At 62.2% G+C, this 57671-nt stretch carries 49 protein-coding genes and 1 tRNA gene (1 of these 50 only partly in view); 31 read left to right on the forward strand and 19 right to left on the reverse strand.

All coding sequences use genetic code 11. The features are described 5' to 3' along the window. Positions 1–24 carry the 5' portion of a Gfo/Idh/MocA family protein gene (locus Mame_RS13460; protein WP_018062998.1) on the reverse strand. 1242 nt of this gene lie to the left of the window's left edge, so 24 of the gene's 1266 nt are visible here — the first part of the coding sequence; it begins with the start codon at positions 22–24; its stop codon lies off the left edge, out of view. A gap of 78 nt (positions 25–102) precedes the next feature. After that, positions 103–1194 (reverse strand): GntR family transcriptional regulator, encoded by a 1092-nt coding sequence (locus Mame_RS13465; RefSeq protein WP_018062999.1) that lies wholly within the window; start codon positions 1192–1194, stop codon positions 103–105. Between the two features lie 594 nt (positions 1195–1788). Here Mame_RS13465 and dnaE point away from each other — a divergent pair. Then, positions 1789–5256: a DNA polymerase III subunit alpha gene (dnaE, locus tag Mame_RS13470; RefSeq protein ID WP_018063000.1), complete on the forward strand. Its 3468-nt coding sequence runs from the start codon at positions 1789–1791 to the stop codon at positions 5254–5256. A 424-nt stretch (positions 5257–5680) separates the two neighbouring features. Further along, complete coding sequence (locus tag Mame_RS13475) at positions 5681–6760, forward strand: porin (protein ID WP_018063001.1); 1080 nt, start codon at positions 5681–5683, stop codon at positions 6758–6760. 362 nt (positions 6761–7122) lie between these two features. Here Mame_RS13475 and Mame_RS13485 read toward each other — a convergent pair. Continuing rightward, positions 7123–7209, reverse strand: a tRNA-Leu gene (locus Mame_RS13485). A 520-nt stretch (positions 7210–7729) separates the two neighbouring features. Between Mame_RS13485 and Mame_RS13495 the strand changes: the two genes are divergently transcribed. Continuing rightward, positions 7730–8524: a tetratricopeptide repeat protein gene (locus Mame_RS13495; protein ID WP_018063003.1), complete on the forward strand. Its 795-nt coding sequence runs from the start codon at positions 7730–7732 to the stop codon at positions 8522–8524. Positions 8525–8576: 52 nt separating this feature from the next. Here Mame_RS13495 and xth read toward each other — a convergent pair whose 3' ends face one another. After that, positions 8577–9368, reverse strand: coding sequence for an exodeoxyribonuclease III (gene xth, locus Mame_RS13500; RefSeq protein WP_018063004.1), 792 nt, complete (start codon positions 9366–9368; stop codon positions 8577–8579). Positions 9369–9854: 486 nt separating this feature from the next. On the opposite strand from xth, the gene Mame_RS13505 reads away from it, so the two are divergent. Continuing rightward, positions 9855–11204, forward strand: coding sequence for a uracil-xanthine permease family protein (locus Mame_RS13505; protein ID WP_018063005.1), 1350 nt, complete (start codon positions 9855–9857; stop codon positions 11202–11204). A gap of 496 nt (positions 11205–11700) precedes the next feature. On the opposite strand, the gene erpA is transcribed toward Mame_RS13505, so the two are convergent. Beyond that, positions 11701–12033 (reverse strand): iron-sulfur cluster insertion protein ErpA, encoded by a 333-nt coding sequence (gene erpA, locus Mame_RS13510; protein ID WP_018063006.1) that lies wholly within the window; start codon positions 12031–12033, stop codon positions 11701–11703. Between the two features lie 180 nt (positions 12034–12213). Between erpA and Mame_RS13515 the strand changes: the two genes are divergently transcribed. The 16 genes from Mame_RS13515 to Mame_RS13590 all read left to right on the forward strand — a co-directional run bounded on the left by Mame_RS13515 (position 12214) and on the right by Mame_RS13590 (position 31875). Further along, positions 12214–13431 (forward strand): deoxyguanosinetriphosphate triphosphohydrolase, encoded by a 1218-nt coding sequence (locus tag Mame_RS13515; protein WP_018063007.1) that lies wholly within the window; start codon positions 12214–12216, stop codon positions 13429–13431. Between the two features lie 57 nt (positions 13432–13488). Next, entirely contained in the window at positions 13489–15249 is a 1761-nt protein-coding gene (gene argS, locus Mame_RS13520; protein ID WP_018063008.1) for an arginine--tRNA ligase, read from the forward strand. A gap of 57 nt (positions 15250–15306) precedes the next feature. Then, the gene (locus Mame_RS13525; RefSeq protein ID WP_018063009.1) at positions 15307–17493 is read left to right on the forward strand and encodes an SPOR domain-containing protein; all 2187 of its coding nucleotides are present in this window, start codon (positions 15307–15309) and stop codon (positions 17491–17493) included. A 113-nt stretch (positions 17494–17606) separates the two neighbouring features. Further along, complete coding sequence (nagZ, locus tag Mame_RS13530) at positions 17607–18626, forward strand: beta-N-acetylhexosaminidase (protein ID WP_033409423.1); 1020 nt, start codon at positions 17607–17609, stop codon at positions 18624–18626. A gap of 2 nt (positions 18627–18628) precedes the next feature. Continuing rightward, positions 18629–19450 carry a segregation and condensation protein A gene (locus Mame_RS13535; RefSeq protein ID WP_018063011.1) on the forward strand — a complete coding sequence of 274 codons (822 nt, stop codon included), beginning with the start codon at positions 18629–18631 and terminating at the stop codon, positions 19448–19450. Beyond that, a complete protein-coding gene (scpB, locus tag Mame_RS13540; protein WP_018063012.1) occupies positions 19447–20142 on the forward strand; it encodes an SMC-Scp complex subunit ScpB in 696 nt (231 codons plus the stop codon). The genes Mame_RS13535 and scpB overlap by 4 nt, the downstream gene beginning before the upstream one ends. A gap of 57 nt (positions 20143–20199) precedes the next feature. After that, entirely contained in the window at positions 20200–21309 is a 1110-nt protein-coding gene (locus Mame_RS13545; protein ID WP_018063013.1) for an ABC transporter ATP-binding protein, read from the forward strand. A gap of 18 nt (positions 21310–21327) precedes the next feature. Beyond that, complete coding sequence (locus tag Mame_RS13550; protein WP_018063014.1) at positions 21328–21543, forward strand: twin-arginine translocase TatA/TatE family subunit; 216 nt, start codon at positions 21328–21330, stop codon at positions 21541–21543. A 40-nt stretch (positions 21544–21583) separates the two neighbouring features. Then, on the forward strand, positions 21584–22138 hold the full coding sequence (gene tatB, locus Mame_RS27685; RefSeq protein ID WP_018063015.1) for a Sec-independent protein translocase protein TatB: 555 nt from the start codon (positions 21584–21586) through the stop codon (positions 22136–22138). Next, entirely contained in the window at positions 22135–22953 is an 819-nt protein-coding gene (tatC, locus tag Mame_RS13560; RefSeq protein ID WP_018063016.1) for a twin-arginine translocase subunit TatC, read from the forward strand. Before tatB ends, tatC begins: the two co-directional genes overlap by 4 nt. Positions 22954–23501: 548 nt before the next feature. Then, positions 23502–23825, forward strand: a complete 324-nt coding sequence (locus tag Mame_RS13565; RefSeq protein ID WP_018063017.1) for a hypothetical protein — start codon at positions 23502–23504, stop codon at positions 23823–23825. Positions 23826–23975: 150 nt separating this feature from the next. Then, complete coding sequence (locus tag Mame_RS13570) at positions 23976–24404, forward strand: hypothetical protein (protein WP_018063018.1); 429 nt, start codon at positions 23976–23978, stop codon at positions 24402–24404. Between the two features lie 325 nt (positions 24405–24729). Next, positions 24730–25107: a hypothetical protein gene (locus tag Mame_RS13575; RefSeq protein ID WP_018063019.1), complete on the forward strand. Its 378-nt coding sequence runs from the start codon at positions 24730–24732 to the stop codon at positions 25105–25107. A gap of 431 nt (positions 25108–25538) precedes the next feature. After that, a complete protein-coding gene (locus Mame_RS13580; protein ID WP_079920802.1) occupies positions 25539–26816 on the forward strand; it encodes an NHLP bacteriocin system secretion protein in 1278 nt (425 codons plus the stop codon). Positions 26817–26832: 16 nt separating this feature from the next. Beyond that, positions 26833–29022: an NHLP family bacteriocin export ABC transporter peptidase/permease/ATPase subunit gene (locus Mame_RS13585; protein ID WP_018063022.1), complete on the forward strand. Its 2190-nt coding sequence runs from the start codon at positions 26833–26835 to the stop codon at positions 29020–29022. Positions 29023–29034: 12 nt separating this feature from the next. Further along, positions 29035–31875 (forward strand): NHLP bacteriocin export ABC transporter permease/ATPase subunit, encoded by a 2841-nt coding sequence (locus tag Mame_RS13590; RefSeq protein WP_018063023.1) that lies wholly within the window; start codon positions 29035–29037, stop codon positions 31873–31875. Positions 31876–31963: 88 nt separating this feature from the next. Here Mame_RS13590 and Mame_RS13595 read toward each other — a convergent pair whose 3' ends face one another. The 9 genes from Mame_RS13595 to Mame_RS13635 form a co-directional block, all read right to left on the reverse strand. Next, positions 31964–32875, reverse strand: a complete 912-nt coding sequence (locus tag Mame_RS13595; protein WP_018063024.1) for an ABC transporter permease — start codon at positions 32873–32875, stop codon at positions 31964–31966. After that, positions 32872–33966: an ABC transporter permease gene (locus Mame_RS13600; protein WP_018063025.1), complete on the reverse strand. Its 1095-nt coding sequence runs from the start codon at positions 33964–33966 to the stop codon at positions 32872–32874. The genes Mame_RS13595 and Mame_RS13600 overlap by 4 nt, the downstream gene beginning before the upstream one ends. Continuing rightward, the gene (locus Mame_RS13605; protein WP_018063026.1) at positions 33963–35474 is read right to left on the reverse strand and encodes an ABC transporter ATP-binding protein; all 1512 of its coding nucleotides are present in this window, start codon (positions 35472–35474) and stop codon (positions 33963–33965) included. The genes Mame_RS13600 and Mame_RS13605 overlap by 4 nt, the downstream gene beginning before the upstream one ends. Positions 35475–35486: 12 nt before the next feature. Next, positions 35487–36584: a BMP family ABC transporter substrate-binding protein gene (locus Mame_RS13610; RefSeq protein WP_018063027.1), complete on the reverse strand. Its 1098-nt coding sequence runs from the start codon at positions 36582–36584 to the stop codon at positions 35487–35489. 26 nt (positions 36585–36610) lie between these two features. Beyond that, a complete protein-coding gene (locus tag Mame_RS13615; protein ID WP_018063028.1) occupies positions 36611–37990 on the reverse strand; it encodes an amidohydrolase in 1380 nt (459 codons plus the stop codon). Further along, positions 37991–38653: a glutathione S-transferase family protein gene (locus Mame_RS13620; RefSeq protein ID WP_018063029.1), complete on the reverse strand. Its 663-nt coding sequence runs from the start codon at positions 38651–38653 to the stop codon at positions 37991–37993. Continuing rightward, positions 38650–39483, reverse strand: coding sequence for an aromatic ring-hydroxylating oxygenase subunit alpha (locus Mame_RS13625; protein ID WP_018063030.1), 834 nt, complete (start codon positions 39481–39483; stop codon positions 38650–38652). Before Mame_RS13625 ends, Mame_RS13620 begins: the two co-directional genes overlap by 4 nt. Continuing rightward, positions 39480–40127, reverse strand: coding sequence for a Rieske (2Fe-2S) protein (locus Mame_RS13630; RefSeq protein WP_018063031.1), 648 nt, complete (start codon positions 40125–40127; stop codon positions 39480–39482). The genes Mame_RS13625 and Mame_RS13630 overlap by 4 nt, the downstream gene beginning before the upstream one ends. Positions 40128–40307: 180 nt before the next feature. Further along, positions 40308–40589: a hypothetical protein gene (locus Mame_RS13635; RefSeq protein ID WP_018063032.1), complete on the reverse strand. Its 282-nt coding sequence runs from the start codon at positions 40587–40589 to the stop codon at positions 40308–40310. 188 nt (positions 40590–40777) lie between these two features. On the opposite strand from Mame_RS13635, the gene Mame_RS13640 reads away from it, so the two are divergent. The 5 genes from Mame_RS13640 to Mame_RS13660 all read left to right on the forward strand — a co-directional run bounded on the left by Mame_RS13640 (position 40778) and on the right by Mame_RS13660 (position 45318). Further along, positions 40778–41293, forward strand: coding sequence for a dihydrofolate reductase (locus Mame_RS13640; protein ID WP_018063033.1), 516 nt, complete (start codon positions 40778–40780; stop codon positions 41291–41293). A 144-nt stretch (positions 41294–41437) separates the two neighbouring features. Next, complete coding sequence (gene hflK, locus Mame_RS13645) at positions 41438–42583, forward strand: FtsH protease activity modulator HflK (protein WP_018063034.1); 1146 nt, start codon at positions 41438–41440, stop codon at positions 42581–42583. After that, positions 42583–43530, forward strand: a complete 948-nt coding sequence (gene hflC, locus Mame_RS13650; protein ID WP_018063035.1) for a protease modulator HflC — start codon at positions 42583–42585, stop codon at positions 43528–43530. Before hflK ends, hflC begins: the two co-directional genes overlap by 1 nt. Before the next feature lie 9 nt (positions 43531–43539). Continuing rightward, complete coding sequence (locus Mame_RS13655) at positions 43540–43725, forward strand: DUF2065 domain-containing protein (protein WP_026173171.1); 186 nt, start codon at positions 43540–43542, stop codon at positions 43723–43725. A gap of 93 nt (positions 43726–43818) precedes the next feature. Further along, complete coding sequence (locus tag Mame_RS13660) at positions 43819–45318, forward strand: Do family serine endopeptidase (RefSeq protein ID WP_026173172.1); 1500 nt, start codon at positions 43819–43821, stop codon at positions 45316–45318. Positions 45319–45323: 5 nt separating this feature from the next. On the opposite strand, the gene Mame_RS13665 is transcribed toward Mame_RS13660, so the two are convergent. Then, a complete protein-coding gene (locus Mame_RS13665) occupies positions 45324–45878 on the reverse strand; it encodes a GNAT family N-acetyltransferase (protein ID WP_018063038.1) in 555 nt (184 codons plus the stop codon). Further along, positions 45875–46762 (reverse strand): phosphoserine phosphatase SerB, encoded by an 888-nt coding sequence (serB, locus tag Mame_RS13670; RefSeq protein WP_018063039.1) that lies wholly within the window; start codon positions 46760–46762, stop codon positions 45875–45877. The genes Mame_RS13665 and serB overlap by 4 nt, the downstream gene beginning before the upstream one ends. Between serB and miaA the strand changes: the two genes are divergently transcribed. From miaA to Mame_RS13690, 4 genes are all read left to right on the forward strand, one after another. Then, entirely contained in the window at positions 46761–47666 is a 906-nt protein-coding gene (miaA, locus tag Mame_RS13675; RefSeq protein WP_018063040.1) for a tRNA (adenosine(37)-N6)-dimethylallyltransferase MiaA, read from the forward strand. The genes serB and miaA overlap by 2 nt on opposite strands. A gap of 289 nt (positions 47667–47955) precedes the next feature. Further along, positions 47956–49707, forward strand: coding sequence for an acetolactate synthase 3 large subunit (locus Mame_RS13680; protein ID WP_235726785.1), 1752 nt, complete (start codon positions 47956–47958; stop codon positions 49705–49707). Between the two features lie 21 nt (positions 49708–49728). Beyond that, complete coding sequence (ilvN, locus tag Mame_RS13685; protein ID WP_018063042.1) at positions 49729–50301, forward strand: acetolactate synthase small subunit; 573 nt, start codon at positions 49729–49731, stop codon at positions 50299–50301. Between the two features lie 358 nt (positions 50302–50659). After that, positions 50660–51610, forward strand: coding sequence for a mitochondrial fission ELM1 family protein (locus Mame_RS13690; RefSeq protein ID WP_018063043.1), 951 nt, complete (start codon positions 50660–50662; stop codon positions 51608–51610). Positions 51611–51952: 342 nt separating this feature from the next. Here the strand turns inward: Mame_RS13690 and Mame_RS13695 are convergent, their stop codons facing one another. Together Mame_RS13695 and uvrB are read right to left on the reverse strand one after the other, a co-directional pair. Further along, positions 51953–52615: a 2OG-Fe(II) oxygenase gene (locus Mame_RS13695; RefSeq protein WP_018063044.1), complete on the reverse strand. Its 663-nt coding sequence runs from the start codon at positions 52613–52615 to the stop codon at positions 51953–51955. Between the two features lie 78 nt (positions 52616–52693). Then, positions 52694–55447, reverse strand: coding sequence for an excinuclease ABC subunit UvrB (gene uvrB / locus Mame_RS13700; protein ID WP_026173173.1), 2754 nt, complete (start codon positions 55445–55447; stop codon positions 52694–52696). A gap of 175 nt (positions 55448–55622) precedes the next feature. On the opposite strand from uvrB, the gene Mame_RS13705 reads away from it, so the two are divergent. Then, positions 55623–55976 (forward strand): DMT family protein, encoded by a 354-nt coding sequence (locus Mame_RS13705; protein WP_018063046.1) that lies wholly within the window; start codon positions 55623–55625, stop codon positions 55974–55976. Positions 55977–55998: 22 nt separating this feature from the next. Here Mame_RS13705 and Mame_RS13710 read toward each other — a convergent pair whose 3' ends face one another. Next, the gene (locus tag Mame_RS13710) at positions 55999–56388 is read right to left on the reverse strand and encodes an acyl-CoA thioesterase (RefSeq protein ID WP_018063047.1); all 390 of its coding nucleotides are present in this window, start codon (positions 56386–56388) and stop codon (positions 55999–56001) included. A gap of 270 nt (positions 56389–56658) precedes the next feature. Here Mame_RS13710 and Mame_RS13715 point away from each other — a divergent pair, with 270 nt between their 5' ends. Continuing rightward, positions 56659–57615 (forward strand): extensin-like domain-containing protein, encoded by a 957-nt coding sequence (locus Mame_RS13715; RefSeq protein WP_157624482.1) that lies wholly within the window; start codon positions 56659–56661, stop codon positions 57613–57615. The last annotated feature ends 56 nt before the right edge of the window (positions 57616–57671 follow it).

Below are 57671 nucleotides of genomic sequence, written 5' to 3' on the forward strand. Positions count from 1 at the left end.
CTGCTGGACCGGCTCCTGGAGCATTCAACGCCTCTGCACTTGTATTCGTTATCGGCATTGGATGGTATTTGAGTATATTTATGCGTACAATAAATGATGTACTCAATCGGTGTGGAGATCGATCACCGAACCATGGCGGACGTAGGAAATGGGGAGATAATGGGTCTGCGGCTCCTCCGGCCTGTCGGCGATTCGCGCGCGGATGATCCGCTCGAACACCGCAAGCTTTTCGTCGTGGCTGTTGCCCACCACGTCGAATCGGCCGAGATGCTCCGATTGAAAATCCGTGCTGCCGAGCATGATGACGCTGAGGTCGCGGCCCGCTTCGAGGCCGAGTTTGGCGAGCGCGCGTTCCAGAATGAAACCTTCGACAACGCCCCAGGCGATCAACGCCGTGAACGGAAGCCGCCCCTCGACATCGGCATGCCGACCGATGGCCGCGGCAATGTCGTCGATCTGATAGCTGCCGGGCAGCGCGTTCAGCTCGATCAGAAAGCGCTGGTCTGGATCGGGAAGGAAGCTGCCGAGCAGGTGGAACTCGCGGCGCGCCATGGCGATCTGGCGGGCATGATGGGCCGATGTCAGAAAGGCGATCTTGTCGTGGCCGCTTTCCCTGAAGGTGCGGAAGGCGATCGACAGCGCCTCGCGCCAATTGGTGCCGATGGCGTCGACATCGATGCCGGTCGCCGAAACCCCGTCGATGACGATATGGTCGGCCTGCCTGTGGAGGGCGGCCAGGAATGCGACCGTCAGAATCTCGAAATTCACCTGAATGAGGCAGGCTCGGAACCGCCCGATCCGTTCCAGCACGTCGATCGCCTGGGCGTCGCTCGAAAAGCCGAGCTGCAGCACTGAAAAGCCGGCGGACTTTATCCGTGTCGCGACCTCCTGCAGCGTCACCCGCGCCAGCCTGCTGTCGGAGTTGCGATAGAGTATAAGAAGGTCCGCGGCATAATTCTCGGGCTCCTTCTCCTCGGGCATGCCGGCGACGACGATACCCGCACCCGGACGGGCGATCAGACGGCCGTCCTCGAGAAACGGCTTCAGCGCCGCCTCCACGGTGCGCTGCGCCGTTCCGAATTCGCGCATCAGATGACGGACGGTCGGAAGCCTTTCGCCCGGCGATGCCCTGTCAATCCTGTCGTCCAGCCACCGCCCGATAGCGGCGACGACCTGCTTGGTCTTGTTCTGCATCTGGGTATTATGAGTATAATTTATACCCGATGCAAGTCGCGAATGGAGTTTGGGATTGCTTTCGACCGGGGCTATCTGAAAAGGCAAAATCGGGTTCGTCTGTCGCGCTTTCGCGGCCGACGGCTTTGGGCGAAGTCTTCGCTCTTGTCGAACCCGAAATACGGCGCCGGGAGCCTTCGCGCGGCGGATCGAATTGTGCATGAAACCTGAACAAAGGTGCCGGAGAGCGGCCTCTGTCGAGGTTTTTTTCAGGAACGGACTTCTATCAATATAGTACATATTTTCAGATGCTTGCCCGGATTTCGAGTCTCTTCGTGCGCAGTGGTTCGTCTTCGTCGGCAATAAACCGGCTTGAAATGAGAACAAAAATAGAACATAAAAGGACTATAAGCAAAACGGAGGCAATCATGACCGATATTCTGCGCGACATCGCGGCTTTCTTCTCAGTCAGCCTGTTTCTGGCCAGCATGGCGTTGATCGTGAGCTCGCTATAGGTTTCTGTGCATTGCGAGACGAGCGATTGCACCGGCGTTGCTCGCCTGCCAAAATCAGGTGACGTATCTGATTTGGCGGCGATGAAGGAGTAATCTCGAGATGCAGGCTGAAGGCAAAGAGCAGGCGGTTCGTTTCGTGCATTTGCGCGTTCACTCGGCCTATTCGCTGCTCGAGGGCGCGCTGCCGCTGAAAACGGTGATGAAGCTCGCCGTAGCCGACAGGCAGCCCGCAATTGCGGTGACCGATACCAATAATCTCTTCTGCGCGCTGGAGTTTTCCCAGAAGGCCGTGGGCGAGGGGCTCCAGCCGATCATCGGCTGCCAGTTGTCGATCGATATGGAGGATGGTGGCGACGGCGAGCGCCGCAGCGGCGGACATCTGCCGCCGAAGAAATCGTCAATCGTGCTACTCGCCGCCGATCCGACTGGCTATGCCAATCTCATGCATCTTGTCAGTGAGGCCTATCTCGGCGGAGAGGGGCATGACAGTATATATATAACGAAGTCATGGCTCAGCGCGCATTCGGACGGACTGATCGCGCTCACCGGCGGGCGGACCGGCCCGATCGACGAAGCCGTTATTTCCGGCTTCGAGGCGAAGGCCGCTGAAAGGCTCGCATTCCTGAAATCCGCTTTTGGCGACCGGCTCTACGTGGAAGTGCAGCGGCACGGCAACTTCGACGTCCAGCACGAGCGTCGGGTTATCGCTCTCGCTTATGAACTCGATCTTCCGCTGGTTGCGACCAATGAGGCGTTTTTCCCGAGCCGCGATGATTTCGAGGCGCATGATGCGCTGATGGCGGTGGCGCACAATGCCATCGTATCCGACGATCGCCGTTTCAGACTGACACCGGATCACTATCTGAAGTCACAGGAAGAAATGGCGGCTCTGTTTGCCGATCTGCCCGAAGCGATCGAGAACACGGTGGAGATCGCGCGCCGATGCAGCTTCGTGCTGGATACCCGCATGCCCATTCTGCCGCGCTTCACCGGCGCCTCAGATGATCCCGAAGAAGCGGAGCGGGCGGAGGCCGCAGAATTGCGCCGGCAGGCGCGTGAGGGTCTGGAGGCGCGGCTCGCCCATGTGGGCCTGAGCCCGGGCCACACGCGCGAAGAGTATTTCGAGCGGCTTGACTATGAGCTCGGCGTGATCGAGGGCATGAAGTTTCCGGGCTACTTCCTGATCGTTGCCGACTTCATCAAATGGTCGAAGGAACGCGATATTCCGGTGGGGCCCGGCCGCGGCTCCGGCGCGGGTTCGCTGGTCGCCTATGCCCTGACGATCACGGATGTCGATCCACTGCGTTTCTCACTGCTGTTCGAACGCTTCCTCAATCCCGAACGCGTGTCGATGCCGGACTTCGATATCGACTTCTGTCAGGACCGGCGCGAGGAAGTCATCCGCTACGTGCAAGAGAAATACGGCCGCGCGCAGGTTGCCCAGATCATTACTTTCGGATCGCTGCAGGCCCGCGCGGCGCTGCGCGACGTCGGGCGCGTGCTCGAAATGCCCTATGGTCAGGTCGACCGCATTTCCAAACTCGTTCCCAACAATCCCGCCAACCCCGTGACGCTCGCCCAGGCGATCGAGGACGAACCCAAATTTCAGGAGGCCGCCGAGGAGGAGCCGATTGTTGGTCGGCTGCTCGCGATTGCACAGAAGATCGAGGGGCTCTACCGCCATGCTTCGACCCATGCGGCGGGCATCGTTATCGGTGACCGATCGTTGTCGCAGCTGGTGCCGATGTATCGCGATCCGCGCTCAGACATGCCGGTCACCCAGTTCAATATGAAATGGGTGGAGCAGGCTGGCCTCGTGAAGTTCGACTTCCTGGGGCTGAAGACGTTAACGGTGCTGAAGACCGCCGTCGATTTCATCGCCCGCAAGGGGATAGTGGTCGATCTCTCGCTCGTCCCGCTGGATGATCCCGAATCCTACGAAATGTTGGCGCGCGGCGAGACGGTCGGCGTGTTCCAGGTGGAAAGCGCCGGCATGCGCAAGGCGCTGATCGGCATGCGGCCCGACCGCATCGAGGATCTGATTGCGCTGGTGGCGCTCTACCGTCCCGGACCTATGGAAAACATCCCGGTCTATAATGCGCGCAAGCATAATGAGGAGGAGATCGAATCGATCCACCCGCTGATCGACCCGCTGCTAGCCGAAACCCAGGGCGTGATCATCTACCAGGAACAGGTGATGCAGGTGGCGCAGGTGCTGGCGGGCTATTCGCTCGGCGAAGCGGACCTTCTGCGCCGCGCCATGGGTAAGAAGATCAAGGAGCAGATGGACAAGCAGCGGGTCCGGTTTGTCGAGGGCGCGGTTGAGAAGGGTGTCAAGAAGCAGCGGGCCAACGAGATTTTCGATCTGCTCGCGAAATTCGCCAATTACGGCTTCAACAAGTCCCACGCCGCTGCCTATGCGATCGTGTCCTATCATACCGCCTTCTTAAAGGCGCATTATCCGGTCGAGTTCCTCGCTGCCTCGATGACGCTGGACATGGCCAATACCGAAAAGCTGAACGATTTCCGTCATGATGCGCAGCGTCTCGGCATCGAGGTCGTCGCCCCTTCGGTGCAGACCAGCTTCCGGCATTTTGAGCCGGGCGAAGGACGGATTTTCTATGCACTCGCGGCCATCAAGGGCGTCGGCGAGGCGGCGGTCGATCACATCGTCGCGGTCAGAGGGGACCGGGCGTTCGATAGCCTGGAGGATTTCGCGCGGCGGATCGATCCGAAACTCGTCAACCGGAGGGTGCTCGAAAGCTTGATCTGCGCCGGCGCCTTCGATTGCTTTGGCAAAGATCGCGCGGCGCTTCTGGCCGGTCTCGATCGCATCATCGGTCTGGCGCAACGCAGCCAGGACGACAAGACGAGCGGACAGGCAGATATTTTCGGCAGCGCTGGCGACTTGCCTCAGATCACGCTACCGGATTATACCCCGATGCCGGATTCGGAGCGGCTGATGCGCGAATTCCAGATGCTGGGCTTTTATCAGACTGCCCATCCGCTTGACGCCTATGCCGATATATTGTCCCGCATGCGCGTCCAGAGCTTTGCCGACTTCTCGCTTTCGGTGAAGAATGGTTCCGGTCGCGGGCGCCTGGCCGGCACTGTGGTGGCCAAGCAGGAGCGCAAGACGCGCACCGGCAACCGTATGGGCATCATCACGCTTTCGGATGCGACCGGCCAGTTCGAGGCAGTGCTGTTCTCCGAGATGCTTTATCAGTACCGCGACCTCTTGGAACCGGGAACCTCCGTTGTCATCACCGTGGCGGCCGATGTCCGTCCCGAAGGGATCGGCATGCGGATACAGACGGTCCAGTCGCTCGAGGAAGAGGCGGTGCGCCAGCAAAGCGCGATGCGCGTCTACCTGCGCGATGATTCGCCATTGGCCTCGCTGTCCCGGCACCTGAACAGCAGCGGAGACGGGATCGTGTCCTTCGTGGTCATCCAGAACGAGGGGCTGCGCGAAGTGGAGGTCGAGCTTCCGGGTAAATACAGGCTCTCCCCGGAAGTGGCGTCAGCCATGCGCGCGGTATCGGGCGTGGTCGACGTCGAACTCGTTTAGCCATCGTCGGGAGTAGGGAGGGGGTTCGATTCGTTTCTGCAGCGGTCGAGTACCGGAGTCCGCTTCGTTTTTGGCGGCTATTGGGCGCGTTTGCACGTCGAAGTCGCAGAATATGCGGCGTTTTTGTCGCGTTCTGCTTGCCGTGGCTGGATGGAACCGCTCTGTTGATGCTTGTTTTCTTTACCTTTTGTAAAGGTTTGGGCCTCCCACGACCCCAACTTGTTGCGTATCGGCAACAGCAAGCCGGTAAGGAAGCCTCGGCGGCGGCTATGCGGGCGATTGATGATTGCGATCGGGCGGCGGTCTTGTATGTTCATAGTCAGAAGCGAGGGTCTAGACAGCCCGATCTTCTTGAAACCCGGAATGGGGCAGGGAACGCTCAGGCGATAAACCCATTCCGCTTTAAAACCTTTTGGAGGTCATTATGAACGTGAAGAGCCTTCTTCTCGGCTCCGCTGCAGCAGTCGCGGCAGCTTCCGGCGCCCAGGCTGCCGACCCGGTTGTGGTCATCGAGCCTGTAGCTGCCAACTATGTAGAAATCTGCGACGCCTTTGGTGCCGGCTACTTCTACATCCCGGGTACTGAAACCTGCCTCGATATCGGTGGTTACATCCGTTTCCAGATTGACGCTCAGACCGGTGCGAATTCGCCGGATAGCTGGAACGTATGGACTCGCGGCCATATCGACATCTCTTCGAAGACCGAAACCGAACTCGGTGTTCTGACCGGTTTCATCTCGCTGAACTCCGAATATTATTCGGATGACGCTTCCACCGATACCTACCTCGACGAGACCTACCTCGCTCTTGGCGGGTTTCAGGCTGGTTACTTCAACAGCTATTGGGATCAGGGCCTTCTCGGCGAGATCGATGACCTGAACGGCCAGACCAAGTTCAACTCGGTCCGTTACGTTTACACCGGCGACGGTTTCGTAGGCGGCATCTCGCTCGACGCTCTTACGCCCTCGATGATCGGCCTGATGAATAGCGGCGACAATGTACCGCATCTCGGCGTTTCGGGCCGTATCGGCTTCCAGGCTGGCGGTGTTGGCGCCAAGCTCGATGTCGGTTACGACACCTACAACGAAGAAGCTGCTTTCCGCGCTATGGCCTCGCTGGCGCTTGGCCCGGGCGCTCTTGACCTCGGTGCTATCTATGCAACCGGCTGGAACGCTTATGCCGTTACCTACGGCGCCAACGACTTCCAGGATTACTCGCTGGCGACCCCGACCGTTATTCCGGGCGTATATGCCGAGTGGGCTCTGGCCGCCGGTTACAAGCTGAACGTAAGCGACAACTTCGCGATGACGCCTGCTGTTCAGTGGACCTCGGCTAACATTCCGGGTGCCGACAACGAGGACTTCTGGTCCGCTGGCGTACTCTTCGACTACACCATCGTTGAAGGTCTGAGCGCCAAGCTCAACGTTCGTTACACCGACACGCCTGATCAGTACTATGCTGATGATTACTGGGCTGGTTGGTTCCGTCTGCAGCGCGACTTCTAAGAAGACGCCTCTAGATATCAGGAAAAGCCCGGCCGTCTGGTCGGGCTTTTTCGTTGTGCAGAAGAGCGGTGACGTTCTCTGTGTTTTGCGGCCGGCGAGCCGGGTCTCCTTGCCGATTGTCCGGATGGCCTCGATTGCGGAAGTCGGCACCTGCTTTGTCTGCGGACGTCAATGAGGCGCAATGGCTGACGCGGAGTTCATTCAGCTCTGCAGTATTTCGGCGACCAGGCGCTCGTTCTCTGGGATGGGCGGTATTGCTGTAAAACGCCGAGCTGATCTGGATATGATTCGCCGCTTTTTCGGTCCGACTGTGCACCGCTGGAAGCGTCGACTGAGCGCCTGGTTGCTGTTCTCCGATAGGCTGGTGCGGACGGCGGGGGTCGAACCCGCATGACCATCCGGTCGAGGGATTTTAAGTCCCTTGCGTCTACCAGTTTCGCCACGCCCGCAACAGGTCTTCCCGAACACGGGAATGGCTCGACTTCCGCCTGGTCGCGTCGGAGAAGGGGTATCGACCTTTCCGGGTGCGTTTTGGCGAAGTTAAGCCGCAACCTGCATCGCTTCCCCGCAATCGGCGAAGCGGTGAGCGATGTGTAGTATGGCGAAGCGACTTCCGCAATAGAGCAAGGCAATTGGGGCGATGGTTCCACACGGGATCTGGAGGTGAACGGGCAGCGTTTGTCCGAGACCTCGCCTGGAGCGCGGGTCGGTGCGCTTGGCGGGAGAGCCGAGGCCTTCCCGCATCATCGGCATGTTAACGCTTTCCAATGAATCCGATGACTGTGGCTCTTCTGTCACAGCAATTGTTTCAGTTCTCTCGTACAAACGATCTCGGCGTTAGCGTCTATTTCCCGCCACAAACACGGGGCATGTGAAAGGGGACAGAGCGCGCAGCAGTCCGCCGGACGTGCGATCGCGGTTTTATCCGACAAGATCTTTGCGCCCTCGACAACGTGGTGAAATCGTTTGATGATGAAGGCAATTCTGAGACAGACAGGCGTGTATGTGGTGGCGGCGGGCTTGTTCGTCATGGCCAGCGCGCCGGTATCGGCCTTTGATATCTCCAATGACATACCCAAGGATTCCGGGCGTTTCGATCTCTTCCGCTTCGGCTTCAAGGCCTACAAGAACGGCGACAAGCAAAAGGCGGTCGAAGCCTATCGCTATGCGGCCGAGAAGGGCCATACCGGCTCGCGCTGGGCACTCGCGAATATGTATGCGTTCGGTGATGGCGTGCCGGAAAACGACTATGAGGCCTTCAAGGCCTATGCGGAGATCGTCAACCACGATGTCGAACCCGGCTCGCCCGATACCGGATTTTATGTCAATGCGCTTCTCGCGCTTGCCGGCTACTACAAGGCCGGCATTCCGGATACGCCGGTGGAGAAGGACCTGGCGCAGGCCCGTCAACTTTACTTTCAGGCCGCTTCCGTCTTCGGCAATCCCGAGGCGCAGTTTCAACTCGCCCAGATGATCCTGAATGGCGAGGGCGGCGCGAAGAATGTGCGCCTCGCCAAGAAATGGCTGAACCTCGCCAGAAAGAACGGCAATATCAGTGCGATGGCCGTTTTCGGCGACCTGATCTTCAACGAAGGCCAGCCGGTGCTCGGTCTTGCATATCTCACCATGGCGGCCGATCGTTGCCAGATCGGCGATTGCAGCTGGATTCGTGATCTGCAGGAAAAGTGCTTTTCCGTGGTGGACGAGAATGACCGCCGCGGCGCGATAGCGCTCGCGCATAATATGAGCACCGGTTCTCCCTGAGGCGCCACACATCCGAATGTGTGGCGCAGCCGGCATCCAAACCTCAAAGTTTCTAGGCCCAGGCGCAATCAAACTGGCAGATCACCGGCACATGGTCGGATGGCTTTTCCCAGCTTCGTACACTCTTGTCTATCGAGGTGGCCGCCAGCCTGTCGGCGGCTTCGGCCGATAGCAGCATATGATCGATGCGGATGCCGTTGTTCTTCTGCCAGGCTCCGGCCTGATAATCCCAGAATGTGTACTGACCTCCGGCCTCGTCGGCGCCGGCGACGGCATCGTAGAGCCCCAGCCCGAGCAATTCTGAAAAGGCCTCTCTGGTCTGCGGCAGGAACAGCGCGTCGCCCGCCCAGACGGCGGGATCGTGGCAGTCACAGGGGCGCGGAATGACATTGTAGTCGCCCGCCAGCACCAGCGGTTCCTCAAGGCTGAGCCGCTCTTTGGCCAGAGCTTTCAAACGCTCCATCCAGGCAAGCTTGTAGGGATATTTCGGCGTGTCAACGGGATTGCCGTTCGGCAGATAGATGGAGGCGACGCGGATCACACCGTCCTTCACGCTGAAGACACCTTCGATATAGCGCGACTGATCATCATCATGGCCATCTGAAAAGCCGCGCTGGACGTCTTCCGGCGCTTTCTTCGACAGAAGTGCTACGCCGTTGAAGCCTTTCTGGCCGTGCGTCTCCACGTGGTAGCCGAGGTCCTGAAAGGGGGTCGCCGGGAAATTCTCATCGACGGACTTGATCTCCTGCAGGCAGACAATGTCGGGCGATGCCATTTCCAGCCACCGGACCAGGTTTTCCTGCCGCGCCTTGATGCCGTTGATGTTCCAGGTGGCTATCTTCATGTCAAAATCCGTGTCCGCGACCGCATTGGGGAAACCGTTTCGCCCGTGCCAGGCGTTTCAGAGAAGCCATCCTTCACGACGCTTGCGTCGCGGCAACCGGGTCGCGCGATCATGCCGGATCAGGGGCGGGCAAGGAAGCCCCCGGCCGGCGTTAATCAACATGTCTTTGGCACGGCCGATAGCCAGACGGGCAAACGGCAGGTCGGCAGGGCGCGGTTTCGTCGGCTGCGCTTCCCTTGTGATTTGCCACAGAAATGAGCAGTTCGCGTTCTCGTTGCATGAATTCGTGCCTCAGGCGCGAGGCGCAAGCCATGCCGCTTCAGGCTGCCTCGGACAGTCGCCGGGATGCGAAACGTGTAATGGGCATAATTTTCGCTTCTTGCGCGCATGAAACATTATGTGACACATTTGTGGCACGGATGTTGCTTGGGACATTCGTGTAAGTGCGAGCGATAACAAGCGGCCAGGGCCGCGGGGGATGAACTAATGTCCGATCAACATCATATCATATACAAACTCAACGACGTGCCTTCGCCGGGCGCCTCGTTTCTGGCTGCCATACAGCACATTCTGGCCAGCATCATCGGCATCGTCACGCCGACGCTCATCATCGGCGGCGCTCTGGGGCTTGGCGTTCACATGCCGTATCTTCTGGCCATGTCGATGTTCGTCTCGGGCGTCGCGACCTTCATTCAGTGCCGGCGCATGGGGCCGGTTGGCTCCGGCCTTCTCAGCGTTCAGGGCACCAGCTTCGCCTTTCTCGGCGTCATTCTGGCGGCGGGTTTCGCGGTCAAGGGCAGGGGGGGCACGCCGGAGGACATTCTGGCGATGATTTTCGGGCTCTGCCTCGTCGGTTGCGTGGTCGAGATCGTGCTCAGCCAGTTCATCACCCGGATGGGCCGCATTGTCACGCCGACGGTGACCGGCATCGTCATCACCGTGATCGGCCTCAGCCTGGTGAAATCGGGCTTCACGGATTTTGCCGGCGGCGCCGGCGCCGGAGAAGCGCTTGGCGCGCCGGTCAATATCTTCCTCGGCCTGCTCGTTGTTGCGGTGATCATCTTCTTCTCGTTCTCGAAACAGCCCATGGTCAGGATCGCGGCGATCATGCTCGGCCTTCTGGTTGGCTTCATCGTTTCAATCTTCTTCGGCATGGTGAATTTTTCGCAACTCGGCACACAGCCCCTGTTTGCCGTTCCCGTGCCGCTGAAGTTCGGCCTGGATTTCGATCTCGGCCTGTTCATCCCGATCGCTTTCGTCTACCTGATCACCGCGATCGAGACGACCGGGGACCTGACGGCAAACTCGGTTATTTCGGGCGAGCCGGTTCAGGGCGATGTCTATCTGGACCGCATCAAGGGCGGCGTGCTCGCCGACGGCATAAATTCGGGGATTGCGGCGTTGTTCTGCACCTTCCCGAACACGACCTTCAGCCAGAACAACGGCGTTATCCAGATGACGGGCGTCGCCAGCCGCCATGTCGGGTTCTATATCGCGGGTATCCTCGTGGTGCTCGGCTTCTTCCCGATCATCGGCGGGGCGTTCCTGCTGGTGCCGAAGCCCGTGCTCGGCGGGGCAACCGTGGTGCTGTTCGGATCGATCGCTGTCGCGGGGATCAGGATTATTGCCTCCGAGCCGATCGACCATCGCAAGGTCTATATCATGGCGGTTTCGTTCGGCCTCGGGCTTGGCGTCACCCTGGTGCCCCAGTCGATGCAGCAGATGCCGGATATCATCCAGAAGGTGTTCGCGACGCCGATCACCCTGTCGGGCATTTCGGCCATCCTGCTTTCGCTCCTCATTCCGGAGCGGGCGGGCAAGACGATCGATGCCTGAAGCCGAGCGGGGGCTGCCTTGGGGGCCCCGGCTTTTGCAGCGTCCCGGACACCGCGTCCGGGGCGTTTTGTTTTGCTGGTGTGTCGGGAACGGAGCTGTTCTGCTGGTTGTCCAGGCGTTGCTCGCGATGGCGCGATCATATGACGGGCCTGAATAAAAAAGAACACCCCGGCGCAGGGATATGCCGGGGTGTTCCTGGAGGTCATCGCGAACGCGGCTGCCTGAAAGGCCAAGGTCGGTAGACGGCCGACTTAACCAACCCACGATGAATTTGGTCATAACGCCAAGCGCTATAAATTGAACGTAATCACTTGTCGTTCTTTAGTCAATCAGATGATTAAAAAATAAATCGCCGTGCGGCGAAAGGGGCATTGATGCCAGAAGCCTCAAAATGAAGGCTGCCGCAGACGCCCCTTGGCCCGGCCTTCGAACGTCGTTCGGAGAAGGTGCCGAGCGCCCACGAGTGGCAGCCAGCGCAGCGCTTTTGCAAGAACAATCAGATCGAGAAACTGGTGCCGCAGCCGCAGCTTGCGACCGCGTTCGGGTTCTGGATCTGGAAGGACTGGCCGAGCAGGTTGTCGACGAAGTCGATTTCCGATCCGGCCATGTAGACCAGTGAAATCTCGTCGATCAGCACTTTTGCGTCGCCGCGGGTAATCACGACGTCATCGGCTTCGGGGTCTTCGGCGAGATCGAACTTGTAGGAGAAGCCGGAGCAGCCGCCGCCTTCCACGGCAACGCGCAAGGCCTTCTTGCCGTCTTCGGCTGCGATGATTGCGGCGATCCTCTTGGCCGCCGCCTCTGAAAGCGTGACAGTCTTGGTGTCCATTGTCAGTCTCCTGAGCCCGGCAGGCGGGCTGAAATCGGTGTTTTGGCGCACGGAATGATCCACGCCTTCCAATGGCCTTTGATCTTAGTTAAGAACGGCGATGACAGCCGTCAACGGTCTATCTGCAACCGGGTGGCCGGCAGGACGCAAGCAGGAACGCTTCCCGCGACAGGAATAAGCATGACAATCGACAAATCGGCATTGGGTTTCGGCGATGTGGCGCTCGCGCCCTATGCCTGCAATCCGTGGAAAAGCCGCGGCCGGCTCTATCCCGAGCCCGACAGCCTGACGCGCTCGCCATTCCAGCGCGACCGCGACCGGATCATCCACACCACCGCCTTCCGCCGGCTGAAGCACAAGACCCAGGTGTTCATCGCCAATGACGGCGATCATTACCGCACACGCCTGACCCACACGATCGAGGTCGCGCAAGTCGCCCGCTCGCTCGCTCGCGCGTTGCGTCTGGACGAGGACCTCGCGGAAGGCGTGGCGCTGGTGCATGATTTCGGCCATACCCCGTTCGGCCATACCGGCGAGGATGCGCTGCACGAGAAGATGGCGGCCTATGGCGGCTTCGACCATAATGCGCAATCGCTCAGGATCGTGACCAAGCTGGAGCGCCGCTACGCCGAGTTCGACGGAATCAACCTGACATGGGAGGCGCTGGAGGGACTGGTCAAGCATAACGGCCCCTTGCAGGACGCCGAGGGGAAGGGCATTGGCGGGCCGGTTCCGCAGCCGATCCTCGACTATTGCGCCCGCCATGATCTCTGGCTTTCGACCCATGCCAGCATGGAGGCGCAGGTGGCCGCGATCGCCGACGATATCGCCTACAACACGCACGATATCGATGACGGGCTGCGCTCCGGCTATCTGAGCTACGACATGCTGGAGGAGGTGCCGTTTCTGGCCGGCCTGATGTATGAGGTTCGCGATCGCTATCCCGGGCTGGAATCGAGCCGCTTCACCAACGAGATCATGCGCCGGCAGATCACGGCGATGGTCGAGGATGTGATCGGCGTTGCCCAGGAGAACCTGCGCACGGTCGCGCCGCAATCGGCCGATGAGGTTCGCCGCGCCGGCATGACGCTGGCGACCTTCTCGCCGGCGATGGCGGAGATCGATCGCCAGATCAAGAAGCTGCTGTTCCACCATATCTACCGCAATCCGAATATCATGGTGATCCGCAAGGGCGCGGCGCAGATCGTTACCGACCTCTTCGACGCCTATATCGACGACCCGAAGCTGATGGGCGAGCATTCGTGGAGCGAGGGGATCGAGCGGCTGGAGCCGGCCCAGCTTGCCCGGCATGTCGCCGACTATCTCGCCGGCATGACCGACACCTATGCCTACAACACGCACCGCCAGTTGTTTGACCATACCCCTGATTTACGGTAGGAGCGCGGCAAACTGCGCCCTTTTGCGCCGGTCGCGCGGCGGCGGATGGAAATTGACATGAACCTTTTTACCGATTTCGAACAGAGACTGAACGAACAACTGCTGACGATTGCCGAAATCGCGGAAAAGCGCGACACGCTGGATTTCGCCCGCATCGTGGTTGAGCCGCCGCGCGACCCGAGCCATGGCGATATTGCCGTCAACGCCGCGCTGGTGCTGTCCAAACCGCTTGAGACCAAGCCGCGCGACCTTGCCGAAAAGATCGTCGCCGCGCTTGAGGCCGATGAGGATATCGCCGAGCTTTCGATCGCCGGCCCGGGCTTCATCAATATCCGGCTTTCGCCGCGCTACTGGCAGCGCGTTCTGCTGGCGCTGGTCCGTGAAGGCGAGGATTTCGGCCGCAGCGAAATTGGCAAGGGCCGCAAGATCAACGTCGAATATGTCTCCGCCAATCCGACCGGGCCGATGCATGTGGGCCATTGCCGCGGCGCGGTGGTGGGTGACACGCTCGCCAATATCCTGGATTACGCCGGCTTCGCGGTGACCAAGGAATATTACATCAACGATGCCGGCGCCCAGGTCGATGTGCTCGCCCGCTCGGCATTCCTGCGCTATCGCGAGGCGCTGGGCGAGACGATCGGTGACATCCCGGAGGGGCTTTATCCCGGCGACTATCTCGTACCCGTTGGCGAAGCGCTGAAGGCGGAATTTGGACCATCGCTGCTTAATCTGCCGGAAGACCAGTGGATGCCGATCGTCAAGGACCGGGCGATCGATGCCATGATGGAGATGATCCGCGCCGATCTCGCCGCCCTCAACGTCACCCACGAGGTGTTCTTCTCCGAGCGGCAGCTTCATGCCGACGATGCTGCGGCGATCCGTTCGGCGATCAACGACCTCACCTTCAAGGGCCATGTCTACAAGGGCACGCTGCCGCCGCCGAAGGGGCAGGTGCCCGAAGACTGGGAGGATCGCGAGCAGACGCTGTTCCGCTCCACCGAAGTGGGTGACGATATCGATCGACCGCTGATCAAGTCGGATGGCAGCTACACCTATTTCGCCGCCGACGTTGCCTATTTCCGCGACAAGTACGAACGCGGCTTCGACGAGATGGTCTATATTCTCGGCGCCGACCACGGCGGCTACGTGAAGCGGCTGGAAGCGCTCGCCAAGGCGGTGTCCGGCGGCAAGGCGAAGCTGACGGTGCTGTTGTGCCAGATGGTCAAGCTGATGCGCGGCGGGCAGGAACTCAAGATGTCGAAGCGCTCCGGCAATTTCGTGACGCTGCGCGAGGTCGTCGACGAGGTCGGCCGCGATTCCGTGCGGTTCATGATGCTGTATCGCAAGAGCAGCGAGCCGCTCGATTTCGACTTCGCCAAGGTTACCGAGCAATCCAAGGACAATCCGGTATTCTATGTCCAGTATGCGCATGCGCGCTGCATGTCTGTCCTGCGGCAGGCCCAGGAGAACTTCCCGGGACTGGATATTTCACAAAAAACACTGGAAGATGCGGTAAAGCAGGCGACTTACGAGCCGGAAGAACTTAGAGTTGTAGCCAGGCTTGCGGAATATCCGCGGGTAGTCGAATCGGCGGCGACAATGCACGAGCCGCATCGGCTGGCGTTTTATCTCTATGATCTGGCGTCGCAATTCCATTCCCATTGGAATAAAGGGAAGGAAAAGCAGGAGTTACGCTTTATTAATGAGAGTGACAGACAATCAACGATTGCGAAGCTCGGACTCGTATATTCTGTCGCTGCCGTATTGCGTTCCGGACTGGCTCTCACGGGAACCGACGCGCCGCAGGAAATGCGTTAGGTCCACCTGCACTCTCCCGTCGGCCTTGCGGCCGATGGCAGCATTGGTGGTTTGAAAATGGCAGACAAGAACAAGCCGGGTAGCGGCAATAATGGCGGCTTTGACGGGGACGATCCCTTTGCCGAACTGGCGAGGCTGATCGGCACGTCCGACAATGAGCCGCCGCGCCGACAGGAAGGTCCGTATCCGCCGGAAACGGCGGATGACCTGACGGACGAGCTGTTGCGCGAGTTCGATTCCTTTCGCGGTCCTTCCGAACGTTCCGACCCGCCGTCGCGCCATGCGGCCGAGCCATCCTTCGCGCCGGAAGAGGAGGAACGCTACGACGAGCCCCAGCCCTTCGAGCCCGAGGAGCAGCCTGCTTCGATCTGGGACAGCATGCCGGCCGAGCCCGCGCCCGAGGAAGAGCAGCCGGATGATTTCGGCAGCTTCGAATTGCGCGGCTCGCTTGGCGGATACGAGCCGCAACAGCCCCGTCAGTCCGATGTAATGCCGCCCGTCGATGAGCCCGTTGCGTCCCCGCCGCCATACCCGCCGGAGCCGGAATACGCGCCGGAGCCTCCGCTCCAACCGGAACCGGAATACCAACCGGAACCCGCATACGAGCCAGAGCCGCGCCAGCCGGCGGCGCATGAGGATCAGGAGCTCGATCTCGACCTCGACGAAATCGCGCTTGAGCTTTCGGAGCTCGAACTGGCCGATGACGGCCCGGGACCGCTGGACGACGTGGCGGCCGGCGACGACGACAGTGACGGCGATTTCGATCCGGCAGCGCTGATTTCGACAGAGGAGCCGCCCGCGCCGGTTGACGAACTCGACCTGCCGCCTATGGGCGATGACGAAGTCGTGCCGGCCCGCGCCTCCGCCGAGCCCTACGAATTCGATCTCGACGAGGAGCTTGCCGATGTACTGGCGAGCCAGCCGGCTCTGGTCGATCCGCTGCAGGAGGCGCCGGCGCAGCCGGACCTGCCCGAGGAGCTTGACTATTATGGCGCGGCGCAGGGCGAGGCTTATGACGAGCCCCTTCGGCAGACAGTGCCTCCGCAGGCTGGCTACAACGAGGCTGCGGAGGGCTTTGAAACCGCGGCCGATGAGGACTATTACGACTTTGACGATCGCGAGCGCCGTCCGGGCCTGCTGCCTGCGACCTTCCTTGGGGCAGGGCGCGTCGCCCTGATCGGCATTGCCGCGGTTGCGCTGGCCGTGCTGTTCGTGTTCGCGGGCATGCGCTATTTCGCCGGCGACAGCGGCGGCGAACCGGTGGTCATCACCGCGGAGAATTCGAGCGTCAAAGAGGCGCCGGAGGATCCGGGTGGCGAGGTTGTCCCCAACCAGGACAACGCCGTCTTCAATGATGTGTCCGGAACGTTGGCCGAGGCGCCGCGTCAGAACAGCCTGATCGCCTCCGACCAGGAGCCGACCGATGTCGAAAGCGTCGCGCCCAACCCGCTGGCCGGCAGTGCCGCGAGCGGCACTGCCGATACAGGCGGTCTCGAGCCGCGCAAGGTCAGAACCATGATCGTCAGGCCGGACGGCACGCTGGTCGAGCGCGAACCGCTTCAAATCAGCAGTTCGTCTTCGTCCGGGGTCAGAAAGCTTGAGACTCAGACCGCGCTGCCGAATGAAACCGGTCAGCTTGTCACCTCCATGCCTCAGGATAGTGCGAATGCCGGCGCGAGCGGTGAGACCGCGACGCCGTCCTTGGCGCCGGCTTCTGGAGGGTCGGACGAAACGGCAACGCCGCCCGTTACCGAGCCTGCCACCGTGGCTGACGCCGCTGCTCTGGATGCCGGCGATGCGACGGAGGAGCCGGCCGCGACGGAAGAGCCGGTACAGGATTTCGGCATCGCCAATGTGCCGCTGCCGATGCCGCGGCCGCCCGGCGGCGCGCCCGCGCGCGTTGCCGCCGCCAGCCCGGCTCCCGCAGCAGCCGCGTCGGTCACCGCGTCTGCCGCTACGGCACCTGCCGCAGCTGCGCCTCAGCCGAGCGCGCAGTCGACATCTGCCTACGCTATGCAGATCGCATCGCTGCCTTCGGTCGAGGAGGCGCAGCAGGCCTATCGGCGGCTCAGCGCCCAGCATCCCTCGGTCCTCGGACGGCGACCGGTGGAGATCGTTCCTGCGACGATTGCAGGCAAGGGGACGTTCTATCGGGTACGCATCGGTGCATCCAGCCTTTCCGAAGCGCTTTCGCTGTGCGAACGCTACAAGGCGGAAGGCGGAAGCTGCTTCGTTCCGCGCTGATTTATTCCGCGTTTGACGCGGAATTGGTGTTTTTGCAGTGCAGGACCACACAAAATTGTGCATGAATGACGGGGCCTGTTCGAGCTTTGGCCCCGATCTCATATGATTCGCCCATGACAAACGCCCCGAAAGCCATGATTCTCGGTTGCGCCGGCGCCCGCCTCAGCGACGAGGAGAGGGCATTCTTCCGCGCGGAGCAGCCCTGGGGCTTCATCCTTTTCGGCCGCAATGTCGAGACGATGGAGCAGATAAGGGCGCTGACGGCGGAGTTGCGCGCGGCTGTCGGTCGTAATGCCCCGGTTCTGATCGATCAGGAGGGCGGCACGGTGCGTCGTCTTCGCCCGCCGCTGGTGCGCGATTATCCCCCCGCCTCGGTGATCGGCAGGCTCTACGCCAGCTCTCCCGATGAGGCGAAAGAGGCGGCCTATGCCTGCGGGCGGCTGATTGCCGCGGACCTTCTGTCGGTTGGCGTCGATGTCGACTGCGCCCCGGTGCTCGACATGCCGCCGGAACCCGATACCGGCTTCATCGCCAATCGCGCCTTCGGGTCTGACCCGGAACAGGTGCGGGTTCTGGCGCAGGCCATGGCCGACGGGCTGAAGGCCGGCGGCGTGCTGCCGGTGATCAAGCACATGCCCGGCCACGGGCGCGGCCTTGCCGATTCCCATATCGGCCTGCCGGTGGTCAAAGAGCCGCTGGCGCTGCTTGCCGAGCGCGATTTCCGGCCGTTTCGCGAGCTGACAGGCATCCGGATGGCGATGACCTGCCATGTACTTTTCGAGGCGGTCGATGCCGAGAACCCGGCCTCGGCCTCGGCGAAGGTGGTCGAGCAGGTGATGCGCGGCTCGATCGGTTTCGACGGGCTGATCATCTCCGACGATATCTCGATGAACGCGCTGGCCGGCGATATCGGCGAGCGCGCCCGTGCTGTCGCTGCTGCCGGCATCGACATCATCCTGCATTGCAACGGCAAGATGGACGAGATGCGCGCCGTCGCCGATGCCGCCCCGGCGCTTGCCGGCGTATCCCTGATCCGCAGCGATCGCGCACTGGATGGCCGTCCTGCGGCCGATGACGCCAATCTCGCCGCGCTGTCCCGCCGTCTCGACGACATTCTTCAGGCGAGGAGCTGATCATGCAGGAAAGCTTCTTCCCCGAAAACGAGAATGCGACCGTCGAGGTGCGCGCCGCCGGTGAGGCCGTTCTGGTGATCGATGTGGGCGGTTTCGAGGGGCCGCTCGACCTGCTTCTGCATCTGGCGCGGACCCAGAAGGTTGATCTTGCCCGGATTTCGGTTCTGGCGCTGGCCGAGCAATATCTCGCCTTCATCGAAAGCGCGCGTCGCATCCGCATCGAGCTTGCCGCCGATTATCTGGTCATGGCCGCCTGGCTCGCCTATCTGAAGTCGCGGCTGCTGATTCCCAAAAGGCCGAGCGACCAGGAGCCTTCCGGCGAGGATATGGCGGCCACGCTCGCCTTCCGCCTCAAGCGGCTGGAGGCGATGCGCGATGCCGCAAGCCAGCTCGTCAACCGCAACCGGCTCGACCGGGACGTGTTCCGCCGCGGCGCGCCGGAACATATCCCCGATGAAACCGGCTCCAGCTACATGGCGTCGCTTTACGAGCTGCTGGACGCCTATGCCAATATGCGCCAGCGCGCGGCGGTCAGCGAGGTGACGATCGCCCTGCGTCACGTGTGGTCGCTCACCGATGCGCGCGAGCTCTTGCAGGGGCTGATCGGCGAGATCGGCGAATGGACCGCGCTCGATCGCTACCTGTTGCGCTATCTCACCCGGCCGGAGGATCTGCGCACCGCGATCGCCAGCACCTTCGCCGCCTCGCTGGAACTGGCGCGCGAGGGCAGGCTTGACCTGAGGCAGGACGAAGCCTTCGCGCCGCTGATGATGCGCCGCGGCAGAGGCAGGAGCGAGCCCTTCACCGGCGAGGCCGCCGAATGAGCGAGCCCGAGGACAACGATGAGTCGTTGAGCCCGGAACGGATGCTGGAGGCCGAGCGGATCGCCGAGGCGCTGGTTTTCGCCTCCGCCGAGCCGGTGAGCGAGGCCTATATCGCTGAGCGCATTCCCGACGGGGTCAATGTGGCCGAGCTGATGGCGGGCCTTGCCGAACAATACCGCAATCGCGGCGTCAATCTGGTGCGGGTCGAGGATCACTGGGCGTTCCGCACCGCAGCCGATCTCTCCTTCGTCATCCATCGCGGCGAGCGCGAGGCGCGCAAGCTGACCCGCGCAGCACTCGAAGTGTTGTCGATCATTGCCTACCACCAGCCGGTGACCCGCGCCGAGATCGAGGAAATCAGGGGCGTTCAGACCTCCAAGGGCACGCTCGACGTGCTGATGGAGGCGGGCTGGGTCCGCTTTCGCGGACGCCGGCGCACGCCTGGTCGTCCGGTGACCATGGGCACGACCCGCAGTTTTCTCGATCATTTCGGCCTTGAGGAAATCCGCGACCTGCCGGGCCTCGAGGAGTTGCGCGGCGCGGGCCTGCTGTCTGGCCGGATACCGCCCGGCTTCCAGATACCGCTGCCGCTCAATGACGACGAAGACCTCACCGATGACGAAGAGCCGCTGGATGCCGCCGACCTCGAGGATCTGGGGCTTTTGACACCGGGCGGTAAACATGATGAATAAGCTCTAGAAAAAGCCGTCGCGCCGATGTATGGCGAGGCAAAACGTTCTGGAGCGGCGATGAATTTTGCCCGGCGCCCTGTAGCTGAGAGCGGTCAGACCGCGCGGCTCGGTTTCGAAGATATCCGCCACGGCTATGGCCAGGGCGACGTCGTCAAGGGCGTGTCGCTGTCTGCCGCGCCCGGAGAGGTGCTGTGCCTGCTGGGGCCGTCCGGTTCGGGAAAAAGCACGCTTCTGCGCATCGCCGCCGGCCTTGAACAGCCGCATCACGGCCGGCTGCTGATCGATGGCGTCGAGGTGACCGGGCCGTCGACCTTCCTGCCGCCGGAGCGGCGCGGCATCGGGCTGATGTTTCAGGATTTCGCGCTGTTTCCGCATATGACGGTCGCCGACAATGTCGCCTTCGGCCTGCAGCGCCTGCCAAGAGCGTCACGGCAGGCCGCCGTCGGCGAGGCTCTCGCGCGCGTCGGGCTTTCCGGCTACCGCGACAAATATCCGCATATGCTGTCGGGCGGCGAGCAGCAACGCGTGGCGCTGGCGCGCGCCGTCGCCCCGCGCCCTTCCGTACTGTTGATGGACGAACCGTTTTCCGGCCTCGATTCGCGGCTGAAGGATCAGGTGCGCGCCGAAACGCTGGCCGTTCTGCGCGAGACCGGCGCGACCGTCATGATCGTTACGCACGACCCCGGCGAGGCGATGGGGGTGGCCGACAGGATCGCCTTGCTGAAGGACGGACATCTGGTGCAGACGGGCACGCCGCGCGCGCTGTTTTCCCGACCGGAGAGCCTGTTCGCCGCCTCTTTCTTCTCTGAAATCAATCGTTTCGAAGGAAAAGTTGAAGCGGGACGGGTTGAGATTCCTTTCGGTAGCCGGTCGGTCGCCGCCGCCATGCCGGACGGCCCTGTCACGATCGCGATCCGCCCCGGCGATATCCGTCTGAGCCAGGAGGCGACGCTTTCCGGCCAGCCGGCGGAGGTGCTCGAACGCCGCTTTCTCGGTACCCAGGAACTGTTCCGGCTGAGGATCGAGGGTACGTCGCATGTTGTCGACGCCAGCATTTCCGCCGGCGCGATCGGTGAGGGCGTGGGACGGGTTTTCATCGAAGTCGACGATCAGACTATTTTGGTATTTGAAAATCGCGAGCAAACGCCTTACACCAGAGACACCTAAGTAACAGGAGATTTGGTTATGGGTAATCTCGGTATCTGGCAGCTGCTCATCATTCTGGCGATTGTCGTGCTGCTTTTCGGCCGCGGCAAGATTCCCGAACTCATGGGCGATGTCGCCAAGGGCATCAAGAGCTTCAAGAAGGGCATTTCGGACGACGACGAAAAGCCGGCGGAGAAGGACAAGACCGTCGAGCACACTGTTGACCACAGGGCAGACGAGACCAAGCAGGGCTGATGCCGGGCAGCCGGCAACGGCTGGCCGCAGGAGAATGTGAATGCTTGACATTGGCTGGACCGAGCTTTTGGTCGTGGCGATCGTGCTGGTCGTTGTCGTTGGGCCCCGCGAACTTCCGCATGTGCTGAGGACCTTCGGCAAGACCATGACGAAGTTTCGGCGCATGGCGTCCGACTTCCGGTCACAGATGGACGATGCGCTAAAAGAGGCGGATATGGAAGACGTCTCGACGGCGATCCGGGACGTCAGAAGAATCAATCCCGCCAATCAGTTGCGCGACGCGATCAATCCATTGCGCCAGACCGCGCGGGATATCGACTCCGACCTCAGGAAATCGACCGCGCTCGACAACAAGCCTAAGCCCAAAGCCGATGGGCCGGAGCTGAAGAAGGCGTCCTATCCCACGCCCGGCACAAACCCCGATGTCTCGCCCGTCAATGCGTTCGACAAGGCGGCGGCGAAAAAGGACGAGGCTGCACCGGCGCTGGTCTCGAAGCCCCGGGACGAAAAGCTTGTCAGCCACAGGCCCGGCTTCAAGGCCGCGCCCAGGCCGGTCAAATCGAAATCGTCCGGTGGACGCAGGAGCGGGCGATGAGCGTAAAGAACGATATCGACGACAAGCCGCAGCCGCTTGTCGAGCATCTGATCGAGCTCAGAAAGCGCCTTGTCTGGTCTCTGGTGGCTTTTTTCCTTGGCTTTCTGCTCTGTTTCGCCTTCGCCAAGGATCTCTTCAACATTCTGGTTCTGCCCTATAAATGGGCGGTGATCTGGTCCGGACATGATCCGGAGAAGATGCAGCTCATTTATACCGCGCCGCAGGAATTCTTCTTCACCCAGATCAAGATATCGTTGTTTGGCGGCCTGCTTCTGGCGTTTCCGGTGATCGCCTTCCAGGTCTACAGTTTTGTTGCGCCCGGTCTTTACCGGAACGAGCGTTCGGCCTTTCTGCCGTTCCTGGTCGCATCGCCGATCCTGTTCATCCTTGGCGGCGCCATCGTCTATTTCTTCCTGATCCCGGTGGTCATGCTGTTCTTCCTTGGCATGCAGCAATCCGCGGGAGAGGGGGAGGTGGCGATCTCGCTGCTGCCGAAGGTTTCGGAATATCTCAGTCTGATCATGTCGCTGGTGCTGGCCTTTGGTCTGGTTTTCCAGCTTCCGGTGGTCACCACGCTGATGGCGCGCGTCGGACTTGTCTCGTCGCAATGGCTTGCCAAGCAGCGCAAATTCGCGATCGTGATCGCCTTCATCATCGCCGCCATCCTGACCCCGCCCGATCCGCTCTCGCAGCTCGGTCTGGCGCTGCCGACCGTGCTTCTCTACGAGGTCGCGATCTATGCGGCGCGGATTGTCGAGCGCAAGCGCGTCGAAGCGGCGGAGGAAGACAGCGCTTCGGAAGAGGACGAGGCTTAAGACACCTCGGACAGAGGGTGAGCCCGCGCCGCGGGCCGTCCCGTCCCCCTTTTTGGTTACATCCCTTCGAAGGAAAGAGTCCCCTCTGTTGCACCAGCGTTGGGAGCATTGCCGTCTTTGGCGGGGGCTATCGCAATTCATTATCGTGCAGCGTCGCAGAGCCCGCTTTATCTCGGCGGTCGGGATGGCGGCAGCGTGCCTCCTCGACGCAGACCTCTTTCAACGCCATGGAGCGAAGGCATTTACCCATCGTGCCTGATCATCTCAAGATTGCGCTATCATAGTTACTTTTAGTTACGTCTCGTAACGCAATATAACTAAGTAACAATGTTAAAATTCGTCAATAGTCCATTTTTTATTTGATATTTTTGACTTAGTATTATTTACTTCTCTTGGCGGGTATCCATTGGTTGTTCGATTGGAAGTCGTGAGTCTGGGTGACGATGACTGGCCGGCTTCGCGAATGTCGGACAGACTTCGCAGCCGGATGCCAAATCCGTGTCCGCTAGCTGTGGCCGTTTGAAAACTGAATTCTATGGAGAGCAGAAATGGCAAACGAGAACATCAAATCGCCGATGGGCGCAGATGAAGCTGAAATCAAGGAATTGGGCTCCGAGGAACTGCAGGCGGCTTCCGGCGGCTCGATGCTCATGCCCGGCATTGCCCTGCCCGATGGTTTGGCGAACGCTGTGGCAAATGGTGTCGAAGATGTTGGCGCGACGGTCAAGAATGTAGTCGAAACTGGCGCCGCGGATGTCGCTAAAGCAGCGGATTGGGTTGGCGATGCGGCGTCCAAGGCCGGATCGGCGCTTGAGACCGGTGTCAAGGATGTCGCCAAGGGCATCTGGGACGCCTCTGCCGACTGGTGCTGATGAGATAAAGCAGACCATTGATAATTCCGTCACGCTTGCCGACATTCCATTAAGTCATTGGATTTGTTGGTATTTCTGTGGAGGATATCGGAGATTCAATCGCCGACCATGAGAAGAAAACCCAGTGGGCTTCTGATAGATCGCTGCGCGATGAACGACGGCAAAGGCGATCACGTGGCAAGCAATGCGACACTTTTCTATGAAGGAGTTAGGATGACAAACGAAGGTAAAAAACTGGCCGGTCCGGAGACCGACGATACCGAGCTCCAGGAGCTCGGCCCGGAGAACCTCCAAAGTGTCTCTGGCGGAGGTTTTTTCGGTGATGCCTTGAGTGATCTTGAACAGGGTGCCGAAGATGTCGGTCATGCGGCTGCGACGGCGGGCAAATGGGTTAAGAACGAAGCCGAGAAGCATCCTTACGTTGCTGCTGGGATTGGGGCTGTTGGCATTGCGGCTGTCGGCGGCGTCGCATATTTGCTTGCAGACGCAGGCGAAGATGCGGCGGCCGACGTGGCGCTGAAGCCCAACGGACTTTCCTTTAAAGACAACATGCGCGATATGTTCGACGAATCCGACTGACCGCACAGCTGGTCGCGTTGGACCATCGTCGCCGAAGGGTAAGCCGACGAAGGTCGGAAATAGAGGGGTCCTAAGCTCGAAAAAATGGAACTAAGAAACTTGCTCAGGGAAATGAAGTATGTCGCCGGCGATGAGGTGTCCGAACAGGCTTTCAACAAGCTGACCGCCGTCGGTCCAAGCCATATAAGCCGGTGATTGCGTCGAGCGGTTTGAGTATCGCCGCTCCACGTCGGATGATGATCGAGGCCGGAAACGGGGTTGCGTGAAGAATGTCGGGTCGTGTGTTTCCTTTCTTAATAAATCCAATCTGACGGAAGGTTGTCTTATGAAAGCTTCTGCAAACGGCATTTGTCCAGCCAAGTCGGACGAAACGAACATGGATGAGCTCAATCAAGAGGAGCTGCAAGTCGTCGCTGGTGGCGGTGTCTTTGGCGATGTTTGGGACGGAATTAAAACAGGGGCGGACGATGTCGGTAGCGCCGCTTCTTCCGCATATAACTGGACCAAGAGCGAGGCTGAAGCGCATCCTGATATCGCCAAGGGGATCGCAATTGCGGGGTCGATGGCAGTAGGCGTCGCAGCAGGTGGCGCTATCGCTGAAGCGATTAGTGCTGGTGCGGAAGCCGATGCCGAGAAGGCGGGATTTTTAAGGGCGGCCAAGCGGGTCGCGGATGTCTTGAGGGATGATCCCGACTATGACTAAATCGCCACTCAGGTCGCCGGATTGGGCGACTTGGGCGAAAGCTGCTTACGGCTGAAGAAGCTCTTTTCTGAAAGAGACGTTCCTCCAGTGAAAAGTGCCCAGGGGCGAATGGAGGGCCTGACTAGCGTAGACTTCCAGAATGGAAGTCGCCGGGAGCGACTTAATTGGCGATGGTGAAGACAGACGTTAAGGGCGACCATCCTGGTAGGTGACTAAAGATCTAACAAGCGGTACTGGGCTGCCAGCCAGCAAGACTCTAAAGATCGTTCTCGGCAGTTTTCTCGAACGCCAACATTCGCAGGAGCGGATCCCGCTCCGCGAGCGACGGATTAGTTCTGAACGCAGCGAAATGCAGGCTGGGCGGTTTTTCGGACGTGGAAATCGAGCACCGTAACATCGTGCTCCAAGAATATCGAAAGTGCGCCAAGTTCATGTCCAATCCCGAAGAGCCCCGCAAGCAGGTCTATCGCGAATCCGCTCTCAAACATCTCCAGACCCCTGAAAGCACTGACAGTCTGATGCGTGTCGTCGGCCCGAGCGGCTGGGTCGTGGCGATCGCGATCGCGCTCGTCTTCTGCGGCGCGATCTACTGGAGCATTTTCGGCACGGTGACGACCTTTGTGCAGGGCAAGGGCATTCTCGGTCCGGCCTATGGCGAGACCCGCGACTTTGTGGCGACCCATTCCGGCATATTGCGCTCGCTGCCGGTTCAACTCGGCGATACGGTCGAAAAGGGCGAGCTTCTGGCATCCATCGAAATCGTCTCCGTGGCCGAGGACAAGCGCGAGGCAGAACGGACGCTGCGCTCGCTGAAGACAGAGCAGGACCTGCTGGAAACCTACTGGAACAACCTGCTGCCGCAACAGATGGCCGACCTCAAGCAGAAGGAAGAGGATCTGGAGCGCCAGATCGCGTGGGACGAGCAGCAGCTCGACAGCCGGAAGAAAATTCTGGAGGGCTTCGAACAGGCCAGCAGCGATGGCGCGATAACGCCGCTGAGGCTTGAACAGGCCCGGGACTCATTCATTGAGGCATCCGCAAATCTGGATGGGAACAAATTCGACAAGGAACAGCTCGCGGCCAAGCGGCTCGAGCTTGAAAACCAGAAGACCACGGCGTTTCAGGCGATGAGCGACCGGCTGCTGAAGGCCCAGGAAAACCTCGCCGATCTCGAAGACACGCTCGATAGCGGCGGAAAGGTGTTGTCCGACATGTCCGGGCGGGTCATTGCGGTCGACGCCAGCATCGGCTCCTTTGTGCAGCCGGGATCCCCCATCGTGACGGTTCAGCCCGTCAACACCGATATCGAAGGGGTGTTTTTCGCCAACCCCCTGCACGGAAAGAAAGTCCTGGCGGGGATGGAAGTCAATGTTTCGCCATCCACCGTTGAGGCCTCCCGTTTCGGCACGATCCGCGGAAAGGTCGTCTGGGTCAGCGAAGACCCGCAAAGCGACACCGCCGTCGCGCGTCAGCTCGGCAACGAAACGCTGGCCAAGGCGCTTGCCGGCAGCGAACCCCCGATCGCCTTCGGCGTGCAACTGGAAAAGGACGCGGCCTCGCCCTCCGGATTGAAATGGACTTCGGGGCACGGCCCGAACATGAAGGTCCGGACCGGCACGCTGGCCGATGCCGATGTCGCCGTGGAGCAGGTTCCGCCGATCGTTCTGGTGATACCCGCGATCCGCCGCGTCCTCGGTCTCGATCAATGACTGGCGGAGCGCGGGCATGACGAAACGGTTTTCGGCGCTGAGACCGGGAAGGATCTTTCGCAACGCAAAAACGCCGACCATCCTGCAGATGGAGGCGGTCGAATGCGGGGCTGCCTGTCTTGCCATGGTGCTGGCCCATCACGGCCGATGGGTCGCCCTTGAAAGGATGAGGCTCGAATGCGGCGTGTCGCGAAATGGCTCGAACGCCTGGAGCCTGATCGAGGCCGCCAGACGCTTCGGCTGCGAGGCAAAAGGCTTCAAGGTCGGACTGGAGAGACTGCGCGAGGTAACGCTGCCTGCCATCATCTTCTGGCGCTTCAATCACTTCGTCGTGCTGGAAAAGATCGACCGCAAGGGCGCCCAGATCAATGACCCGGCGCAGGGGCGCAGGCGCGTCGCCTGGTCGGAGATGGATAGGGATTTCACGGGCATCGTGGTGACCGTCGAGCCCGGGCCGGATTTTAAGACCGGCGGCGAGAAGCCATCGGTCCTGCGCGAGTTGAGGCAGCTTTCGCGCGGCACGGCAGGACCCTTCGCCTTCATATTGCTGGTAACGCTCCTGATGGTCATACCCGGCATCGTGATACCGGCGCTCAGCAAGATCTATGTCGATGGCTTCCTTGTCGGCGGACAGGAGGACTGGGTCCGGCCGCTGCTTGCGGCCTATGTCGTGGCCGGCGGGCTGAGCTTGCTTCTGAGCTGGCTGCAGAAGCATTACCTGATGCGGTTTTCGGCCAGGGTCAGCATCGACATGACGCGCAAGGTGCTGTGGCGGCTGCTGCACCTGCCCATGGACTTTTTCAGCCAGCGTTTTGCCGGGGATATTTCGAGCCGGCTCGGATCCGCCGGCCGGGTTGCGTCGATGATCTCCGGGCCGCTGGCGTTCAGCATCGTCGGCATGATCTCGGTTGTCGTCTATGGCGCTCTGATGTTTTCCTACAGTGTGCCGCTGGCCTCGCTCGTCGTCGCCATGGCCGTCATCAACCTGATCATGGCGCGGGTCGTCTGGCTGCGGCTTGAAAACGCGCGCCATCTTCTGGCCAAGAACGGGGCGGAGCAGGCCTCGGCGATCATGAGCGGCCTCTCGGCGATCGAGACGGTCAAGGCCGCCGGGCTCGAGGACGATCTGTTTTCCCGCTGGGGCGGCCTCCAGGCCCAGCTCGTCTCGCTGTCGCAGACCATCGGGCGGCAGAACAACCTGCTCGGCCTGCTGCCGGGGACCCTTTCAGCGTTGGGGCATATCGCGATTCTCAGCCTCGGCGCCCTGTTCGTTCTGGACGGTCGGCTGACCGTGGGCGACCTCGTCGCGTTTCAGGTTCTGGTCGGCAGTTTCACCGGGCCGATTTCGGGGCTCGTGGGACTGGGTTCGTCATTGCAGACCACGCAGGTCGACCTCAACCGTCTCGATGACGTCATCAATTACGGTTCCGCCGAGCCGGCAGGGGCCGCGGCGCGGCCGCAGGCCGCCACCGCCGCGGTAAGGCTCGTCGGCAAGGTCGAGCTTCGCAATGTCACCTTCGGATACAGCCGGCTTGAAAAGCCGCTGCTCGACGATTTCTCGCTGCTGCTGCAGCCGGGCATGCGCATCGCGCTCGTCGGCGCCAGCGGCTCGGGAAAATCGACCGTCGGCAAGCTGGTTGCCGGGCTTTACCGGCCATGGCAGGGCGAAATTTTCTTCGATGACATCCCCCTGCAACAGATCGACCGTCTGACGCTGACCTCGTCGCTCGGCGTGGTCAGCCAGGATATCAATGTCTTCAGCGGGACATTGCGGGACAATATCACGCTCTGGGATACATCGATCCCCGAACCTGCGATCAGCCGCGCGGTCGCCGATGCCTGCCTCGATCAATTGCCGCTGGTGCGCGAGCAGGGGATCGATGCCGCCTTGTCGGAAGCAGGGCGCAATCTCAGCGGCGGCGAACGCCAACGGCTCGAGATTGCCCGCGCTCTGGCGCGCGATCCGTCGGTGCTGATCATGGACGAGGCGACGTCGGCGCTCGACCCCGTCACCGAGCAGACCGTCGACATGAACCTTAGACGGCGCGGCTGCGCCTGCCTGATCGTCGCCCAGCGGCTCTCGACCATCCGCGACAGCGACGAGATCATCGTTCTCGATCAGGGCCGGATCGTCCAGCGCGGCACACATGATCGATTGATAGCTGAGCCGGACGGGCACTATGCCCGCCTTGTGGCCGCTCACTGAGAAGCAGACCGGATGACCGACAGCCAGCAAACAGACCTGCCAACGGCGCTTCGCAAGGCCCGCGACGCCGCCCGGATGCCGCGTGCCATCCCGCTCAATGAGGTTGATGGCGTCTTCGTTGTCGAAGAGGGCGCTGCCGACGTGTTCGCGGTCGACCCCGATACGCAGATCTACGGCCCCCTGCATCATCTCATGCGCCTCGCCGGCGGCGACGCATTCACCGGGCTGGCCGATGTCGTCTGGGAAGGAGGCGCGCCCGATATCATCGTTGTCCCCGCACCCGGCTGCCGCCTCGCCGCCACCGAAGAAGGGCCGTCCGGCGCTGGCGTCGACGCCTGGATCGGCCGCCTGCTGGCTGCCTGCCCATCCGCCCTGCCGCCACGCGGCATCGCGCCGTTGCGCGCCGGGCAGCATGTCTCGATACCGGAAGGAGCGGCGGTCTGCGCCGCCGGCGCATTGCTCTGGCTTGAGACGGATGGCGTTCTCAAGTCAGGCGACGGGCGCGAGCTCGGGCCGGGTCTGGCGCCGCTGACGGCGGATTTCTGGGTCCAGGCGCAGGCCCCGGTCACGGCGCGGGTCCATGATAGCGCAGCCCTTGCCGAGGCGGGATGGCTGCAACGCGGGCGGGCGGAAGCGCTGCGTGTCGCGCTCGCAGGCATCGCAACGATGCTGGCCACAAATCGTCTTGTCGGCCGGGACGATGTCGGGCGTCGCGACCAGGCGGCAGAGCTGCGCCTGAAGGCCGCCTCCGGCGAGGTGGCGGCGCTTCTCGATCACCGGGCGAAACAGCCAGCGGGCACGCTGGAGCCCGATGCGCTGGCGCGCTGCGCGGCGCGCGTGGCGGCGGCGGATGGTATCCGGCTGAAGGCCCAACGGTCTCTTGTTAAAGGGGAGCGCGGCGAGGCGATCGCGGCGATCGCCCGGGCCAACCATGTGCGCTGCAGGCGCGCCCGGCTGCCGGAGGAATGGTGGCGCGGCGACCACGGCGCGTTCCTGGCCTTTACCGAAAGCGGCGAACCCGCCTGCCTCATTCCCGGCCGCTTCGGTTATCGCCATATCGATTCCGAGGGCCGCGAGCGCAAGGTCGGCAGGCAGTTTGCCGAAACGCTCGCGCCGGAAGCCTATATCTTCTATCGACCGCTGCCGGACGGCAAGGTGACGTCGCGCATGCTGCTCGGCTTCGTGTTCCGCAACAATGTCCGGGCTTTCGCCACCATCCTGATCGCGTCGGCCTGCGCGGCGCTGCTGGCGCTGCTCACGCCGCTGGTGTCCGGCCATATCTTCGATACGATCATCCCGAAAGCCGAATATGACCAGTTGCGCCAGGTCACCATCGTTCTGGTGGCGGCGGCGTTCGCCACGCTCGGCTTCGGCACGGCGCGCGCGCTGACGCAATTGCGGATGCGCGGCCGGATCGACGCGGTGGTGCAGAGCGCGGTCTGGGACCGGCTGCTGCGCCTGCCGGCCTCCTTCTTCCAGCAATACGAGGTCGGCGATCTCGCGAACCGCGCATCCGGGATCAACGCGCTCAGCCGGGCACTCAGTGGCTCGACCCTTTCGGTCCTGTTCAGCGGTTTGTTCTCCACCGTCAGCCTGGCGATGATGTTCTATTATCAGCCCATGCTCGCCGGCATTGCCGTGGGCTTCGTGGTGTTCGTCATTCTGATCAGTTCGGCTTTTGCCTATCTGCAATTGCTATACCAGCGCGAACAATACGAACTGCGCGGAAAACTGTCCGCCAGAACCTTCCAGTTCGTATCCGGCATTGCTACGCTGAAGGTCAACGGTGCGGAACGGCTGGCATTTGCCGACTGGACCGAACGCTTTGCCCGCGACATGCATTTCCGGCTGCGCTCCAACGTGCTGTCCTACAGCGAGGGGCTGCTGACGAGCGGGGTTCTCATCGTCTTCCATATCGTCGCGCTGGCGGTGTTCGCCTTTTATGTCGAGGACGTGTCGACCGGAACCTTCATCGCGTTCAACACGGCCTTCGGGCAGTTTTACGGCGGGCTCTCCGGCTTTGCCGGCGCGTTCGTCACGCTGATGTCGCTGAAGCCGCTCTATGAACGCACCGAGCCCATTCTGGCGGGTGAACCGGAGGTTTCGGGCGCTAAAATAGACCCCGGCGAGTTGAGCGGCCGGATCGTCATCGCCCATGCCAGCTTCGCCTATGAGGCGGCCGACCGGCCGATCCTCGACGATGTGAGCCTGGATATCCGGCCCGGCGAGTTCGTGGCGGTCGTGGGGCCGTCGGGCAGCGGCAAGTCGACGCTGCTGCGCTTGCTGCTGGGCTTCGCGACGCCCCAAAAGGGCGGCGTTGCCTATGACGGTCATGATCTTGAAAAGGTCGATCCCGCCGCGCTGCGCCGGCAGATCGGCGTGGTCCTTCAGGATGGCAAGCTCCTGACAGGCAGCATTCGCGACAACATCACCGCCAACGGCATCTACACCGAGGCCGATATCTGGCAGGCCGTCAGGGATTCCGGCCTCGAGCGCGATATCAGGGCGATGCCGATGGGCTTGCAGACGCCGGTCGGCGAGGGCGCGGCAACCTTCTCGGGCGGGCAGAAGCAACGGCTTCTGATCGCGCGCGCCCTGGTGCGCAAGCCGCGCATCGTGCTGTTCGATGAAGCGACCAGCGCTCTCGACAATGTCACCCAGGCCGAGGTCAGCGCCGCGCTGGAGCGCATGAAGGCGACTCGCATCATCATCGCGCATCGGCTTTCAACGATCCGCCACGCCGACCGCATCCATGTTCTTGAAAACGGCAGGATCGTCGAAAGCGGGAGTTTTGACGAACTGCTCGCGCGGGACGGTGCTTTCACCGCGCTGGCAAACCGTCAACTGGCATAGAGCCCCTCAGGTTTAAATGGGGGCAGTGTGCACAGAAGGACGCGCCGGTCTGGGCAAACAGGCGCTCCTCTTTTCAGCCTGGCAGGGTCTACCGTTCATACGGCTCGCCGAGCGAGGCGATGCCGTTGAGCTTCAGCAGGCGTCGGTCGGCAGAGATGATGCCGAGCACGATGATGGTGACGATATAGGGCAGGGCGGAGAGCAGTTGCGAGGGCAGGCCGACGCCGGACGCCTGGGCGGCAAGGCTCAGCAGCGAAACCAGCCCGAACATGCAGGCGCCGAGAAAGACCCGGCCCGTCAGCCACGTGCCGAAGACGACGAGGGCGATGGCGATCCAGCCGCGTCCGGCGATCATGCCGTCGGCCCAGAGCGGCGTGTAGACCGTTGCGGCATAGGCGCCGGCAAAACCTGCCATGGCGCCGCCGAAGACGATCGCCGCCAGACGCACGGCGATGACCGGAAAGCCGATCGCATGCGCGGCCTTGGGGTTTTCGCCGACGGCCCGTATGACGAGGCCCGTCTTGGTGCGGTTCAGCATGAACCAGACGCCGAATGTGGCCACCAGCGACAGCCAGACCACGATATCCTGGCTGAACAGTCCACCGACCACGGGGATATCGGAGAGGCCAGGGATCGCAAGCTTCGGCAGGCCTTTGATCGTCAGGCTCTCATAGGTCTTGCCGAACAGCGCCGAAAGCCCCTGTCCGAGAATGCCGATCGCAAGCCCGGCCGCGACCTGATTGGCCCGGAAACCCAGCACGACGAAGGCAAAGATCAACGCAAGCAGCGCGCTGACGATGCCTGCGGCGACAAATCCGAGAATATGGCTTCCGCTTTGATAGACGACGATGAAGGCGATCGCCGCGCCCAGCGCCATCAGCCCCTCGAGGCCGAGATTGATCACCCCGGAGCGCTCGACCACGAGCTCGCCGAGGGCGGCCAGCAGGAACGGCGTTGCGGCGGCGAGCATGCCGGCGATGATGAATTCGACTGCGTTCATGCCGCGCTCCGACGATGGGTGGCCGGCCACTCCAGCCGATAGCGCACGAAAGCGATGGCGACGAGATAGGCCAGAAGCAGGCTGCCCTGGAATACCCGAACCGCCGCGACCGGTAGGTTGGCGGAGACCATGGCATTGTCCCCGCCGATATAGAGCGCTGCCATGAACAGCGAGGAGAAGATGATCCCGATGGGGTGCAGGCCGCCGAGATAGGCAACGATGATCGCCGCATAGCCGTAGCCCGTCGCAATCGAACGCTGGAGCTGGCCGACGGGGCCGGCCACTTCGGCAGCGCCCGCGAGGCCGGCCGCAAAGCCACCGATCAGCAGCGAAAGCCAGATCGCGCTCTTGTCGCTAAACCCGGCATAGCCCGCCGCCTTCGGCGCCAGCCCGCCGACCTGCAGCCTGTAGCCCATGAAGCTCTTCTGCATGAACACGAAGGCGGCGGCCGAGAAGGCGAGCGCGATCAGCAGCGAAACATTGACCCTGGTGCCGGGGATCAGCGTCGGCACCATCGCGTCATACTGAAACATCACCGATTGCGGGAAGTTGAAGCCGTTCGGGTCCTTCCACGGCCCGAGCAGCAGGTAGTAGAGCAATTGCAGCGCGACGAGGCTCAGCATCAGCGAAACGAGGATTTCACTGGCGTTGAGGCGCGCGCGCCAGAACGCCGTGATCGACGCCCACAGCGCGCCGCCGACGGCGCCGAGCAGAAGCATCAGCGGCCAGATCCAGAACCCCGTCGCCATCGGGAACCAGACCGGTATCGCGGAGGCGAAGATCGCGCCGAGGATGAACTGTCCTTCCGCGCCGATATTGAACACCTTCGCCCGGAACCCGATCGCGAGACCCTGCGCGATCAAAAGCAGCGGTCCGGTTTTCAGCAGCACTTCCGAAAACGAGGTCCAGGAGATGAAGGGTTCGAGCAGCATGGCATAGACGACCGCCACCGGGCTGCGGCCCATCAGCACGTAAAGCCCGACATTGAGGATCACGGCCACTAGCAGCGCCAGCGGCGGCGCGAGCAGGGTCGCCTTCAAGGAGGCCTGCTCGCGCTTCACCAGATTGGGCAGGAATGACAGGGCGGTCATGAGGCGCGCTTTCCTGCTTCGGAACCGATCATGTAGCGGCCGATCTCCTCGGGTCGGGTGTCGCGGGTGACGAGCGGCGGGCTCAGCCTGCCGTGATGGAGCACCTGGATATGGTCGGAAAGCTCGAACAATTCCTCAAGCTCCTCGGAAATCACCAGGATCGCCATGCCGGCATTGCGCAGCGCGACCAGCCGCTGCCGGATCGCGGTCGCGGCTCCGATGTCAACGCCCCAGGTCGGCTGGGCAACGAACAGCAGTTTCGGCGCCAGCATGATCTCGCGCCCGACGATGAATTTCTGCAGATTGCCGCCGGAAAGCGCGCCGGCTTCGGCCTGCGGGCCCGGCGTGCGGACGTCATATTCGCTGATGCACTCAAGGGCGAAGGCCTCTGCCGCTTTCCTGTCGATCACGCCGTTGCGGACCACGTTGCGGCCATGGGCGGTCAGAATGGCGTTTATCGCCAGAGACATTTCCGGAACCGCGCCCCGGCCAAGCCGTTCTTCCGGAACGAAGGCGAATCCGAGCTTGCGGCGTGCGGCGGCACCCATGGGACCAACATCCTTGCCCATCATGAAGATGCGGTCAGCGGTGGGAAGCCGGGTCTCGCCGGAAATCAGAGCGGTCAGCTCGCTCTGGCCATTGCCGGAAATGCCGGCGATGCCGAGGATTTCGCCGCCGCGAACGGTGAGTGTAATGCCGGAAAGCGACACGCCGAACGGGTCTTCGGGCTTGTAGTCGAGGCCGATGATCTCGAGTTGCTTGTCGCCCTGCTCGACCGGTTCGGCGGGCACCGGCTCGGGGATGTCGCGGCCGATCATCATCTTCGCAAGCGTATGCTCGTCATGCGCGCGCGGGTCGAGATGGCCGGTGACGCGACCGGCGCGCAGGATCGTCGCCCGGTCGCAGATCGCCTGGATTTCCTCCAGTTTGTGCGAGATCAGCAGGATCGACACGCCGCCATCGCGCAGGCGTTGCAATGTCTCGAACAGTAGGGTGACCGCCTGTGGCGGCAGCACCGATGTCGGCTCGTCGAGGATGAGCAGCTTGGGATCGGTCATCAGGCAGCGGATGATCTCGACCCGCTGACGCTCGCCCACCGAAAGCGCGTGGACATGGGCGAAGGGATCGACCTCCAGCCCGAAATCGCGGCCGAGCGCGCGCATGCGCTCGGCAAGCGCGGCCTTGGCGCCGGGCATGACGAGTTGGATATTCTCGACGACGGTCAGCGTCTCGAACAGGGAGAAATGCTGGAACACCATTCCAATGCCCTGGCGGCGGGCGGCGGCGGGAGAGGCGAGCGCGATCGGCTCGCCATTCCACGCCATGCTGCCGGCGTCGGGCTGCTCCACGCCATAGATCAGCTTCATCAGCGTGGACTTGCCCGCGCCGTTCTCGCCGAGGATCGCATGGATCGATCGCGGAGCGACGGCGAGGTCTATGTCCTGGTTGGCCTGGACCTGTCCGTAGCTCTTCGAAATGCCCCTGAGCGAAAGGAGTGGTGTCTCCATTCCCTGCGGGCCTTATTGCGGCAGCGGCGTGGTGACGCCCTTGACGTGCCAGTCCATGGCGACGATCTGTTCGTCGGTCATGGTCTCGCCGGCGGCCACGCCCTCGCTGCCGTCAGCCTTGGCGATCGGCCCGGTGAACGGCGAGAAGCTGCCGTCGGCGATCTGGGCTTCGGTCGACTTGATCTTCTCCATGATGTCGGCAGGGATGTCGCTGTTGAGGTCGACGACTTCGACCACATTGTCAGCCATACCGAGGAAGGCATTGGCGCCCTTGAATGTTCCGTTCATATGGGCATCGACCTGCGCCTTGAAATAGGGCGACCAGTCGGTGGCCACGCAGCCGAGATATTTCTCCGGCGCGTATTTCTGCATCGACGAGTTGAGGTTGAAGGCGTAGACGCCGGCTTCCTCGCAGGCCGAGATGACCGAGGGCGTGTCCTGGGCGTTGGAGAAGATCACGTCGCAGCCCTGCGCGATCAGCGCCTTGGCGGCATCCTGTTCCTGTGCCGGATCGAACCAGGAATTGACCCAGACAACCGAGACCTCGACATCCGGATTGACCGCCTGCGCGCCGAGCGTGAAGGCATTGATCGAGGTGATCAGCTCAGGAATGGCGAAGGCCGAGACAGAGCCGAGCTTGCCGGATTTTGAAACCGCTGCGGCGGCCATGCCGAGCAGATAGGTGCCCTGGAAATATTTGGCGGCAAACGGCGAGAAATTCGGTCCGACCATATAGCCGGAGGCATGCAGCACGCTGATCTTCGGATTGCGCCGGGCGATCTGGAACGCGCCGTTCTGATAGCCGAACGATCCGGCGATCAGGAAATTATTCCCATCGGCGACGGTCTTGTTCATGATCCGGTCGGCATCCGGGCCTTCCATGATGTTTTCAAGCACGGTGACCTTCACCTTGTCGCCATAGGCTTCCTTGACCGGCTCGAGGCCTGCGGCCAGTGCATGGCCCCAGCCGACATCGCCGATCGGTGACGGCACGACGAGGGTGATGCCGAGCGGTTCGTCGGCGGCGAAGGCGTGCCGGGTGCCCATGGCACCGGCAAGGCCGGTGGCGGCTGCGGCCTGGATCAAGGTTCTGCGGGTAATCTTGGTCATGTTATCGGTTCCCTGGAGGTTGGTCTTCACATTGCAATGCCGGCGAGCGCCTGTTCGGCGTCCGCAAAAAGCTTGTGCTCGTCGAGGCCGGCGAATGCGCCATCCTGCCAGACGATCCGTCCGTTGATCATGGTCATGTCGGTCGCGCTGCCGATGCCGACGCGTGGGATCAGGCTCAGCGGATCGTGTCTGGTGCCGACATAGTCCATGCGGCGCGTGTCGATCGCGAACAGGTCGGCGGCCATGCCGGGCGCGAGCCGGCCGATATCGTTGCGCCCAAGCAGGCTTGCGCCGCCAGTGGTGGCGTAGGCCAGGAAATCGGCGGGCGGCGGCACGGGGTGCTCGCGGGTCGATGAGACCAGGCATTGCAGCATGTAGCCCGAATGCAGGCAGTGCATCAGGTTGGAATTGTCGTTGGAGGCAGCACCATCGCAGCCGAGCCCGACACGCAGGCCGAAGGCGGCCATCGCCGGAATGTCGGTCACCTCGGCGCCGACCAGATACACCGGCTCCGGGCAGTGGGAGACGCCGGTGCCGCTTGCCGCCATCCGGCGAAGCTCGTCATGGCTCAGTTCCCAGCAATGGGCGTAGAAGGTGTCGGGGCCGGCAAAACCGATCTCCTCCAGATAGTCGACAGTGCGCTTGCCGTAACGGGCCTCCATCACCGGGCTTTCGCCCTCGCCGACATGGGTGTGCAGCAACACGCCGCGATCGCGCGCCAGACGCACCGATTCCACGAAGGTCTCGCGATAGCTGTTGACCGGCTGGCAGGGCGAGACCACGACCTGGCGCATGCTGAAGGGCTTTGCATCGTGATAGGCGTCGATCAGCCGCGCGCAGTCATCGATAAATTCGTCGGTGGTCTCCAGCATCTCGTCGGGTATGGTCGAGCCCTCGGATTTCGGCAGGCTGTTGCCGCCGCGCCCGGCGTGGAACCGCATGCCGAACAGGTCAGCGGCCTCGAACTGGCGGTCGATCAGCCGTTTGCCGGCATGGCGCGGGAAATTGTACTGATGGTCGAAGGCGGTGGTGCAGCCATGCTTGATCAGTTCGGCCATGGCCGTGACTGAGGAATGATAGAAACAGTCCTCGTCAAGCCGCGAGAACACCGGATAAATCCGGTCGAGCCATTCGATGACTGACAGTTTGGTCCAGTCCAGATCGGCCCGGTTGCGCACGAAGCACTGGAAGAAGTGATGATGCGTGTTGACGAGGCCGGGATAGACGAACCATCCATCCGCATCGATTTCCGTCGTGCCCCCGGGAATTTCTCCCTCGGCAAGACCCGTGCCGATGGCCTTGATCGCCGGGCCCTCGGTGAGAAGATCGACATTGCGCAGCACGGTCGGACCGTTGCCTTCATCGACCACAACGGCCGCGCAGTTCTTGAGCAGATAGCCGGTCACTCAGCTTTCCTCCGCCGCGTGTTCCGGTTCAGGCTTCAGTTCATGCAGCCGGTGGATGCCCGGCATCTCGATGAAGCCGTCGAGCGAGCGGATGGCGCGCAGCCACATGCGGATCGTCGGGTAGGGATCGAGCAGGATATTGCCGTCGGGGGCGAGCGCCACATAGGGGAAGCAGGCGATATCGGCTATCGTTGGCCGGTCGGCGGCAAGATAGCGCATGCCACGTTCGCGTTGCTCGAAAAGCCCCATCTCCAGTTCCCTGAGGGCCGCGACGCCCGCGGCGGACATGGCATCGATGTCGCCCGGCATGTTGAGCATCTGATGAAGCCTGGCACCGCCGAGGCTCGCCGTCAGCCTGGGCGAGAAGGCAAGCCATTGCTGCACGAGGGCGATCTCGACGGGATTATCGGCCCGACCAAGCCACGCGGGCGCCGAACCGGCCGCGATATAGGCGAGCATGGCCGAGGATTCGGTCAGCACGAGATCGCCATCCGTCAGGATCGGGAGCGTTCCCGCCGGATTGAGCTGCCGCATTTCCGGGCCGCGATGTTCCCTGCCGGGGTGAAAGTCGACCGCGCGGGTCTCAAGCGTGACGCCGGCCAGCGCCGCCATCAGCCGGACCTTGTAACAGCTTGGAGAAAGTATGTAGTCGTAGAGTTTCATTGGGCCACCAATTGCGCGCCATAGGTATAGTTGTGGCGCTTCAGCCAGCGTCTGTAGGCGATGGATGTCATGTCGGCCCGCGTCGGGATTTCCTTGCCGGGGTCAAGCGGCAGGCGCGCGGGGATCTGGTTTTCGAGGATCGAACGGTCCTGCAGGAAGATCATCTGCTGGAACTGGATCAGGTCGGTCATCGAGGAGGTGTCGTCAAACAGCGCCATCCACGGCCATACCTCGCACACTTCCTCCGTCAGCGGTTGAACGAAGAGCGCGATCACATCCCACTCGCCGGGGCGCGGCGGACAGGATTTGTAAAGCACCGAACAGGTGGGGGCGGGGACGCGGTACATATAGTCCGTGTCGATGCCGCCGCTTGCCGACTTGGCCGCCTGCGGCTGGTAGAACTTCACCTGGGTCGCCCAGACCTCGTCCTCCTCCTCGCGGATTTCGACCTTGTAGTTGAAGACTTCGGTATGCGGCTCCGCGCCGAGAATATCGGTGTGGACGAACGGGAAATGGGCGATGTCGAGAAAGTTTTCCACGGCCCTGAGCGGCGAGCACTGAACCCGGACGATCCCGACTTCGACAAGGCGGCGTTCGGGATCGTCGGCTTCCGGAATGTCGAACAGTTCGTGGTCGGGCGTGCCGAGCGAGGTCCAGACGTGGCCGTAGCGTATCCGTACCGGCAGCGCACGTCCGTCTTCGGTTGTCACCTTCGCCTCGTCAGCGCCGACGCGCGCCACGGTGATGTTCTCGCCCATCAGCATGGTGTCGCGGCGATCGAGCTGGCTGAACAGCGCGACCGGATACCATTCGTCTCGCATGGCATTCATGAGCCGGCTCCCTGGTTGCTGGCGGCTTCCGCCTTGCGGCGCAGCGTTTCCGCCTGCCGCGAGACGGCGATCCGCTGCGGGGGCGTTGCGTCGGCGGAAACGAGCACATGAATCAACGTTGCGGCTTCGCCCTGCGGGGCAAGCAGAAGACAGAAGGCGTCATCGGATGGTTTCAGCAGGCCGTCGGCATCCGCTTTTGCTTCAGTGGCCAGTTCGATGGCGGCAATGCCGGCGCTCACGCTCAGCGAGCGAAGCGGCATCAGCCCGTTCAGGGGCGGCGGCGTGCCGGCATCCTCGCCGCTCGCGATCCAGATGATGCCGTCCTGTTCGATCACGGGATAGGTTTCAACGCGGATGGTCTTTGGCGGGGTCAGATCGGGGTGGGCCGGGATGCGCAGACACTGGCCATCCTGGCCATAGCGCCAGCCATGATAAATGCAGGACAGCGCCTCGCCGCGCACGAAGCCGTGGGAAAGGCGCATGCCCCTGTGGGGACAGCGGTCGTCGGAGGCGGTCAGGCGGCCGGAGGCGCTGCGCCACAGGGCGATGGTCTTGGTCGCGAGACTGGCCGGCATCGCCGTGCTCGCGGCCAGGTCGGCCGAGAGCGCCGCCGGCGTCCATCTGCCTGTTGTCTGGGGGTGCATTTCGGGGCTTTCCAAACATTGATTTGTCATCGGCCGGCGCGCCCTTTCAACAAGTGATCGCATCGACGGCGTCTAAATTTGCACAGCAAATATGCATTGGCAAGAATGAACAAATTTGATGCAAAGGTAATTCAGGGTGCGGTCGCCGAAGCCGGGCGTCTTGAGGCATAGCTGGCCCCGTCAATGGCCGACCGGCTCATCGGATTTCGGCATGGCATTGAGCGGCAGGCATTCGATGTCTTCGACCCAGATATCGATCGGCCCCAGCGAACAGGCCATTTCCATCGCGTCGATCAGGGCAGGCGGGCCTTTGACCGCCATCTCGATGCGCTCGGGCGAGGCGGTGATGATTCGCTTCTCCAGTCCGAGCTTGCGGGCATGCCGGTCCATCCACGGGATGAAGCTGTCGGCGCCGAAACGGCCGCGCATGATGAATTTCTGTGTCTGGTCGATCTGGGTCAAAGGCGGTTCTCTGAAAGGGTCGTCGCGCCTGCCGAAGGCTTTCGGCCAGATTATGCAGTCGCGTCGTACCCGTCCAGCCCTCGCGCGGACAATCCCCCTCTTCTGGGCCCCCTCTGGCCCCCTCTGGCATTGCGCCTTGCAAGATGGGTATGGCATGAAGCGGCGAGCCGCTTTTGAGGAGCCCAATCATGGAAAAAATCGATATCGTGCTGGTCGCGGCCGTGGCCGAAAACGGGGTGATCGGCCGGGCCGGCGACATGCCCTGGCACCTGGGCTCCGATTTCAGACGCTTTCGCGCGATCACCAAAGGCAAGCCGCAGATCATGGGCCGCAAGACCTTCGAATCGATCGGCAAGCCGCTTCCCGGCCGCACCAATATCGTCGTGTCGCGCGATCCCGGCCTCGTGATCGAGGGATGCCTGACCGCGACCTCGCTGGAGGACGCGCTGGCGCTCGCCAGAAAGGACGCCGTGGAGAAGGGCGTGGACGAAATCTGCATTCAGGGCGGCGGCGAAATCTACCGGCAGGCGCTAGCACTGGCCGACCGGCTGCGCATCACCCATGTCGAGACCACGCTTGCAGGCGATACGGTGTTTCCGGAAATCGATCCCGCGCTCTGGGAGGTTGGCGAGGAGGAAAGGCTTCCCGCCGGCGAGAAGGATGACTATCCGACCTGCTACAGGGTCTATGAGCGGTGTCGTTGAACAGGAATTTACCGAGAAAACTCTTTCGTTATCACGGATCGCGTTGAAAGCGGTCGTCTGCATCCTTATAACGGGTCAAACGCCTTGCGCGTCAACGGGACCGCGCTTTGCGGTTCAGAGGAAACAAACAGTTAAGAGGTGTGGATGCCCTGGAGCAATCAGAATGGCGGCGGTCCCTGGGGAGGCGGCGGCGATAATCAGGGGCCCTGGGGCCAGGGGCCGAAGCGCCCCTCCGGCGGCGGCAATGGCGGCAACGGAAACGGCGGCCCGCCTGATATCGAGGATTTCTTCCGCAAGGGCCAGGATCAGTTCAAGGGCATGTTCCCCGGCGGTTTCAGCGCCGGCCTGATCGCGATCATCGTTCTGGTGTTGGCGGTGTTCTGGATCATGCAGTCGGTCTACACCATCCAGCCCGACCAGCGCGGCGTGGAACTGCGCTTCGGCAAGCCCAAGACGGACGTCGCCCAACCGGGTCTGCACTTCATGTTCTGGCCGTTCGAGACCGTCGAAAAGGTCGACATCACCGAACGTCGCATGAGCCTTGGCGGCGGCCGCGGAGACCCCGAGGGCATCATGTTGACCGGCGATCAGAACATCGTCGATCTCAGCTTCTCGGTGATCTACAACGTGACCGACCCCAAGAGCTTCCTGTTTGATGTCGAATCGCCCATCGAGACGCTCAATCAGGTATCGGAAAGCGCCATGCGCGAAGTTGTCGGCCGCAGGCCCGCCAACGACGTCTACCGCGAGCAGCGTGAGGCGATCGCCGTCAACGTGAAGTCGATCATTCAGGAAACGATGAACGAATACGGCGCCGGCATCACCGTCAACGCGGTGTCCTTCCAGGATGCGTCGCCGCCGCAACAGGTGGCCGATGCCTTCGACGAGGTGCAGCGCGCCGGACAGGATGCGGACCGCTTCCAGCAGGAAGCCAACCAGTATGCCAACAAGGAACTGGGCGCTGCCCGCGGTAACGCGGCCGTGGTCCGCGAGGCGGCGGCGGCCTACAAGGACCGCGTCGTCAAGGAAGCAGAGGGTGAGGCCGAGCGCTTCATCTCGATCTATGATTCCTATCGCACCGCACCTGACGTGACACGCAAGCGCCTCTATCTCGAGACCATGCAGGACGCGTTGTCGCAGTCCAAGAACGTCATCGTCGATGATGAAGGGCAGGGGGTCGTTCCCTATCTGCCGCTCGATCAGATCGACCGTGATGCGGCCCAGCGGACGCAGCGGACGCTTCCCGCATCATCCTCGACGCAGAACCTGACGCAGGGAGCGAGCCAGTAATGTCATCCAATCGTCTTCTCGCTACCCTTGCCGCCATTGGCGTCATTCTCGTGGTGCTTTACGGCTCGTTCTTCGTGGTCAATCCGCGCCAGCAGGCGATCGTCATCCGTTTCGGTGAGATCCAGCGCGTGGAGTCGGAGCCGGGAATCTATTTCAAGCTTCCCTTCTCCTTCATCGATGCCGACCGCGTTCAGTATGTCTCGAAGCAGGATCTCCGCTTTGACCTCAGCGATCTGCGTATCCAGGTCGCCGACGGCAAGTTCTACATCGTCGACGCTTTCGCGGTGTACAACATCAACGATCCCGAACGCTTCCGCGAGGCCGTTTCGGGCGACCGGACGGAGGCCGAAGGGCAGTTGCGGTCGCTGCTCGATTCGGCCCTGCGCCGGGTCTATGGCCTGCGCGGCTTCCAGGCGGCGCTTTCCTTCGAACGCGCTTCGATGATGGAGGAAGTCCAGGAACTGCTGCGCAACGACGCCGAGAAGCTCGGCATCAAGATCGTCGACGTCCGCGTTCTGCGCACCGACCTGACCCCCGAGGTCTCGGAAGATACCTATTCGCGGATGAAGTCGGAGCGTCTTGCGGAAGCCGAGGCGATCCGGGCAAACGGCCGCGAACAGGCCGAAACCCGGCGGGCCGTGGCCGATCGCCAGGTCGTCGAGATCACCTCGCAGGCGGAAAAGGAAGCCGAAATCCTGCGCGGTGAGGGCGATGGCCAACGCAACCGCATCCTTGGCGATGCCTATGGCCGCGATCCTGCCTTCTTCGCCTTCTATCGTTCGATGAACGCCTACAAGGACGTCATCAACGACAATGCGACGATGGTGCTGTCGCCGAATTCGGAGTTCTTCGAGTATTTCGGCTCCAGCGGCAGCGACGATGCGCCCGCGCCATTCGCGCCGGACGTGGAAGAGGATACGACGGAAGCTCCCGCCGGGAGCAACTGATCCATGCTGATGCAGGATATCCTGATCGGATTCGCATTCTTTCTGATCATCGAGGGGCTGGTCTATGCACTGGCCCCTTCGTTTCTTGTCTCCATGGCAAGACTGCTGCCGACTTTCTCGGAAGGCGCATTGAGGCTGGCAGGCGTTGTCGCCGTCGCGCTTGGCGTGCTGCTGGTGTTCCTGGTGCACGGGTGAGGCCGTGGGAGGCGGGCCCATCATTTTCGGAGGGTCCGGTCTCGATCTTCGCCGGAAATGCCCTATGATCTGATCATCAATGACGGAGGCTTCATGTCGAAGACAGTCGATTCCCTCTTTGTCCGCCGCCTTGCCGGTCTCGGGCTTGCTGTCGCTCTGGCCGCTTCGACGCCGCTTGCGGGTCCGGCCGGCCGGGCGGAGGCGGAAACCCTCTCCGACGTCTCGATCGCCGACATGGCCGAAAGGCTGCTGCCCTCCGTGGTCAATATCTCGATCTCGCAGGAAGGCGATGGCGACGCCGGCGATCGTCCGGTGCCCAAGGTGCCCGAAGGCCAGCCGTTCGAGGAATTCTTCGAGGACTTTTTCGACGGCGAAGGCGGGCCCGGCAGCCGGCCGGTGTCGTCGCTCGGTTCCGGCTTCATCATCGATCCGGACGGCATCATCGTCACGAACAACCACGTGATCGAGAATGCCGACACGATTTCCGTGACGCTTGCCGATGGCGAGACGCTGGACGCGACGCTGCTCGGCGTCGATGACAAGACCGATCTCGCGGTTCTCAAGGTGGAGCCCGATGCGCCGCTGCCGGCGGTGAAGTTCGGCGATTCGCGCACCGTGCGAATTGGCGAATGGGTGGTGGCGATCGGCAACCCCTTCGGTCTCGGCGGCTCGGTGACGCTCGGCATCGTCTCGGCGCGCGGGCGCGAGCTCGACGGGCCCTATGACAATTTCATCCAGACCGACGCGGCGATCAACAAGGGCAATTCCGGCGGCCCGCTGTTCAACATGGATGGCGAGGTGATCGGCATCAATACCGCGATCCTTTCGCCCTCGGGCGGCTCGATCGGCATCGGTTTTGCCGTCCCAAGCGAACTGGCGGAGAATATCGTCGATCAGCTCGTCGAGTTCGGTCAGACGCGGCGCGGCTGGATCGGCATTCGCGTGCTGGAGGTCAGCGATGACCTTGCGGCTTCGCTGGGTTCGGACGATCCATCGGGCGTCGCGGTCGGCTCGATCATCGAGGATGGACCGAGTGCCGGCGGCCCGCTTGAGGAAGGCGATATCATCCTCAGTTTCGACGGCCATCCGATCGAAAGCCCCCGCGACCTGCCGCGTTTTGTCGCCGAAAGCCGGATCGGCGAGCCGGCCGATGTCGAGATCGTGCGCGATGGCGAACGAATGACGGTTCAGGTGACGCCGCAACTGCTGGAGGAACCAGAACTGGCGGAGAGCGGGCCGGCATTGACCGATGAAGCCCTGCCGGAGGATGGCGTGCCCGATCAGCCCGGCCTGCCGGTGTCGCTCTACGGGCTGACGCTTGGCGATCTCGACGACAATGGCCGCGCGCTCTACCAGATCGACGGCGATGTCGAGGGCGTGCTGATCACCGAGGTCGAGCCGGACAGCGCCGGCGCCGACGAGGGGCTGGAGCCCGGCATGGTGATCGTGGAGGTCGAGCAGGATGCGGTTTCGACGCCGCAGGAGGTGCGCTCAAGCATCGTCAAGCTGATCTCCGAGGGCCGCCGCAGCGTGTCGCTGATGGTTGCGGCCCCGGACGGCGCGCTCAGCATTGTCAGCCTGGTGCTGGAATAGCGGACTCAGCCCTGCCAGTCGGCCTTGTGGAGACGGTAGAGCACGTGGCGTTTCAGGTGCGGATGGCTGTCCGGAATTGAAGGATGGTCGAAATCGCCCGCAAGGTCCCGCTCCATGCCCAACCGTTCCATGACCGCCGTCGAGCGGTGGTTGTCGGCGACCGCGAATGAGACGAGTTGGTCGTGGCCGCGTTCGTCGAAGGCGAGCGCGATCATGGCGCGGGCGGCCTCCGTGGCATAGCCCTTGCCCCAGTGAGCCGTCGTCATCCGCCATCCGATCTCGGGCGTGCCGTCCGGTTTTATGTCGGCGCTGTAGACCTTGTTGAGGCCGGTGAAGCCGATCACCTCGCCGTTGTCCTTCAGCTCCACGGCTGGAAAGCCATAGCCGGTGTCGGCGATCATCGCGCGGATCGTGTCGAAGAGTGCGTCGCTCTCCGCCCTGGTGCGCCGCATCGGGAAGAAGGCCATCACCGTGTCGTCGGAGTTGATCTCGTGGAACAGGTCGCGGTCGCGGTCTTCCCAGTTGCGGATAATCAGGCGTTCGGTTTCAGCGAGCTTCATGGCGCGAAATCCTCCTGTCGGTAGCCCTGAATATAAAGCAACGCCGTCAGATCGCCATGGTCGATGCGGATCGAGGCCTCCGCGGCAACCTTCGGCTTGGCATGGAGCGCGACGCCGCTGCCGGCGAGCTTGATCATGCCGAGATCGTTGGCGCCGTCGCCGACGGCCATGACATCGGCCACGGAAATGCCGCGCTTGGCCGCGACATCATGCAGCGCCTCGACCTTGGCCTCGCGCCCGAGGATGGGATCGGCAACGTGGCCCGTGAGCTTTCCGCCGTCTTCCAGCAGGATATTGGCGCGGTTTTCGTCAAAGCCCAGCATGGCCGCGATCCGGCTGGTGAACACGGTAAAGCCGCCGGAGACCAGCGCCGCATAGCCGCCATTTGCCTTCATCGTCGCGATCAGCGTCCTGCCGCCGGGCGTAAGCGTGATGCGCTTTTCGATGATCTCGTCAACGATGCCGATCGAAAGCCCCTTCAGCAATGCGACCCGTTCGCGCACGGCCGGCTCGAATTCGATCTCGCCATTCATGGCGCGGGCGGTGATGGCGGCGACCTTGTCCTTGAGGCCGACTTCGGCGGCCAGCTCGTCGATGCATTCCTGGCCGATCATGGTGGAGTCCATATCCGCCAGCAGCGCCTTCTTGCGGCGCGTTGCGGCATCCTGCACCACGACGTCGACCGGCAGTGGGCCGATTGTCGCTCTGAGGGCGCTCTCCGCTGCCGCTCCATCCGCGCCTTCGGATAGCACGAGATCCGCCGCGATGCCGGTTGCCAGCCAGTTCGTCCTTTCCGTCTGCGCGGCGCCGGAAAGCCGGGAAACGAGGTCCTCAGTGACGACAGGGTTTGACGGATTGGCGACAAGCGTGGCAACGAGAGCCATGGCGAATTCCTCGGGTGAACATTGGCGTGCCGTTCTGATAACGGGACCGACGGCGAGCGGCAAGTCCGCTTATGCGATCGCGCGGGCCGAAGCGGCCGGCGGCGTGGTGATCAATGCCGACAGCATGCAGGTCTACGACACCCTGCGCGTGCTGACGGCGCGGCCTTCCGTCGAAGACATGCAGGGCATACCGCATTATCTTTACGGCCATGTCCCGGCCGGCGGCGACTACTCGACCGGCGCATGGTTGCGCGACATGGAAGTGCTACTCAAGCGGCTTGAAGCCGAGGGGCGGGTGCCGGTGATCGTCGGCGGTACGGGGCTCTATTTCAAGGCGCTGACCGAGGGCCTTGCCGCCATGCCGCCGGTCCCCGCTGAAATCCGCGCGAAGTGGCGAGAGGCGCTTGCAGAAGAAGGCGCTACGGCCCTTCACGCACAGCTTCTGGCGATCGATCCGGTCATGGGCGGACGCCTTTCGCCAAGCGACGGCCAGCGGATTGTCCGCGCGCTTGAGTTATTCGAGGCCAGCGGCCGGTCGATCGCCGATTTCCAGGCCGAGAATCCGCCGCCGTTGATCGACGCGGCGAACGCCGACAAGATCGTGGTGCTGCCGGAAAGGCCGGTTTTGCACGCTCGCATCAACCGCCGCTTCGAGACGATGCTGGAGGCGGGCGCGGTGGAGGAGGTCGAGGCGCTGCTGGCGCTCGATCTCGATCCCGCGGCCCCGGTGATGCGCGCCATCGGCGTCAAGGAGATCGCGGCCATGCTTTCCGGCGAGATGAGCCGCACCGAGGTGATCGAAAAGGCAAGCGCTGCCACGCGGCAATATGCCAAGCGTCAGATGACGTGGTTTCGCAACCAGATGGGGCCGGAATGGAAAAGGCTCGATCCGGCAAGGGGTTAGGGCGAGGGATGCCTATCCAGGCCGGCTAATTTTATTGCGCGCGTTTGGGCTTCACGGCATTTTTCTTGCAGTTGCGCGTTGACGCGGGCGGAAAGTCGGGCTATCAGGCCAAGCATGGCTAAGAAAGAACTTCTTATTGTGGTGGGATCGCGCATGGGCAGGATGGTGTAACCATCCGGCAGCAGCCACCCATGCGCGACGACAGGCTCCTTGAAGGGGCCTTTTTTTATGCCCGAGGAAACCCAGGACCATCAAACGGAAAAATGAGATGACCGCAGCGGACAACATGATGACAGGCGCCGAAATCGTTTTGCAGGCGTTGAAGGAAAACGGGGTCGAACACATTTTCGGATACCCCGGCGGCGCGGTGCTGCCGATCTACGACGAAATCTTTCAGCAGGACGAAATCGAGCATGTGCTTGTGCGCCATGAGCAGGGCGCCGGCCATGCGGCCGAAGGCTATGCCCGCTCCACCGGCAAGGTCGGCGTCATGCTTGTCACCTCCGGTCCAGGCGCCACCAATGCGGTAACCCCGCTGCAGGACGCGCTGATGGATTCCATTCCGTTGGTCTGCATTTCTGGCCAGGTTCCGACCGCGCTGATCGGCTCGGATGCTTTCCAGGAATGCGATACCGTCGGCATCACCCGGCCCTGCACCAAATATAACTGGCTGGTCAAGGACGTAAACGAACTGGCTGATGTCATTCATGAAGCCTTCCGCATCGCCCAGACCGGTCGTCCGGGCCCGGTCGTCGTCGACGTTCCCAAGGATATCCAGTTCGCCACCGGCCGCTACACGCCGCTCGCCGAACACATGATCCGCGAAAGCTACCAGCCGAAGGTCCAGGGCAATGCCGAGGCGATCCAGGCGGCGATCGAGCTGATGGCCCATGCCAGGCGGCCGGTTCTCTACACCGGCGGCGGCGTCATCAATTCCGGCGACGAGGCCTCGCGGCTGCTGCGCGAGCTGGTCGAACTGACCGATTTTCCGATCACCTCGACGCTGATGGGGCTCGGCGCCTATCCGGCATCGGGCAAGAACTGGCTCGGCATGCTGGGCATGCACGGTTCCTACGAGGCCAATATGGCGATGCATGACTGTGACGTCATGGTCTGTATCGGTGCGCGCTTCGATGACCGCATTACCGGCCGGGTTGACGCCTTCTCGCCGAATTCGAAGAAGATCCACATCGATATCGATCCGTCCTCGATCAACAAGAACATTCGCGTCGATATCCCGATCCTCGGCGATGTCGCCCATGTTCTGGAAGACATGGTGCGGCTGTGGCGGGCGCTGCCGGCCGAAAAGCCGTCGCTCGACGATTGGTGGCGGAATATCGACCGCTGGCGCGGCCGCGACTGCTTCGCCTATGCGCCGAACAAGGACGTCATCATGCCGCAATACGCGCTTGAGCGGCTGAATGCGGCGATCAAGGATCGTGACGCCTATATCACCACCGAGGTCGGTCAGCACCAGATGTGGGCCGCGCAGTTCCTGCATTTCGAGGAGCCGAAGCGCTGGATGACGTCGGGCGGGCTGGGCACGATGGGCTACGGCCTGCCGGCGGCGCTGGGCGTCCAGATCGCCCACCCGGAAGCGCTGGTCATCGATGTCGCGGGCGATGCCTCGATCCAGATGTGCATTCAGGAAATGTCGGCGGCGATCCAGCACAATGCGCCGATCAAGATCTTCATCCTGAACAACCAGTATATGGGCATGGTGCGCCAGTGGCAGCAGCTGTTGCACGGCAACCGGCTGTCGCATTCCTATACCGAGGCGATGCCCGATTTCGTCAAGCTGGCGGAAGCCTATGGCGCAGAAGGCATCTATTGCGACAGCCCGGACGATCTCGACGAGGCGATCCAGCGGATGATCGACAGCCCGAAGCCGGTGATCTTCGATTGCCGCGTCGCCAATCTCGCCAACTGCTTCCCGATGATCCCGTCGGGCAGGGCGCATAACGACATGCTGTTGCCGGACGAGGCCAATGACGAGGCCGTCGCCACCGCCATCGATGCCAAGGGTCGTCAGCTCGTCTAACGTTTGAAAGAGGTCAGAACAATGAACGCGAAACTACAGCCCACCGGCTCGGCCTATTTCATTTCGAGCCAGACCGCAGCGCCCGAACGCCACACGCTTTCGGTCGTCGTCGCCAACGAGCCGGGCGTTCTCGCCCGGGTCATCGGCCTGTTCTCGGGCCGCGGCTACAATATCGAAAGCCTCACCGTTTCGGAGACCGAGCACGAGGCGCATCTATCGCGCATCACCATCGTCACCAAGGGCACGCCCGACGTGCTGGAGCAGATCAAGGCGCAGCTTGACCGGATGGTGCCGGTCCACAAGGTCGTCGACCTTTCGGTGCGCGCCCGCGAACTGGGCCAGGCAGCGCCGGTCGAACGTGAGGTCGCGCTGGTCAAGGTCGTCGGCAATGGCGACCAGCGTCAGGAGGCGCTCAGGCTAGCCGATGCCTTCGAGGCCAAGGTGGTCGACGCGACCGTGGAACACTTCATGTTCGAAATCACCGGCAAGGTGTCGAAGGTCGATCAGTTCATCGCCATCATGAAGCCGCTCGGTCTCGTCGAGATCTGCCGCACCGGCCCCGCCTCGATGAACCGCGGCCCCGAGGGGATGTAGGCCTCATTGGCATATGAGTGAGGAGCCGGTGGGTGTTCCGCCGGCGATTTCAGATGACCTCGCGGGTTACTCCCAATACTCTCTCCCGCTGGCGGGAGAGATGCCCCGACAGGGGCAGTGAGGGTGGCGCGGCATTTCGGTTTCGTGAAGGTGTTCGCGAGGATAGACCCCCCCCTCACTGTCGCTTTCGCGACATCTCTCCCCTCCGGGGCGAGAAGATTGGGGGGCTGTGCGGCGAGGCTGAACCGCCTTCGTTGTCGTGACTTGCCGCAAGCCGTCGAAGCGCTCCGGCTGTTGACGGCTGCGTTTCCGCAGGCCACAAGCGGATGTCGCTGTTCTCGGGAAAGGGCCTTCTCCATTGCATATCTGGATACTCACGGACGGCAAGATCGGGGATCGGGTGCAGTGCCTGGGGGTGGTCTCGCGGCTGGGCGAGGCGGCCGAGGAAAAGGTGATTTCGCCGGGCAAGCCATGGGAATGGCTGATGCCGCGCGGGCCCGTTCCGCCGAAACACCGCCCCGGCAAGCCGGGCAGCCCGATCGCGCCGCCATTTCCGGATGTCGCGATCGCGAGTGGCCGGCGCATGGTGCCCTATCTGAAAGCGGTGAAGGCCGCTTCGGGCGGCAGGACATTCACCGTGTTTCTGAAGGACCCGAGGATTGGCAAGTCTGCCGCCGATCTGATCTGGATGCCGCGCCACGACCGTTTTCGCGCCGACAATGTTCTGGTCACCGATACCGGGCCGCATCCGCTGACGCCCGAGGCAATCGCTGCGGCGGTCGAAGCGCGACCTGCCGAATGGAACCAACTGCCGTCACCGCGGCTTGGCGTGCTGATCGGCAACCCGGTCTCCGGATCGCGGGATCAGGCGGCGGCGCTCGCGCACTTCATGCAGCAGATCGATCACGCGAAGTCTGAGGTCGGCAGCATCATCGTTACCCAGTCGCGGCGCACGCCTGAACCGGTGATGGCGGCTCTGCGCAAGCGGCTTGAAGGCTTTCCGCACTGGATCTGGTCGCCGGAAACCGACAATCCCTATCGCGCGATGCTCGGCTACGTTGACATGCTGGCGGTCACGGCAGATTCGCACAATATGATGAGCGAGGCGCTTTCCACCGGCAAACCGGTTTTTCCAATGCGGCCCTACCGCCTCAATCCCAAGCTCGCCGGCTTCATCGACAGGCTGGATACGGCGGGCCTGACGCGGCCGTTCGAGGGCGCGCTGGAGCCCTATGACTATGTGCCGGTCGATGCGACGGAAGAGATTGCGGAGGCGATCCGGAGGGGGCTTGCTGCTCGCAACAGGTGAGGCCGCAGCAGGGCTGTGCCTGCAACCACGCCCGGAACGTTGTGTTTCTTGGCGAAGGTGGCAAAACGATCTCTCCCTCAAGGGCAGGGTTATCGCATATGACTTTGTCGCATAGCCCCCCAATCTTCTCGCCCCGGAGGGGAGAGATGTCGCGACAGCGACAGTGAGGGGGAGAGTCTATCCCCGGAGACGGCGTCACAGCTCTGGGACGCTGTTCCACCCTCACTGCCCCTTTCGGGGCATCTCTCCCGCCAGCGGGAGAGAGTATTGGGAGCAAGCTGCTACACCATATGCGATGGCCCTGCCTCAAGGGGGGAGATTGAGGGCTGAAACGCCTCGCCCTCAGGCGACCTTGATCGGCTGGTCGGGATAGGCGAGCTGTTCGCGGGCGCGCCATTCCGGCGTTACGTAATTGATGATCAGCGATTTGCGCACGCCCTGGATCGGGCGCTTTTCGAAGCCGTGCCAGGTGTTGGTGGAGGGCACGAAGATCATCGCGTAGTTCGGCGCGAAGGGCGAGCGGCCGACATGCTCCTCCTTCGAGGCGTAGATATCGGTTCCAAGCTCGTCATGGCCGGGACCATCGGAGAGATAGATCAGCAGGGTGAACAGCTTCACGCCGATATCGGTGTGCGGTTCCAGCCAGAAACCGTCGATATCCTGCGCAAATTCGATGCGCAGGCTCGATCCCTCGATATTGGTGCCGAAAGTGTCCTGGATGACTGTGGCAACTTCGGGTGACTGAAAGGCTTCAGCGACGGCTGCGCAGCACGCATGTTTCGCGATATTCGGCTGGTCGAAATAGTGCCTGCTCTTGTTGTGAACCTCGCGCGTGCCCGAAACGCCGCCGAGGTCAGGTTTGGGATAATCCAGCGCCTGAATATCCTTCAGCAAATCCGTCGGAAACATGTCCGAAAGCAGCCAGTGGCGATAGGGCTCGGCATTGGAGTTGGCATTCCTGAATGCCGACTTCACATGCTCCTGAACGTTTCCGTAATCTGTCATTTCTGAACCATATGCTTGTTTGATCAATGCTATCGTATCGCCATCGGCAGGCAGGCACAACCATTGTCGCCGCCCGTCTTACTTCCCCGGCTTGCCGGTCTTTCCGGTGCGGCGGCCGCGCCGTTTCTGCTCGCCGGGGTCTTCGTAGGAGCCCGTGCCGATCTTGCCGCGCTTGACCGGCTTGGCGTCGCCGCCAAGCGGCTTTTCGGTGCGGCCAACGGTCATCTCATCGAGATCGTTCTTGCGGAACAGCGGGCGGGCGGTATCGGTGCCCGGGCCCATGTCGTCCAGCGAAGGCTTGGCGAAATAGCCGCTCTGTCCGCCGCTTTCCGCCTGCCGCGATTCCTGCCGCTCCAGCTTGTCGTCCATGCCCTGGAGTTCGGCGGCCTTGAGGCGCTTGATCTCGTCGCGCACGCGGGCGGCCGTCTCGAAGTCGAGATCGGCTGCGGCGTCGCGCATCTGCTTTTCGAGCGCGTCGAGATGGGCCTGCAGATTGTTGCCGACCAGATGGCCGTCCGCGGCAAACCCCTTGCCGCTCTTGGTGCCGATATCGGCGCGGACATGGTCGCGCTCGTAGACCGAGTCGAGAATGTCGGAAATCCTGGCCTTGACCGATTCCGGCGTGATGCCGTGCTCCTCATTATAGGCAAGCTGCTTTTCGCGGCGACGGCTGGTCTCGTCCATGGCGCGCTGCATCGAACCGGTGACCCGGTCGGCATAAAGCACGACCTTGCCGTCAACGTTACGGGCGGCACGGCCGATCGTCTGGATCAGCGAGGTTTCCGAGCGCAAAAACCCTTCCTTATCGGCGTCGAGGATCGCGACGAAGCCGCATTCGGGAATGTCGAGGCCCTCGCGCAGCAGGTTGATGCCGACCAGCACGTCGAATGCGCCGAGACGCAGGTCGCGGATGATCTCGATCCGCTCCAGCGTGTCGATATCGGAGTGCATGTAGCGCACCCTTATGCCCTGTTCGTGCAGATATTCCGTCAGGTCCTCGGCCATACGCTTGGTCAGAACCGTCACCAGCGTACGGTAACCCTTCGCCGAAACCTCGCGGATTTCGGAGAGCACGTCGTCGACCTGGGTCTTGGCGGAGCGGATTTCCACCGGCGGATCGATCAGCCCGGTCGGGCGGATGACCTGTTCGGCGAACACGCCGCCGGCCTGCTCCATCTCCCAGCCGCCGGGGGTCGCCGACACCGCGATTGTATCGGGTCGCATCGCGTCCCATTCCTCGAAACGCAGCGGGCGGTTGTCCATGCAGGAGGGTAGGCGGAAGCCGTATTCGGCCAGCGTCGCCTTGCGACGGAAGTCGCCGCGATACATGCCGCCGATCTGCGGCACGGTGACGTGGCTCTCGTCGATGAAGATCAGCGCGTCGTCCGGAATATATTCGAACAGCGTCGGCGGCGGTTCGCCGGGCCGGCGGCCGGTGAGATAGCGCGAATAGTTCTCGATGCCGGGGCAGGAGCCGGTGGCCTCCATCATCTCGATATCGAAGCGGGTGCGTTGTTCGAGGCGCTGTGCTTCTAGAAGTCGTCCAGCCTTTTCAAGCTCTTGCAGGCGCGCCTTCAACTCTTCCTTGATCGACTTGATGGCCGCGTTCAGCGTCGGGCGCGGGGTGACGTAGTGGGAGTTGGCGTAGATCTTCACCGATTTCAGATCGCCGGTCTTCTGGCCGGTGAGCGGGTCGAATTCGGTGATCGCATCGATCTCGTCGCCGAACATCGAAATCCGCCATGCCGCGTCCTCAAGGTGGGCGGGGAAGATCTCGATCGTGTCGCCGCGCACCCGGAACGAGCCGCGCTGGAAATCCATGTCGCGGCGCTTGTATTGCTGAGCCACGAGGTCGGCCAGCAATTGCCGCTGGTCGAGCGTGTCGCCGACCGACATCTGGAAGGTCATCGCCGTATAGGTTTCGACCGACCCGATACCGTAGATGCAGGACACAGAGGCGACGATGATGCAGTCGTCGCGCTCCAGAATGGCGCGGGTGGCGGCGTGGCGCATCCGGTCGATCTGCTCGTTGATCGAGGATTCCTTCTCGATATAGGTGTCGGAGCGGGGCACATAGGCTTCCGGCTGGTAGTAATCGTAATAGGAAACGAAATACTCGACCGCGTTGTCCGGAAAGAAGTTCTTGAACTCGGAATAGAGCTGGGCGGCGAGCGTCTTGTTGGGCGCGAGGATCACCGCCGGGCGTTGGGTCTCCTCGATCACCTTGGCCATGGTGAAGGTCTTGCCCGAGCCGGTGACGCCGAGCAGCACCTGGCTGCGGTCGCCGGATTTCAGCCCCTCGACGAGATCGGCGATCGCGGTCGGCTGGTCGCCGGACGGCTTGTATTCCGTGACCATGCGGATCGGGATGCCGCCCTCGGATTTCTCCGGGCGTTCCGGCCGGTGCGGGGTCCAGATCTTGCCGTCCTTGAACAGCGGGTTGCCGCTTTCGATCAGGCTTGAGAGCGCATCCACCGTCGCGGTGACGCCGCCCTTGGCGAGGTTCTGGGCTTCTTCCAAAGAAACATCGACGCCAGCAACCGGGTTCAGGCCGGCGGCGGCGCGAGTCTTGGGATCGGAGGAGCCGCCGATGGAGACGCCGCGCGCGGTGCGGCTCGCCGTCGCGCCGCCGCTTTCGGCGGCCTTGCGGCGATGCTTGCCGGCTTTCGAGGCGAGCTTGCGCTGGCTGTCGACGGTTTCGGCCTCGGCTTCCTTCTCCAGCCCGGCAAGCCAGTCCGTCATCGAGCCTTCATAGCTCTCGCCTTCGAACGGCGCCTGGGGCGCTTCTTCGAAACCTTGTTTGTCGGAGGATTTCTTGGGTGATCTGGCCATGGGGCGAATATGGGGAACAAGCCTGTAAAAGAAAAGGGTGTCGCGGCAGAACAAAAATAGAACTTACGCCGCGATTCGGTCAAGTTTCACAGTTCAAATTCCTGATGCCGTCCGCAACAGTTTGCGCTAAGAACGCGCGAAGCTGCCAGGCCGGCAGCGCTTCCGGAGAAATTTCATGCCATTTTCGCTTTCGCCCGCGGCCGTTTGGCCGGTTCTTATGCTGGTCTGCTCGAATGTTTTCATGACGTTTGCCTGGTACGGCCATCTGAAGTTCAAAAGCGCGCCGCTGCTGCTGGTGATCATCACCGCATGGGGGATCGCGTTTTTCGAATATTGCCTGGCGGTTCCGGCCAACCGGATCGGTGCGTCGGTCTATTCGACCGCGCAGTTGAAGACGATCCAGGAAGTGATCACGCTGCTGGTGTTTTCGGGCTTTTCGATCCTGTGGCTGAAGGAGGCGCTCACCATCAATCACGTGATCGGCTTCGCGCTGATCGCTGTCGGCGCGGCTTTCATCTTCCGGGGCTGATCAGCCGGGCTCGGCGGTCCGCTCAGGCCTCCTGCGGAACGACGGCCGGCCTGCCGGTTTCGTCCATCGCCACCATCACGAACTGGGCTTCGGTGACCTGTTCGCGGTGCGGCATGCGGTGACGATGCACCCAGGCCTCGACATGGATCGTCATCGAGGTGCGGCCGATCCGCTCGAACGAGGTGTAGACGCAGAGCGTGTCGCCAACTTTGACCGGCTGGGCAAAGGCCATCGAATTCACCGCCGCGGTGACGGTCCTGTTGTTGGCGCGCTCGGAGGAGGCGACATAGGCGGCGAGGTCCATCTGCGACATCACCCATCCGCCGAAAATATCCCCTGACGGATTGGCGTTGGCCGGCATGGCGACCGTGCGCATGGTCAGGTTGCCGGTGGGCGATTTGTCGTCGTTCATCGATCTCTCCTGTGGCTTGCGGGCGCTGCACCCTGATCAGGTCCGACAATATTGCACGGGTGCGGAATTGCAACTCGGTCAGTCCGGCCGGCGGGCAGCATACGGTTGTCTTTTCGACGTTGCCGCAAAAGCATTTGTTTACTCTTGTCTGGTCTACTCGCGTTCGGAGTATCAACGCGATTTCGGTTCAGTATGACGTTTCCCTTGCGACGCGCGGTTTCATTGGCAGCCATTGCGGCGACGCTCACCGGTTGTTCCATCGGCGGATTGATGACGTCCTTTTCGGTGGATACCAGCGACAAGGGCCCCCAGATCGTCACCCGCAGCGAGGAGGCCGCGCAAAACCCGCAGCCCCAGCAGACTGCCGCCGTCGCGACGCCGGCGGCCAAGCCGGAGCCGCCGCCTTCCATCGAGCAACTGATCGCCAGCACAGAAACCGAAGCGGGCGTGCCGATCGACAGCTATCTCGGCGTCTCGGCGAACGAGGAGGCCGCTGTTGTTGCGACCAATGCCGCGGCGCCCTTGACGCCCTCCAGCCCGAAGGTCGAGAGCCCGGCATCCGATGTCGCGGCGCCGGATCCCGGTATCGACCCGATCCAGACCGCCTCGTTGCTGCCGCTGAGCGAGCCTGGCGGCGTCGCCTCGCCGCAGAAGGGCCGGCTGCCCGGTCTGATGCCGCTGGCCGAGCGGCAGTGCCGCAGCTCGCTCAGGGAAATGGGCGTCAGCTTTTCCGATGTCGCGGCGATCGCGAACGGCAGCCAGTGCGGCATTGCCTATCCGGTCGAGCTGGAATCGCTGTCGGGCAATGTGGCGATCTCGCCCAGCGTCACGGTCAACTGCCAGACGGCGCTTGCCTTCGCCGAATGGGTCCAGAACGATGTCGCGCCCGCCGCGCGCGTGCGCTATCTCACCGGCCTCAAATCGGTGAATACGATGGGCGGCTATTCCTGCCGGCGCGTGAACAACGGCACCAACTCCCGCACATGGTCCGAACATTCGAAGGGCAATGCCATCGATGTCGGCGGCTTCACGCTCAATACCGGGAAGACCATCGATGTCTCGCCCAAGGGCTTCTTCGCCTTCCGGGAGAAAGGCCTGCTGAAATCGGTTCGCGCCAGCGGTTGCGACTATTTCAACACCGTCCTGGGGCCGGGCTACCCCAAGCATAACGACCACCTGCATTTCGACCTGAAACAGCGCAATTCCGGGCGGAGCTACTGCAAGTAGGTCTCGCGCCGCGCGGCATTTGAAGGGGAGAGGCTTGCGCGGCTTTTCTCCTGCCC

The organism is Martelella mediterranea DSM 17316 (assembly GCF_002043005.1).
Taxonomy (GTDB): Bacteria; Pseudomonadota; Alphaproteobacteria; order Rhizobiales; family Rhizobiaceae; genus Martelella; species Martelella mediterranea.

Bases quoted from the DNA above. Each gene is read 5' to 3' on its own strand.
- Mame_RS13595 (WP_018063024.1), bottom strand. From the start codon at position 32,875: ATGAACGCAGTCGAATTCATCATCGCCGGCATGCTCGCCGCCGCAACG.
- Mame_RS13715 (WP_157624482.1), top strand. From the start codon at position 56,659: ATGACGTCCTTTTCGGTGGATACCAGCGACAAGGGCCCCCAGATCGTC.
- Mame_RS13640 (WP_018063033.1), top strand. From the start codon at position 40,778: ATGGAAAAAATCGATATCGTGCTGGTCGCGGCCGTGGCCGAAAACGGG.
- Mame_RS13630 (WP_018063031.1), bottom strand. From the start codon at position 40,127: ATGCACCCCCAGACAACAGGCAGATGGACGCCGGCGGCGCTCTCGGCC.
- Mame_RS13495 (WP_018063003.1), top strand. From the start codon at position 7,730: ATGATGAAGGCAATTCTGAGACAGACAGGCGTGTATGTGGTGGCGGCG.
- miaA (WP_018063040.1), top strand. From the start codon at position 46,761: ATGGCGAATTCCTCGGGTGAACATTGGCGTGCCGTTCTGATAACGGGA.
- Mame_RS13610 (WP_018063027.1), bottom strand. From the start codon at position 36,584: ATGACCAAGATTACCCGCAGAACCTTGATCCAGGCCGCAGCCGCCACC.
- serB (WP_018063039.1), bottom strand. From the start codon at position 46,762: ATGGCTCTCGTTGCCACGCTTGTCGCCAATCCGTCAAACCCTGTCGTC.
- argS (WP_018063008.1), top strand. From the start codon at position 13,489: ATGAACCTTTTTACCGATTTCGAACAGAGACTGAACGAACAACTGCTG.
- Mame_RS13600 (WP_018063025.1), bottom strand. From the start codon at position 33,966: ATGACCGCCCTGTCATTCCTGCCCAATCTGGTGAAGCGCGAGCAGGCC.
- Mame_RS13680 (WP_235726785.1), top strand. From the start codon at position 47,956: ATGACAGGCGCCGAAATCGTTTTGCAGGCGTTGAAGGAAAACGGGGTC.
- Mame_RS13570 (WP_018063018.1), top strand. From the start codon at position 23,976: ATGAACGACGGCAAAGGCGATCACGTGGCAAGCAATGCGACACTTTTC.
- tatC (WP_018063016.1), top strand. From the start codon at position 22,135: ATGAGCGTAAAGAACGATATCGACGACAAGCCGCAGCCGCTTGTCGAG.
- Mame_RS13565 (WP_018063017.1), top strand. From the start codon at position 23,502: ATGGCAAACGAGAACATCAAATCGCCGATGGGCGCAGATGAAGCTGAA.
- Mame_RS13620 (WP_018063029.1), bottom strand. From the start codon at position 38,653: ATGAAACTCTACGACTACATACTTTCTCCAAGCTGTTACAAGGTCCGG.
- hflK (WP_018063034.1), top strand. From the start codon at position 41,438: ATGCCCTGGAGCAATCAGAATGGCGGCGGTCCCTGGGGAGGCGGCGGC.
- xth (WP_018063004.1), bottom strand. From the start codon at position 9,368: ATGAAGATAGCCACCTGGAACATCAACGGCATCAAGGCGCGGCAGGAA.
- Mame_RS13660 (WP_026173172.1), top strand. From the start codon at position 43,819: ATGTCGAAGACAGTCGATTCCCTCTTTGTCCGCCGCCTTGCCGGTCTC.
- Mame_RS13710 (WP_018063047.1), bottom strand. From the start codon at position 56,388: ATGAACGACGACAAATCGCCCACCGGCAACCTGACCATGCGCACGGTC.
- Mame_RS13665 (WP_018063038.1), bottom strand. From the start codon at position 45,878: ATGAAGCTCGCTGAAACCGAACGCCTGATTATCCGCAACTGGGAAGAC.
- Mame_RS13590 (WP_018063023.1), top strand. From the start codon at position 29,035: ATGACCGACAGCCAGCAAACAGACCTGCCAACGGCGCTTCGCAAGGCC.
- uvrB (WP_026173173.1), bottom strand. From the start codon at position 55,447: ATGGCCAGATCACCCAAGAAATCCTCCGACAAACAAGGTTTCGAAGAA.
- Mame_RS13705 (WP_018063046.1), top strand. From the start codon at position 55,623: ATGCCATTTTCGCTTTCGCCCGCGGCCGTTTGGCCGGTTCTTATGCTG.
- Mame_RS13550 (WP_018063014.1), top strand. From the start codon at position 21,328: ATGGGTAATCTCGGTATCTGGCAGCTGCTCATCATTCTGGCGATTGTC.
- dnaE (WP_018063000.1), top strand. From the start codon at position 1,789: ATGCAGGCTGAAGGCAAAGAGCAGGCGGTTCGTTTCGTGCATTTGCGC.
- Mame_RS13475 (WP_018063001.1), top strand. From the start codon at position 5,681: ATGAACGTGAAGAGCCTTCTTCTCGGCTCCGCTGCAGCAGTCGCGGCA.
- tatB (WP_018063015.1), top strand. From the start codon at position 21,584: ATGCTTGACATTGGCTGGACCGAGCTTTTGGTCGTGGCGATCGTGCTG.
- scpB (WP_018063012.1), top strand. From the start codon at position 19,447: ATGAGCGAGCCCGAGGACAACGATGAGTCGTTGAGCCCGGAACGGATG.
- Mame_RS13465 (WP_018062999.1), bottom strand. From the start codon at position 1,194: ATGCAGAACAAGACCAAGCAGGTCGTCGCCGCTATCGGGCGGTGGCTG.
- Mame_RS13625 (WP_018063030.1), bottom strand. From the start codon at position 39,483: ATGAATGCCATGCGAGACGAATGGTATCCGGTCGCGCTGTTCAGCCAG.
- Mame_RS13525 (WP_018063009.1), top strand. From the start codon at position 15,307: ATGGCAGACAAGAACAAGCCGGGTAGCGGCAATAATGGCGGCTTTGAC.
- Mame_RS13545 (WP_018063013.1), top strand. From the start codon at position 20,200: ATGAATTTTGCCCGGCGCCCTGTAGCTGAGAGCGGTCAGACCGCGCGG.
- hflC (WP_018063035.1), top strand. From the start codon at position 42,583: ATGTCATCCAATCGTCTTCTCGCTACCCTTGCCGCCATTGGCGTCATT.
- nagZ (WP_033409423.1), top strand. From the start codon at position 17,607: ATGACAAACGCCCCGAAAGCCATGATTCTCGGTTGCGCCGGCGCCCGC.
- Mame_RS13505 (WP_018063005.1), top strand. From the start codon at position 9,855: ATGTCCGATCAACATCATATCATATACAAACTCAACGACGTGCCTTCG.
- ilvN (WP_018063042.1), top strand. From the start codon at position 49,729: ATGAACGCGAAACTACAGCCCACCGGCTCGGCCTATTTCATTTCGAGC.
- Mame_RS13575 (WP_018063019.1), top strand. From the start codon at position 24,730: ATGAAAGCTTCTGCAAACGGCATTTGTCCAGCCAAGTCGGACGAAACG.
- Mame_RS13580 (WP_079920802.1), top strand. From the start codon at position 25,539: ATGTCCAATCCCGAAGAGCCCCGCAAGCAGGTCTATCGCGAATCCGCT.
- Mame_RS13585 (WP_018063022.1), top strand. From the start codon at position 26,833: ATGACGAAACGGTTTTCGGCGCTGAGACCGGGAAGGATCTTTCGCAAC.
- Mame_RS13605 (WP_018063026.1), bottom strand. From the start codon at position 35,474: ATGGAGACACCACTCCTTTCGCTCAGGGGCATTTCGAAGAGCTACGGA.
- Mame_RS13535 (WP_018063011.1), top strand. From the start codon at position 18,629: ATGCAGGAAAGCTTCTTCCCCGAAAACGAGAATGCGACCGTCGAGGTG.
- Mame_RS13695 (WP_018063044.1), bottom strand. From the start codon at position 52,615: ATGACAGATTACGGAAACGTTCAGGAGCATGTGAAGTCGGCATTCAGG.
- erpA (WP_018063006.1), bottom strand. From the start codon at position 12,033: ATGGACACCAAGACTGTCACGCTTTCAGAGGCGGCGGCCAAGAGGATC.
- Mame_RS13655 (WP_026173171.1), top strand. From the start codon at position 43,540: ATGCAGGATATCCTGATCGGATTCGCATTCTTTCTGATCATCGAGGGG.
- Mame_RS13515 (WP_018063007.1), top strand. From the start codon at position 12,214: ATGACAATCGACAAATCGGCATTGGGTTTCGGCGATGTGGCGCTCGCG.